This window comes from Ruegeria sp. CDSC081, from assembly GCF_059610485.1.
In genome coordinates this window covers 336588-394258 of the sequence record NZ_JBXWNS010000001.1, presented here as the reverse complement: position 1 = coordinate 394258, position 57671 = coordinate 336588, and the positions used below count along the sequence as shown (strand labels likewise).

Genomic DNA, 57671 nt, shown 5'->3' with positions numbered 1-57671 from the left:
TCCTGAGGCGTACCGCCCCCGACTTGCTGAACCTCCATTTCCACACCGGCTGACATGCCGAGGCCCTGAATCGGTGGCGGGTTGAAGGCCACGATCGAAGCTGCGGATTCGCCATTTGCAATCGCCAGAACCTTGCCCAGAATGGCATCGGCAGACAGGTCGGGATCTTGCCGTTCGTCCCAGTTGTCGAGGTTCACAAAAACGGTCGCTCCATTTGTGGTTGTGCCGTTCAGCAGCGAAAACCCGTTGATCAGAACCGTACTGGCGACCCCCGAGATATCGCGGATCTGGTCGTCGACCCGACCTGCGATAGTCTCGGTGCGTTCCAGCGTTGCCGCATCTGGCAACTGGATGTCCACAAAGAGATAGCCGTTGTCTTCAAGCGGAATAAAACCGCTTGATGTGTTCGACATGATCGTCCCTGTACCCATTGCCAGAACAACGATGACGCCCAGTCCGGCGACTGGCAGAATTAACAGTTTGCGCACAATGACAACATAACCGTCACGCAGCGTTCCGATGAAACGCTCAAACAGGGCCAGAATACCTTTGGGCGGACCCGAGCGTGCGCGCAGAACCAATCCGCAAAGCGCCGGAGACAAGGTCAAAGCGTTGATTGACGAAATCACGACCGCAGTCGAGATGGTGACTGCAAACTGAGAATACAGTCGCCCCGAGATGCCAGGCATAAAGGTTACGGGCACAAAAACGGCCAGCAGAACCAGTGTGGTTGCGATGACGGGTCCGGTGATTTGGCCCATTGCTTTCCGTGTCGCCTCAGGCGGGGACAACCCTTCGTCGGCGATAATGCGTTCAACGTTTTCAACCACCACGATGGCATCATCGACCACGATCCCGATGGCCAGTACAAGCGCGAACAAAGAAATTGTGTTCAGGGACATCCCAAACGCCAGCAGGAACGCGAACGTGCCAATCAGCGAAACAGGAATAGCAACCGCCGGAATGATCGTGGCACGCCAACTGCCCAAAAAGACAAATACGACCGAAATCACCAAAACGAACGTCAGCATCAGGGTGGAAACCACGTCGTTCAGAGATTGTTCCACGAAGTCTGTCGTGTTGAAGGGTACCTGATATTCAACATCTGTTGGGAACGAACGCGACAGCCGGTCCAATTCGGCCTGAACACGATCTGAAACAGCCAACGCATTGGCACCGGGGGCTTGATAGATACCGATAACCGTTGCGGGTTCTGCCTGGAAATAACCCGAAGCCGAATAGAACTGCGCTCCAAGTTCGGTTCTGGCAATGTCCCTTATGCGTACGATTGCCCCTGCATCACCAGTACGGATGACAATATTGCCGAATTCAGCGGCCGAGGTCAGCCGGCCCTTGGTCTTGATCGTATATTGAAATGTCTGTCCCTCAGGGACAGGCGGCGAGCCTATCGAACCGGCAGACACTTCGATATTCTGTTCTCGGATAGCGTCTATGACATCACCCGGTGAAATCGACAGGGCGGTCATCTTGTCGGGATCCATCCAGATCCGCATTGCATATTCAAGGTTGGTCAGAACATCGGCTTTACCAACACCCTGTACCCGCGCCAACGCATCTTTCAGGTTGATCGAAGCGTAGTTCGACAAGAATACACTGTCATAGGTGCTTTTGGGTGAGGTCAGCGTGACCAGCATCAGCATATTGGTCGATGCCTTCTGCGTAACGACACCCGACGAAGTCACCTCTGACGGAAGCGAAGACATGGCCTGCGCAACGCGGTTCTGCACGTTGACGGATGCAATGTCGGGATCGGTGCCGACTTCGAAGGTAATATTCAACGAATACGAGCCGTTATCCGAAGAGGTGGACGTCATGTAGATCATGTCATCCACGCCGTTGACCTGCGCCTCGATCGGCGCGGCGACGGTGTTCTCGACCGTTTCGGCATTGGCACCGGTATAGGTGGCGGAAACGCTGACGACCGGTGGCGTAATATCAGGAAACTGGGCGACCGGCAGAACCATATAGCCGATCCCGCCCATGATCGTCAGGACAAGCGAAATAACTAGGGCCAGCTTGGGCCGGCTGATGAACAGGGATGAGAACATCTGTTACTCTCCCGGCTGCTCGGATGCGGTGACAGCATCCACTGCCACACCCGGGCGCACGCGCTGAAGGCCCTCGACGATCACGCTTTCTCCTTCGCGCAGGCCGTCCAGAACAATCACAGCAGTTCCGACATTGTCGCCGGTGGTGATATAGCGCTGTTCGACCATTTGCTTATCGTTAACGACCAGAACGAAATCACCGCGCTGATCACGTGACAAGGCCGCCTGCGGGATCAGAACCTGCAAGGTCGGCTCCAGCGCTTCGATATGAACGCTCAGAAACTGACCATCGAGGATCAGCCGGTCGGCATTTGTGAATTCGGCCCGCATTGCAATCGTTCCAGTTAGCGGGTCGATACGGTTGTCAACGAAAACAATCGAACCTGTTTCGCCCAAGTCCGATCCATTGGGCAGTGTTACATGCACATTCGGGCTTTTGGGGCTTTCGGCCAGCGACGATGCATTCTCGCCATATTGTTCAAGAACCGAGGTAAACTGTTTCTCGTTCAACGAGAAATTCACATACACTGGTGCCTCGCTGACGATATTCACCAATGGTGGGTTGTTCGGGCCGACAACGTCCCCGACGCTGATAGCGACCCGCCCGATACGGCCGGTGAACGGTGCGTGGACCTTAGTATAGCTCAGATCAAGTTCGGCCTGTTGGATCGCGGCTTTCGCGGCTTTGACTTCGGCAATGGCCACAAGTTCGTTGGCACGGGCGATATCCCGTTCGCTTTCCGGAGTGGCATCGCGTTTGTAAAGTTCTTCTTTACGGGCCAGGTCAACTTTGGCGAGCTCAAGATTTGCTTCGGCACGGTCCAGATCGGCATTCCGTGCATCTAGTGTCGCCTGATACAGGTCCGGCTCGATCGTGAACATAAGGTCGCCTTCATTCACCATCGCGCCGTCTTCAACATTCTGACTGTCCAGAAAACCGCTGACCCGGGCGACGATATCGGCCTTGTTCAGCGCCTCAGCTCGACCGATGAAAGTCGCCTCGTCCGTGATTTCTTGTGTGTAGGCCGCTGCGATGGACACTTTGGGCGGTGGGGCGTCACTTTTATCCTGCGCGGCAGCTGGCACCACCAACCCACATAGGGCCAAAGCTGCGGCATACCAAACGGATTTGGCTATGGGGTCATTCGGTCGAAAGCTGAAAAGTGTTGATGCAAGGATCATGGCAGAAGCCCCATTGAAACAAAAACTGGACACAACTCGGGTCGCCGCCAGCGGTCCGAGTCGCCTAAACTCTTTGTGAGGATGGCTGGTTTTGGTAGGTTTCTCAAGCGTGTTAGCCCGTAAGGCAATCGCTTACCCAAGGATATTTTTCTGTAGGGTGGCAGGTTTACGTAAATCGGCCAGGGCTAGTTTCCTGATCTGGCAAGGGCGTTTCCGGCAATCTGGATCAAATGCAAAATGAAAAAGGGGGCCGTTAAGCCCCCTGTATTTTTTTCCCGGTCGGGTGTCTTAGGTGCGGACACCTGCAAAACGGTCCTGCCAGTCTTCGCGCTGTTCGTCGGTGATCTTGGCGAACAGAACATCGGGAACGGCAAAGTCGTGGCCTGCGGGCAGGGCGGACAGGGCCGCCGCAACATCGTCAGGCCAGGCGGTATCCAGCGTGTTCATCGCGCTCAGCATACGGGCGCTGGTTTCGGGAATGAACGGCGCACTGAGCACGGCATAGAGCCGGATCAAGTTCAGACCCAGACGCACCTGTACCGCGGCCTGTTCGGGATCTTCCTTGAAGGTCGACCAGGGTGCCGCGGATTGAAGATACTCGTTCCCGGCAACCCAGATGGCGCGCAATTCCTGGGCGGATTTGCGAACTTCCATCGCCTCCATGAACCCTTCATAGGCGCGGACGCGGCGGGTCAGCTCCTCGATCAGGGCCTGCTCGCGGTCGCCATAGGTGCCGCCTTGGGGCACCGCCTCGCCGAATTTTGAGCGGCAGAACTTGGTGATCCGGCTGACGAAGTTGCCCAACACATCGGCCAAGTCCTTGTTCACCGATTGCTGGAAGTTCTCCCAGGTGAATTCGCTATCGCTGCTTTCAGGCGCATGGCTCAGCAGCCACCAGCGCCAGTAATCGGCGGGCAAGATGTCCAGTGCCTGATCCATGAATACGCCGCGACCTTGGCTGGTCGAGAACTGGCCGCCGTCATAGTTCAGGTAGTTGAAGGATTTCAGATGGTCGACCATCTTCCACGGCTCTCCCGAACCTAGAATGGTCGCCGGGAAGGACAGGGTATGGAAAGGCACGTTGTCCTTACCCATGAATTGAACATAGCGCACGTCATCGGCACCTTTGTCAGTGCGCCACCAGCGCTCCCACTCGGCATCCGGCTTGCCGGTCGCATCAGCCCACTCCTTGGCGCAGGCGATGTATTCGATCGGCGCGTCGAACCAGACGTAAAAGACCTTGCCCTCCATGCCGGGCCAGTCCTGATCGCCCTTCTTGACCGGCACGCCCCAGTCCAGATCGCGGGTAATGCCACGGTCTTGCAGGCCGTCGCCGTCATGTAACCATTTCTTGGCGATCGAGGTGGTCAGGATCGGCCAATCGGTCTTGGAGTCGATCCAGGCGTTTAGTTGATCCTTCATTGATGACTGGCGCAAATACAGGTGCTTGGTTTCGCGCACCTCAAGGTCGGTCGAACCGGAAATGGCCGAGCGCGGCTCGATCAGGTCGGTCGGATCCAGTTGCTTGGTGCAGTTTTCGCACTGGTCGCCACGTGCACGGTCGTACCCGCAGTTGGGGCAGGTGCCTTCAATATAGCGGTCAGGAAGAAAGCGCCCATCGGCGTGGGAATAGACTTGTTTCTCGCTCACTTCGCGGATCAACCCGGCGTCATCCAATTTGCCTGCGAAATGCTGGGTCAGCGCCTTGTTCTGGGGGCTGGATGAGCGGCCAAAGTGATCAAAGCTCAGGCCAAAGCGCTGTGCGATATCGGCCTGCACGCCATGCATCTCGGCACAGTATTCGGCGACCGGCTTGCCTGCCTTGGCGGCGGCCAGCTCGGCGGGGGTGCCGTGTTCGTCGGTGGCGCAGAGAAACATGACCTCATTCCCCCGGCCGCGCTGATACCGCGCATACAGGTCGGCGGGCAGTTGCGAGCCGATCAGATTGCCGAGGTGCTTGATCCCGTTGATGTAGGGGATCGCCGAGGTGATGAGAATCCGAGCCATGTTCCGTTTCCGCGTATGTAACTGCAGGCCCGTCTATCTTATGTCACAGCCCAGCAAAAGCCCGGCTTTTGCACGGATGCAACTTTCCGGCCCCATGCACGGAAAAATCCCCAAAGAACGGGTTTCCCGACTGCCGCTGTGTCACCGTGTCAATTACCCATAGGTTGAAATATAGAATCACAACCTCTTGAAACTTTGTCATGACTCCCCATATTTACTGCATACCATCGTATACAATAACGGAGACGGCCCACTGATGTTCAGTTTTCTACTCGAGGGTGCATTTGTGCCCTTTACCATCGCGATTGCTCTGTTGTTTGGCCTTTTGGGGCTGGAACTGGTGGCGCTGATGCTGGGTGGAAGCCTGATGGCGGGTGAGGGCGACGTTGACCTTGATCTGGTTGACGCTCCGGAATTGGATATCGGTGATTTCGAGCTTGATCTGGACGCGGATGTCGATCTGGGTGAGTTCGAGCTGGCCGAGGTTGCGGCGGAAACGCCGGTTGTGACCTCGGACGGTCCTGCAAGCTGGCTGGGCTTTGGCAAAGTGCCGTTCATGATCTGGCTGGTGGTTCTGCTGGCTGGTTTCGGCCTGTCTGGCATCGGCTTGCAGCTGGGCCTGCGTGATGTGATGGGCTTTGATCTGCCCTCATGGATGGCTGCGATCCCGGCTGGGGCCTTAGGCATCTGGTTTGCGCGTGGCTTTAGCGCGGTCTTTGCCCGCCTGCTGCCGAAAACCGAGACCGAGGCTATGTCCGAACGGATGCTGGCCCGCCGTCGCGGTTTCATCTCGCAAGGGACAGCATCGCGTGGCCGCCCGGCCGAAGTGCGGGTCATGGATCGCTTTGGCAATGCGCATTACCTGCGCGCTGAGCCCCTGCAGGACAAGGATACGCTGGAACAAGGCACTGAAGTGCTTGTCCTGCGCGACCGACGGCAAGACCGGTTCGTTCTGGTCGGCTTGTCAAACTAACTAAATATCAAACCCCAATCTCGGAGGAATTTGCATGGAACTTACATTCCTAGCCGTCACAGTTGTGACCATTTTAGCGGTCGTTATGTTCATCGGCCTTGTACTGGCCCGACTCTACCGCCGCGCAACCCGCGAGGTGAGCCTGGTGAAAACCGGTGCTGGTGGTAAGAAAGTCATCATGGATGGTGGCGTCATCGTCGTGCCGCTTTTGCACGAGGTCAGCCCCGTCAACATGAAGACCCTGCGTCTTGAGGTGCAGCGCAGCGCCGAGGCCGCTTTGATCACCAAAGACCGGATGCGTGTTGACGTGGGGGTCGAGTTCTATGTCTCGGTCATGGCCACGGAAGAGGGCATCGCACGCGCGGCCCAAACCCTGGGCGCCCGTACATTCGATGTCGAACAGCTGCGTGAGATGATCGAAGGCAAGCTGATCGACGGTCTGCGTGCCGTGGCTGCGCAGATGACCATGGACGGTCTGCATGAAAACCGCGCTGACTTTGTGCAAGAGGTGCAGAATGCGGTGTCCGAAGACCTTCTGAAAAACGGCCTGTCGCTGGAATCGGTCTCGCTGACCGCGCTGGATCAGACACCGTTCGAAGCGCTGGATGAAAACAACGCCTTTAACGCCGTGGGTATGCGCAAGCTGGCCGAGGTGATTGCGACCTCGAAAAAAGAGCGCGCGCAGATTGATGCGGATGCCGAGGTGGAAGTGCGCCGTGCAGCGATGGAAGCTCAGCGTCAGAAGCTGTTGATCGACAAGGACGAAGAGCAGGCCCGCATCGAACAGACGCAACAGATCGAAACCCTGCGCGTGGCGCAAGAGGCCGAGATCGCCGCGCGGACCGAGGATTCTGTACGTGAAACCGAGCGTGCCCGGATTGCGCGCGAGGAAGCAATTCGAGCGGCTGACATTGAACGCGAGCGTAAAATCCGTGAGGCCGAGATCTCGAAAGAGCGTGAGTTGGAGGTTGCCGAGCAAGAGCGTCAGATCATCATCGCGCAGAAATCCGAAGAGGAAAGCCGCGCCCGTGCCTCTGCCGATCTGGCCCGCGCTGAGGCGACCAAAGCGACCGAAGCGGTGGTTACCGCCCGTCAGGTGGCCGAGGCCGAGCGACAGAAGCAGATCGTTCTGATCGAAGCGACGCGTGAGGCGGAACGTCAGGCCACAGCCATCCGTCTGGCCGCCCAGGCCGAGAAAGAGGCCGCCGCTGACCGTGCTGAGGCGCGCCGCGAAGAGGCGCAAGCCGAAGCGGATGCGCTGAACATTCGGGCCGAGGCCAAGAAGAACGACATGCTGGCCGAAGCGGAAGGTAAGCGCGCGATTGTCGAGGCTGACAATGCCCTGTCCGTCGATCAAATCCGTCTGAAGGTTGATCTGGCCCGGATTGAGGCGATGCCGACGATCATTGCGGAAATGGTCAAGCCCGCCGAAAAGATCGACTCGATCAAGATCCATCAGGTCGGCGGGATTGGAGCAACCGGTGGTGGTGGAGCCGCGAGTGGTGACAAGCCTGTTGTGAATCAGGCGCTGGATTCGATCATGGGCATGGCCGTTCAGATGCCCGCGTTGAAAAAGCTGGGCGAAGAGCTGGGCCTGTCGATGGAAAACGGGGTCGGGGGCATCGTCAACGGCGCGCTAGAGCCCACTGTTAAACCAGCAGATGAGGCCGAAGTGGTTGATCAGAAACCTCGAACCGAACACTAAAAGAATGGGCCGGGAATTTCCCGGCCCTTTTTACTGCTTCTCGCGCGAACGTTTCAACAGGCGCCCGATAGTAAAAGAAGTTCGTGGCGAATAGACATAGTTGGTGCGCTCTTCGGGGGTCGGACGTGAGCGCATCCGCGCCAGTCCAAAGATGATCAGGAAGACGTGGCCAAGTGCCACAAATGCGAAAAGCGCGCCGGGTCCGAAGGACTGAATAAGTGTGGATGACAGATAGGGAGACGCAATCGCTCCGAGCGCATACCAGAACATCAGGGCGGCCGACAGCTCGACCCTTTGTTCGGTTGTCGCAAAGTCGTTGGCATGCGCGGACGAGACCGAGAATATTGGGAAGGTCGTAAAGCCGAACAAACTTGCAGACAACATAACACCAACGGTACCGGTGTTACTGGCGGCCATGGTTACGCCACAGCTTAGGACTGCGGCAACAGAAAGCCAGATCAAAACCCAGCGCCTGTCATATTTGTCTGCTAGCCATCCCATAGGATATTGAGCCAGCGCGCCGCCCAGGACAAAGGAAGCCAGGAAGAACGCGATCTGATCGACGCCAAGCCCCACTTCTTGCCCGTAAACAGGACCAACCATCCGAAAGGACGCGGAACTCAACGCGGCAACAATCACGCCGGCCACCGCCAGCGGAGAGCTATTCCATGCCAGTTGGGGGCGCAGGCGCGGGGCGTCTGGTGTTTCTGGTTGGCTAGCGCGTGTCAGTGTCAGTGGTAAAAGGGCAGCGCAGCACAGGATCGCCAGCAAATTATACGAGACATATGATGCTGGCGGCAGAACTGCGATGATCAGCTGGGCGCAGAGGGACGCGCCCATATCGACGATGCGATAGGTGCCCATGGCGCGCCCGCGCGTCTCATTCGTGACCTTTGCGTTCAGCCAGGCCTCGATCACTGTGTAGCACCCGGCGACACAGGCGCCTGACGCGATCCGAAGCATCGCCCAGATATAGGGGTCGTCGGTCAGTGTGTGCCCCAGCAACCCCATTGCGCCCAAAGCTGTGCAAACGGCAAATGCCCGCGAATGGCCGACGCTTCCCATCAGGCGCGGGGCCCACCAGCATCCGACAAAGAAGCCAATGAAATGGGCCGAGCCCAACAGGCCAATCTGCCCGGTGGTGAAATTCAGGGTCAGGCCGGAAATCGCATCCAGCGGGCCAACGCCACCGGTGGACAGTTGAAGCAGAATGACGGAAAGAAATAGGGCGGCAAAGGAAATGATCGTGCGCATGATGGGCTCAGATTGCGATATTTCCAGCGCGGTGCGCGCGGCTTATCGACTTTGTGGCGTCGTTTTTGATCTATCCAGTCTTTTTGATCTTGGCCCGGATATCAAGGCCAACAGTTTCCTTTACGAGGTCGGAATAACCCGAGGCGCCAAATTCGTGACGGTTCAGTGAACCGCTGAGTTGGATGGAGAGGTTATTCAAGTTGTCTCGGGCGCTGCCGGGCGGGCGAAATATATTGGCGCGCAATGTGATTGGTCGCGTTACGCCACGCAAGGTCAGATCTCCTGTGATCTCGGCCCCGTTCGAGATACGCCCACCGTTGCCAAGCTGAATATCGGTCGAGGTGAAATTAATTGTGGGAAATCCTGTGGCGTCCAGAACCCCAGCGCTGAGCATCGGTTTGCGGGCGAAGGGCAGGTTGGTGCGCGCCTTGGCGACGTTTAGCGAGACATCCACCCGGCTGTTGGCCAGGTCGGTCATGTCAATTCGGATATCTGCAGATTGTATCGGCATGGTTCCGGACTGTGTGATGCCGGACAGCTCGAACGTAAAATCTACGGAAGTGCCATTGCGGACCAGTTCATAGGGACGCAACCCGGCCAGAGCCGGGTGCGCAAATGGAAGGGCGGTCAACCCGGACAGTACAGCGCGCCTTGTCAGTTGGGTCATATCATGACCTCCTGCCTGCGGGGCCGCGATCGCCTTAGCAACATCAGCAGGATAGCGATGTTCAGCCCGTTCCAGAGGATGCCATTGATAAAGGCCAGTTGATAATTTCCGGTTAAGTCGTAAATCCAGCCGGACATCCATCCGCCCAGTGCCATGCCCATGATGGTCATCATCATGACAAAGCCAACGCGTGCTCCGGCCTCTTGCGGGGGCATATATTCACGTACGACCAGCGCATAGCTGGGGACAATGCCGCCCTGCGCCAGACCGAACATGAGGCTGACAATGTAAAGTGAGGCCATCCCGTCATAGGGAAGGAACAGAAATAGGGCGATACATTGCAGGAAAGAGCCGACCAGCAATGTCATCAACCCGCCCAGCTTGTCGGCGACCAACCCCGAGATCACTCGGCTGACCACGCCGCCCAGCAACATCAGCGAGAGCATCTCCGCCCCGACCGCCGGGCCATATCCGAGCCCGACGCAGTAGGACACGATATGGACCTGCGGCATCGACATGGCCACGCAACAGCCGATTCCGGCCAGACCAAGAACGTATTGCAAGCTGCGCGGCGATATTCCCACGCTGCGCGCGTTGATCTGGGCATTGGCGGCGGCGGTCTGATGGGCCTCAATCGGGACTTGCCGGCGCAGCAGCAGAGACAGGGGGATGACAACGAGCAGCGTTATGACCGCCAGCGTCAGATAGACCTGCTGCCATCCTTCACGTGCAAGGATGCCTGACAGAAGCGTTGGCCAGATCGCCCCGGACAGGTAGTTTCCGCTGGCAACCAACGCCACCGCAATCCCGCGGCGTTTCATGAACCAGTGTGAGATGTCCGCGATCAGAGGGCCAAAACCAACAGCCGTGCCCAACCCCAACAGCAGATGGGCCAGTGACAAGAGCAGCATATTCGGCGCCCATGTTGCCAACAGATAGCTGACCGCGCTCAGAAGGGCGGCACCGATCAGTGCCTTGGTCACGCCCAACCGATCAACCAGTTGCCCCAGCCACATGTTCCCCAGTGCAAACCCGATCATCGACAAGACATAGGGAAATGAGGCTTCGGCCCGACCGGCGCTGAATTGCGCCTCGATCGCGGGCATCACGACGATTACCGCCCACATGCCCACATTCGCCACCGTAGCGATTGCGAGGGTGATCAGAAGGCGAAGCCAAGAATAGCGGCTGTCATGGATTGGATGGCTCATACCGGAACGCTAGGGTTGGATGTGGCACTTGGCTAGTCACAAGTGCCGTGAGCCGCGTAACTTATTCCCCCCAATACACATCTTGGGCCTTGATCCGCGTCAGGTTCAGCCCGGCATGCGTCTTGGTCTGGGTGGCCTGCCAGCTGACCGGGGGCAGGGCGCGGGCGCGACGGCGGGTCAGGGTCCAGCAGGGAACCCCGGCGTGATGATCCGCAGCCATGTGCCAGCGGGTTTCAACCCCCTGTGCGCCGCCATCGCCAGGGGTCAGTAACAGGCCCAGCGGGGCTGGCCCCATCGTGCCGCCTTGTTCCGCGGCCAGATGCATCCGTCGGACCGGCGTCAGGCCGGGTGCCTCGGGCAGATCGCAGATCACCAGTGGGGTTGCCCCGCTGCGCAGCGCTTCTTCCATGCACCACAGCAGGTCCTCGGCATGGTTGGGGCGGGCAAACAGGAACCGAGCAGGATCGGCAAAGGCCATCATCCCGCCTGGGTGCAACTGGCTTGCCTCCCACGCGGGGGAAATCCACAACACCGGCCCCTGTGCCTGACCGGCCAGCCACATGGCAAAGCTGCGCCGGGCGGGGCCGCAGGCCTCGTGCACGCGGGCCAGTTGCAGGGTGATCTGCGGATGGAGCTGCAGCCCCGCCATTTGTCGTGCAGGCTTGCGGCCAAGAAGATGTGTGGACATGCTATTACTCTAGCATGTTCTCATTATGTTCTCAATATCGAGAGGGCATCAGCGCGACAGGATCAGACGCCCATCCGCGAATTGAATATTCGAGAACCGGTGCAGGTAATCCATGCCCAGCAAGGACTGATCTAGCGCCCCTTCATTCACCCAGGCCGAGACATTGCGATCCGTGATGGGCCCCAGTTCAAGGCTGTCCAGCCGTATCGGGGCGGTGCGCACCTCGCCATTGGCCGTCAGGGCCCGCCCGAAATAGTTCAGCTGATCGGGGTCAACACCGATGCGTCTGGCATCCGCCTCGTTCAACACAATCTGGCTGGCGCCGGTATCGACCAAAAAGGTGATGGGTTCTCCGTTGACCAGAACCGGTAGATAGTAATGCCCGTCATAGGCGCGCGGCACTTCAATGCTTTCGCCGGTAACGGTCATCTGCGGGGCAGGGCCCACAGTGCTGCGGATATCGCCCCACAGTCCATAGGCGGCAATGATACCGATAAAAATAAACACCCAGGCCAGAGCCTGTTGCAACGTTTTGTTCAGGCTTTGCCGGTTCTGAGAGATAAACCAGGCCACGACCGCTGCGCCCAGCAATCCAAGATAGGCCAGATTTGCGATGCTGTCGCCGTCCATACCGCTACCTTACTGCGTCACTCGAATCCAATATGGGGATTTATGACGCAAATCCAAAGGCTTTTAGCCCATCCAAGATAAACTGAACTGACAAGGCCGCCAGCAGCATGCCCAACAGGCGGGTCAGCACATTCAGCCCGGTCTTGCCCAGAATTCGTGCCACCGCGCCTGAAGACAGGTAGGTGACGAACACCATCGCCACTACGATCAGCATCATGCCGATCACCACGGCCAGACCCTCTATGCCCGGATGCTGCCCGGCCAGCAGGATCATTGTGGCAATCGCGCCGGGTCCTGCAATCAGAGGAATACCCAGCGGAAACACCGAAGGATCAGGATGCTCTTCTTCTTCGGCGCTGTTTTCGCGCCGCTTGGTACGCCGTTCGAACAGCATGTCCAGCGCTGTGAGGAACAACAGAACGCCGCCCGCAACGCGGAACGCCTCCATCGAGATGCCAATAAAGCCCAGAACCGCCTCGCCGAATGCGGCGAACATGGCCAGAATCCCAGCCGCCGTCAGACAGGCGCGCACCGCTATTGTATAGCGCGCATGCCGGTCCATGCCTTGTGTCAGGGCCACAAAGATCGGCGTTTGTGCTGGCGGATCAATGACCACAAGCAATGTTGTAAACGAGGTTATGAGAAAGGCTGTATCCATCATGCTGCGGTCTCCGCCTGTTCCAGCCGCTCTGCTGCAACCACCCAAAGTGCCTCGGCTTTTTGCATGGCCTTGACCACCTCGGCAAATTTCCGGTTCCAGATTGCCAGGTCGTTGATCTTGTCGTCTTCATACAAACTGGGGTCCGCCAGTTTGGCCGAGAGTTTTTCGTGCATATCCGTCAATTTCTCGATCCGTTCCTCACATTTGCGCAGATCGGCGCGCAGGGTCAGAACCACCTCGCGCGATGGGCGTTTGGGCTTGGCCGTCAGCGGCTTTTCCTTAACAGGTTTGTCGCGGCCCAGCAGTAGGGACCGATAAGATTCCAGATCCCCGTCAAACTGTTTGACGGATCCGTCCGAGACCAGCCAGAGGTGGTCCGCCACCAGCGACAGTAGGTGCATGTCATGACTGACCAGCACTACGGCCCCGGAATAGGCGGTCAATGCCTCAACCAGCGCCTCGCGGCTTTCGATGTCCAGATGGTTGGTCGGTTCGTCCAGAATCAGCATATGCGGGGCGTCGATGGTGGCAAGCAGCAGCGACAGGCGCGCCTTTTGACCGCCGGACAGCCGCCCGACCTTGGTTTCTGCCTGATCGGCATTCAATCCGAACCCGGCCAAACGCGAGCGCCACTTGCCCGGTGCTTCATTCGGGCGCAATCGGCGCAGATGATCCAAGGGCGTCTCGTCCACATGCAGCTCATCCACCTGATGCTGTGCAAAATAGCCGATGCGCAGCTTGGTGCTGCGGCTCATCTTGCCAGCCATCAACGGCAGACGATCAGACAGCAGCTTGGACAGGGTCGATTTGCCCTGACCGTTCTTGCCCAGCAGCGCGATACGGTCATCCTGATCAATGCGCAGGTTCAGTCTGCGCAGCACCTCGGTCTCGCCGTATCCCGTCACACCGCCTTCGATCTGAATGATCGGGGGCGACAGTTCTTCGGGTTCTGGGAAGGAAAAAGCGCGCAGAGCAGCCTCTTGCGGGGTCGAGACCAACTGAATGCGTTCGATCATCTTCAGGCGCGACTGGGCCTGAACTGCTTTGGACGCCTTATAGCGAAAGCGATCCACGAAGCTTTGCAGATGCGCGATGCGCGCCTTGGCCTTGGTGTTTTCCGATTCCGCCTGTGCCAGACGTTCAGCGCGGCGTTCGGCGAATTTGTCGTAAGGCACCGCGTAATAGGTCAGCTTGCGGTCTTCCAGATGCAGGATCGACCCCACAGCGCGGTTCAGCAAGCCGCGGTCATGGCTGATGATGATCACCGTGTGCGGGTATTTCGCCAGATAGCTTTCCAGCCACAGCGCGCCTTCCAGATCCAGATAGTTGGTCGGTTCGTCCAGCAGTAACAGATCAGGCTGCGAGAACAGCACCGCTGCTAGCGCGACGCGCATGCGCCAGCCGCCGGAAAAGTCCGAACAGGGTTTCAGCTGATCCTCGTCATCGAACCCCAACCCTTTGAGGATCGAGGCCGCGCGCGCTTCGGCCGACCAGGCGTCTATATCGGCCAGCCGGGTCTGAATATCGGCGATGCGTCCGGGGTCCGTGGCACTATCGGCTTCAGTCATCAGTGCGCTGCGCTCGGTATCGGCGGCCAGAACGGTATTGATCAGTGAGGCATCGGACGAGGGCACCTCTTGCGCCACGCCACCAATACGCGCCCGTTTCGGGACAGCGATACTGCCCGATTCCAGCGCCAGTTCCCCCCTGATCAAGCGAAACAGGGTGGTCTTGCCGGTGCCATTGCGCCCCACTAGCCCAACCTTGTGGCCATCGGGGATGGTTGCGCTTGCGCCCTCGAACAAAGGGCGGCCTTCAACGGCATAGGTGATGTCTTGAATCCGTAACATATGCTGCTCTTAGCAGAGCCGTTATGCCGCCGCCAGCAGCTTGCATGTTCAACCGGCATTCGATGTGTTAGCGCTGATTTGCCTGAAGTTTTCACACGGTTCCATTATGCATACAGCCCGAACACCTCCGTCGTTGGTCACGCTGGTCTTTGCCACGGCGTTGTCGGTACTGACGCTGAATATGTTCCTGCCATCGCTGGCGCATATGAGCGTGGACTTTCAGGTGGATTACGGCCTTATGAATCTGGCGGTTGCGGGATATCTGGCGGTTTCTGCTGTGCTGCAACTGATCATGGGTCCTCTGTCGGATCGATATGGGCGCAGACCGGTCCTGTTGATCTGCATGTCGATCTTCGTGGTCGCATCCATCGGCTGTGTGCTGGCTGGGTCAATCTGGATGTTTCTGGGTTTTCGCCTGATGCAGGCCGTGGTTGTCGCCGGTTCGGTGCTGTCCAGCGCTTCGATCCGCGACCGCTATTCCCCGAACGAGGCCGCAAGCAAACTGGGCTATGTCGCAATGGCCATGGCGCTCGCGCCAATGCTGGGGCCGATGCTGGGCGGCGCGCTGGACATGCTGTTCGGCTGGCGCTCGGGGTTTGTTCTGTATTCCGTACTTGGCACCGGTCTGCTGGCTTTGCTGTGGTTTGATATGGGAGAGACCAATATAAACCGCGCCCCAACATTCGCGGCGCAGCTGAAGGAATATCCGCATCTGTTCCGCGCCCGAAGGTTTTGGGGTTATGCCCTATGCGCGGCATTTTCGATCGGCGGCTTTTTCAGTTTTATCACCGGTGCACCGTTGGTTGCAGCTGCTTGGTTTGATCTGAGCCCCGCGATGCTGGGTCTTGGGATCGGCATTATCACCGGCGGGTTCATGGTCGGGAATTTTGTCACTGGCCGATTGGCGGCGCGGACGCAGTTAACAACGATGATCCTGATAGGGCGGAATGTGGCCACGGCAGGGCCGCTTTGCGGGCTGCTTCTGTTTTGGGTCGGGCTTGGTACGGTTTGGGTCTTTTTCGGCTCGGCCATCTGTGTCGGTTTCGGCAATGGACTGACCAACGCCAATGCATCGTCGGGCGTGATGTCGGTTCGTCCCAAACTGGCAGGCAGCGCGGCGGGCCTGTCAGGTGCAATGATCGTTGCGCTGGGGGCGGTTCTGACGACGATCACCGGCGCCTTTGTCAGCCCTGAAAACGGACCTTTTCTTGTGCTTGGCATGATGTGCGGGTGCAGCTTTATCGGCCTTCTGGCCGTGCTCTATGTTCGTAGGATCGACAGTCTGGACCCGTTGCCCGGCACATTGTGACCGGCAAAGCGCCGGAGCAGGGCATCATAACACTTTTCATAAGCTACAGACCATGATACGCGGCCCGCGATGGATTTCGGCGCGGGCCCCGCGCCCTATTTTAAGGAGAGGCCGACATGGCACTGGAACGCACATTCTCGATCATCAAACCCGATGCAACCCGCCGCAACCTGACTGGCAAGATCAACGCCAAGTTTGAAGAGGCCGGTCTGCGCATCGTAGCGCAAAAGCGCATTCACATGACCAAAGCACAAGCTGGCAAGTTCTATGACGTCCACGCCGAGCGCCCGTTCTATGACGAACTGTGCGAATTCATGTCGTCCGAGCCGGTTATTGTACAGGTTCTGGAAGGCGAAGGCGCCATTGCCAAGAACCGCGAAGTCATGGGCGCAACAAACCCCGCAGATGCGGCCCCCGGCACCATCCGCGCCGAGTTCGCTGAATCGGTTGGCGAGAACTCGGTCCACGGTTCAGACGCACCGGAAACCGCAGCGGTTGAGATCGCCTATTTCTTCTCGGGCATCGAACTGGTCGGCTAATCTGCCGTAAGTTCAAGTGTTTAAAGCCGCCTCCGCTGTCGGGGGCGGCTTTTTCTATGCGGGTTTCAAATCATCCGAGGACACCCGAACGCCGATTACATCCAGGTCCGCAATCATCTGCGTCTCAGGTGCTGCGCTGTTGCTGGCTTTGATCGCGTCGAACCTTTGCCGCAGGGCCTTTTTCTCATCGCCTTTGCAATCGTTCCACGGGCGGCCTTGCAGTCCCATCACCAGAACATAATAGCCGATGAAATGAGGGCGCGATCCTGCCTGCAAGAGTTTTGCATAGGCCGCGTCGGGGCCTATCTCGCGCAGTTGCTGGGCCGAGTGGATACCGGCGCGCGCGCAAGCCTGTTCATAGGCCGGGCCGAGATTACGGATAGTTGAGATCGGGTCAGACATAATCGACGTTTTAACCGGTGTCAGAATTACTGTCACCCGATCCTTTTTTACCTTTGCGGTTCATGATCACCGGATCAGGGTTTGCGCGACAGACGAATAGTGGCTTCAAGGCCCGGATCACAGTTGCGGGCGTCGAACATGCCTTTGTGCATATGCGATATCGCTGCGACCAAAGCCAGGCCCAGACCTGCATTGCGCTCGGTCCGGGCGGGATCGAGTGTCACAAAGGGCATCTGCAGACGGGCCAGATCGTCCTGTGGTACACCGGGGCCGTGATCCCGCACGCTGAGGTTGGTATACAGGCCGTCATCCGCAATATTGATCGTGATGGTCGAACCATCAGGCGCGTATCGCAGAGCATTTTCCAACAGGTTGGACAGTGCCTGAGATAAAAGGGGGCGGTGGCCGGGAAGGGGGGCAGTTGACCCCGTAACTTCAAGTGTTACGCCCTGATCCGTGGCAACCGGATCATAGAGCTCGACCACGTCCGCCACGAGTTGCTTAAGGTCGACATCTTCGAACTGCTCTCGCCCGACACCTGCTTCGGCACGCGAAATCTCAGTCAGTTGGCCCAGAACCCGCAGGACATGATCAACCTCGGTCGTCGCGCGCGCGATGTCGATTTCGCGATCCTGTTCGGATTTGCGGCTATCTGACAGGGATTCGACCCGCTGCTTCAAACGCGACAAAGGAGAGCGTAGATCATGCGCGATCGAATTCGAGGTTGTCCGTAGATTGCTGACCAACTCCTCGATCCGGTCCAGCATCGTATTGAGCGTACCTGAAACCTGATCGAATTCATCACCGGTCCCGCGCAAGGGCATCCTGCGCGACAGGTCGCCTGAAACGATATTTTCTGCGGTCGAGGCGATGTCAGACAGGCGCGAAAAGACGAGCCTGGTAAACAGCCAGCCTGTCAGGACGCTCAGCGCCAGCGCGATTGCCAGCGCGAAGCCGACCGAGCGTAAAAGAACACGGTCAAACTGCTGTCGTGCCAACGCATCCCGCCCGACTAGCAGGCGTTCTCCGCCCGGCAGACGAATGGATGCAGCCGAGATTGGCACCAGCTGTTCGCTGTCCGAGCGTCGCAGCTCAAGTTGGACCCAACCACTTCCGGCAGTGATGTCATCGGGCCATTGCCTCAGGTTGCCAGCCAATTTCGTCCCGTTGCGGTCGGTCAATAAGTAAAGGGCATCCCGTTCAGAGGCGGTGGGAATACGGCGTTCGATGGCTGTCAGCAAACCGATGAGCCCGCGCCTTTCGTATTCATCGGCCAGACCGGTCAATTCCGCGGAAACCACCGAGCGGGTTTCGCTTTCGATACTGCGATTTGCGGTGACATAGACAAGGGCCAGCACGGTGGCTGTCAGCAATGTGCTCAGAACCATGCTGGCCAGAACCAAACGTGTTCTGGAATTATTGAAAGAAAGCCGTAGGTTATCCATCAGATATCATGTAACCTGCGCCCCGGACTGTTTCAATCAACGGGATCTCTCCGCCTTCATCCAATTGGCGGCGCAGTTTCGAGATATGGACGTCAACCACATTGGTGTTCGGGTCGAAATGATAATCCCAGACACCTTCCAGCAACATAGTGCGTGACACTACGCGGTTCTTGCGTCTCAGGAAGAATTCCAAAATCTGAAATTCACGCGGTGTCAGGGTAATCTCTCGCCCGTTGCGGGTGACTTTGCGGGTCAGCAAATCCATATCCAGATCGCGGCAGGTAAGGGTCGGGTTTTCCTCAGATTCCTGCGGGCGTCTTAACAGAGCTTCGATCCGCGCATGCAGTTCCTGAAAAGAGAACGGTTTGACCAGATAATCATCTGCACCGGCCCTCAGGCCTTTGACTCTCTCATCGACCGCGCTCATTGCGGTCAACATCAGAACCGGAGTTTTCAGACCCGCGGCGCGCATGGATTTGATCAGTGACAGGCCGTCTAGACCGGGCAGCATTCGGTCCAGAACGATGGCGTCAAAGCCACCATCTGTGGCGTGATACAGCCCTTCGCGCCCATCCGCGGCCTGTTCGACGACATATCCTTCCTCGCTGAACCCTTTTGCTATGAATTCCCGGGTGTCTTCATCATCTTCAACGATCAACAGGCGTCGGCTCATGATCTGAAATCCTTTCTACCGGAACTTAAACACAATTTTTCAAACAAAGTACAAGATTTGACCGGTTTAGATGCCGGGTGCGTCGTTGCGCACCCGGCTGCTCCGGCAGATTGCGGACAATTCAATCATGCCAGAGAGGCGCCCGCCAGATCTCCCCATCACGTGGCGCGCGCAGGTGTTCGATCAGGCGATTTCCACCGCAACAAAGATCTGGTTGCCGCCACGGTTGATCAGGACAAGCGCGGGATCGGTTTTTTCGCTGTCCAGCGCGTCTTTCAGCGCGTCAGGAGTGGCCGTATCCTGGTTGCCCAGCTTCACGATCACGTCGCCACGCTGAAGACCGGCTTTGGCTGCAGGGCTGTCCGGTTTCAGGTCCGTGACGATCACACCGTCAATATTCTCGGCCACGCCCAGTTCCGCACGGTTGGTTTCTGTTAGCGGTGCAACGGTGACGCCCAGGGCGGTGCCCGAAATGCCTTCATCCACTGACTTGTCCATTTCGGCCGATGCGGACTGATGTTGTCCAATCGTCAACTTTATGTCTTGCTCACTGCCGTTGCGTAAAACTGTAAGCGTGCTTTCTGTTCCAACCTTGGTAGTCCCGACAAGGATCGGCAGGTCGCTGCTGGACGCGACGGGTTCGCCGTTAAAGGTCAGGATGACGTCGCCCTGTTCCAGGATGCCTTCGGCAGGGCTGTTGGCAACAACGTCCGAAACCAACGCGCCGTTTGAGGCATCAATTCCCATCGCCGCAGCGATCTGAGGGCTGACATTCTGGATTGACACACCCAGCCAACCTCGGCTGACTTGGCCATCATCGCGCAGATCCGCGGCAATATGGTCCACAATGTTCGACGTGACGGCAAAACCTAACCCGACCGACCCACCGCTCGGGGAATAGATGGCCGAGTTCACGCCGATAACCTCACCATCCATGTTGAACAGCGGGCCACCGGAATTGCCTTTGTTGATGGCCGCATCCGTCTGGATGAACTCGGCATAAGGTCCCTGCGAAATATTGCGGTCCTTGGCCGATACAATCCCGGTCGTCACGGTCGAGCTGAGGCCAAACGGGTTCCCGATGGCGACGACATCCTCGCCCACACGGATTACATCGCTATTGCCAAGCTCTACGGCCTGAAGTGGCTCGCCCGCGTCGATCTTGAGAACCGCGATATCGGTCAATGGGTCGGTACCGATCACCTCAGCCTCAAAAGTTCGGTCATCATTCAGGCGCACGGTCACGGTCGCGGCATCGTCGACCACGTGATGGTTCGTAATGATGTACCCGGCTTCATCCAGAACAAAACCTGACCCCAAACCCTGAGACGGACCACGACGGGGGGCATCGAACCCTTCAGGCACGCCAAAGCGTTTGAAGAATTCACCGAATGGTTGGCCTTCGAAATCAAACTGCTGTCCGGTTTCCGGGCCCTTGGCGGCGTTTTGTTCCGCGATGATGGTCACGACAGAAGGTGACACGCTCTCAACTAAATCAGCCAGCGCTTCGTCAGCTTTCGAGGGCAGGGCGGTCGTCGCCAACAAAGCCGCACTCAGCGCTGAGACGCCTATCCAGTTTGATGTGCGTGGCATAAGAAGAGAGGATTTACGGATGCTCATTTTGGTCTCCTGATTGAAGCACGCGACACTGGCCGCGCCTTGGATCAAGAGATGCTGCATCAGTCTGTGACTTTCCTGATTGGTTGGTTAATAAATCTTAATTTTGCCACAAACGAGAGGCTCTATCCCGGCGTCGGGTGGCAAAGATTCGCGGAAATCTTCCGAATCATAAGGTTAGAATCGGTGGATTGTTGCCTGTTCGGCAGTCAAATGATGATTTTAGTTGAATTAAATCTGTTTGATAAACAAAGCGAGCTCTCAGAAATTGATGGATTTATGACACAGCCATTGGTTGTGAGTGGATCTGGTGTCATAGGCTGAATTTGCCGGAAACATATCATATTATGAACATGTTATATATATGGTCTGTGATAATTGGAGTGTACTCGCTTTTAGATTTTCTCGGACGAACAACCTATAGTAGAAACGCATTGAGAGAGATGTTGCGTAAAAACCAAACTGAAACATCAGAAAATGCAAGTTTGGGCCAATTTTACGTTGTTTGAGAGCATCTGATAGGTGACGATGGTCTTGCCCAAGCGAAGGGAAGTCGGCGGCACTAGGGGGTGCCAACGGCTTGTCACAGTCTCTGGAAGCGCTGAGCGGCATGTTAACGAGGGGGTCTTGTTTAGGTTCGGTTGCGGAATATTCGGAATGCCTAGTGTGTTCTGGACGCGCTTTCAGGATCAGTGAAAAGTGGTAGTCCTTAATTGGGTAACCGGCCCGGTCTTCATTGACCGGGCCGTACTCGTTTTAACTGTTGCGATATTTTGCCCAGATATCCCATGCTTCGGGCGTGTCCAGATCCAGCACGGCATGTTGGCCGGGGAGCACACACAGATGGACCTTGTCCCGATGGTCCCGAACCACAGATTGTGCGCCTTCGTCTCCGGTCAGGCGGCTGATCTGATCAAACAGGAGACGGCTGAAGATCACAGGGTGGCCAGGCTGTCCTGACGCCGTCGACCCGCGCCAGATCAGCTTATCCGGATACGCCTTAGTCGCCTTGATCAGCGTCTGAAGGTCATCCAGAGTGATTTCAGGCAGGTCAGCTAGCAGAACCATGGCGGCTTCGGCCTCTGGCCCAACAGCAGACAGGGCCCCTCGTAAGCTGGCATTCATACCTTCCTCCGCATCTGCGATTTCGACCAGATGCAGGTCCAGCCCCTGCAACACGTCGTACCTGGGATGAGGCTTGGACGGCAGGGCAACAATAACCGACGATGCGGCCCGTGCTGTCTGGGCGGAACGGAGCAGCAGCGGGCAGCCATCAATCTCTTGCAGCAGCTTATCTGCGCCTCGCATACGCCGGGATTGTCCGGCGGCCAGAAGGATGATGGGTATTTGCGTCATGCGCCGACAATGCAGACGTATGAACGCAGTGTCATCCCCTCATACGCGCGCCCTCGGCGTCGAATAACGGTTCTGAGATCACGCGTGCCTTGCACAACTGGCCAAGTATTTCGATTTCTACTTCCAGCCCGTCCACAGCGCGGTCTGTTGGCAGAAACCCCATGGCAATGGACTTGCCTGCATAGTGTGAATAGCCACCCGAAGTGCAGAACCCGGCGACTTTTCCGTCCAGCCAAATCGGCTCATACGCGTTGACATCAGCGTCCTCGGCATCAACCTCGAACGCGACCAGTCGGCGGGCAGGGCCAGAGGCGCGTTCAGCCTCGGCAGCTGCGCGGCCAATGAAATTGGCGTTCTTAGAGAAGGAAATAAACCGATCCAGACCGGTTTCCGCGGCTGTGTAATCAGGCGAGAATTCTCGCATCCAGGAGCCAAAGAACTTGTCCAGACGCAGGCTCATCATCGCGCGCATGCCAAATGGAACGATGCCGCGTTCTTGCCCGGCCTGCCATAAGGTCCACCACAACTGCCTTTGTGCCATGGGATCGCAGTAAATCTCGTACCCCAAATCGCCGGTATAGCTGACGCGCTGGACGATACAGTCGGTCATCCCAACGGTCATACGGCGCAGATCGAGGAACCGAAATCCGCTCAGGTCATCACGGGTGCAGGCCGCCAGAACCTGCGTGGCTTTTGGGCCTGCGATCTGGAACCCGTTCTGCCGATCGCTGATGTTTTCGACAGTCACGCCATTCTGCGCATTTTGCAGGAACCAGCGCATGTGAAACGCCTGAGAGCCGTAGGAGGCGGTCAGGCGGAACTCGGTCTCATCAAGACAGGAAACGGTAAAATCACCGATCAGCTTGCCCTTTGGTGATAGCATCGGGGTTAGCGACACGCGGCCCGGTTTCGGGATTCGGCCCGCCATGATCCGATCCAGCCAATCACGGGCAGCAGGTCCAACAATGCGGTATTTGCCAAAATTGTGCACTTCGTTGATGCCAACACCTGATCGCACGGCCCGAACTTCGCGCCCGGTGGCATCGAATGCGTTGGATCGGCGGAACGAGGGCGTTTCATAGCCTGGTTCATCCCCCTGGGCGAAGTAATTGGGCACCTCAAGCCCGTATTGCTGACCCCACACAGCACCAAGATCGGTAAAGATATCATACATCGGCGTTGTGCGGGCTGGGCGGGCTGCCGGCAATTCCTCGTTCGGATAAGAGACGCTGAACCGCTTCTGATAGTTCTCGATGACCTTTGGACGGGTATAGCCCGGGCTGATCCAATCCCCGAACCGCGCCACGTCCATCGCAAAGACGTCGCGCTCTGGCTCACCCTCAATCATCCATTGCGCCAGTGTCAGACCAACGCCGCCGCCCTGGCTGAACCCGGCCATCACGCCGCAGGCCGACCAATAGTTGCGCAACCCCGGAACCGGCCCGACCAGAGGATTGCCGTCCGGTGCAAAGGTAAACGGCCCGTGGATCACCGATTTCACACCAGCCTCGGCCAGAACAGGAAAGCGGCGATAAGCGAATTCAATACTATCGGTGATCTTGTCGAAATCATCGGGAAGAAGCTCGTGACCGAAATCCCACGGGGTGCCGTCGACAGCCCAGGGCCTGCAGGTTTGTTCATAAAAGCCGATGCACAGACCGCGTCCCTCTTGCCGCAGATAGCTTTCGCCGGCGGGATCCATGACATGGGGATGTTCGCCACCTGCGTCGATAATTGCCTCAATTTGGGGGATCGAGTCGGTGACCAGGTACTGATGTTCCATCGGATGCAGCGGGAAATAGACACCGGCCATGGCGCCAACCTCGCGCGCCCAGAGCCCACCAGCGTTGACCACATGTTCAGCATGAATCGTGCCCTTGTTGGTGACCACATCCCAGGTGCCATCGGCGCGCTGATTTGTTTCGTGCACCATGCAATGGGTTTCGATTGTTGCGCCGCCCATCCGCGCCGCTTTGGCATAGGCATGGGTGGTTCCGGACGGATCAAGATGCCCGTCCAGCGGATCATAGAGCGCGCCGATGATGCCGTCGGTATTGGTGATCGGTGCGATTTTCCTTATCTCTTCAGGGCCTACGATTTCGGTCTCTAACCCCATAAAGCGGTGCTTGGCACGTTCGGCCAGGAGCATGTCAAACCGGTCGCGGTCGTCGGCCAACGTTATGCCGCCAACGTGGTGCAGGCCACAGGACATGCCGGTGATCTCTTCCAGCTCTTTATACAGCCGGATCGTATAGCCTTGCAGTGCGGCCATATTGGTGTCGCCGTTCAACGTGTGGAAACCACCCGCCGCGTGCCAGGTCGAGCCACTGGTCAATTCGGACCGCTCCAGCAGCATCACATCCGACCAGCCCAGCTTGGTCAGGTGATAAAGAACCGAACACCCGACAACGCCGCCACCGATTACAGCTACCTGAGTTGTTGTCTTCACGTCACGGACTCCCCTTGCGATATAGTCAAAGCCTGCAATCGCAGAACCAGGGATACTGTTCCGTTCACGACAAAGGCTGTCGCAGCGAGAGGATCAGAGGGGACGGATCTTCAGCTCTGTGATCCTGTTGCCTTCGCGCGCGACGACTTCGAATCTGAAACCGTGGAACGAGAATACCTGACCCGTGATCGGGATCATCTGCGCTTCGTGGATGACCAGACCGGCCACGGTATTGGCCTCTTCGTCGGGCAAAGACCATTCCATCGCGCGGTTTACATCGCGGATCGTCATGGCGCCTTCAACAAGGTACTGGCCGTCTTCGGTTCGCGTTACCGGGACGTCCTCATCAATGTCAAACTCATCAGCAATCTCGCCGACGATTTCTTCGAGGATATCTTCAAGCGTGATTAGACCCCTGAGTGAACCATATTCGTCGACCACCAGCGCAAAATGGCTATGCATCCGCAGGAATTCCCGCATCTGATCGTCCAGAGTGGTCGTTTCAGGCACAAAATAAGGGGCGTTCGCTACCTTTGAGACATCGAACTCTTTCAGTCGGTTGTTTTCACGTTCGCTGCTTCCTGCATGGGCATACATAGCGCGGAACAGGTCTTTGGCGTGAACAACCCCAACGATGTTTTCTGGTTCGTCCCTAAAGACAGGCAGGCGTGTATGGGGGCTTTCAAGGCATTGTTTCAGGATCGCCTCGGGAGCGTCATCCGCATCAACCATCTCGATATTCGAACGATGGAGCATGATCTCTTCAACCGCACGTTCACCCAGATCCAAGGCGCCCAGAATACGGTCACGGTCTTCCTTCTCGACCACGCCTTCGGAATGGCCCAGATGCAGGGCCCCAACGATTTCGTCGCGCACGGCCAGAATGTTGCTGTCCGGGTCGATCTGTACACCGAACAGGCGTAAAACTCCCCGTACCAATAGGCGTACGGCCGAAACGACCGGTGAGAATAGGGTGACAACCACGCTGATGATCGGAGCAACGGCGGATGCCGCTTTTTCCGAATTGGTTATGGCATAGGTCTTGGGCAAAACTTCAGCAAAGATCAGAACCAGCAAGGTCATGACCAGGGTTGCCAATGCTACGCCGCTTTCGCCAAAGAGGCGCGTGAACATCGCTGTGGCCAACGAGGCCGCAAGAATGTTGACCAGGTTGTTGCCCAGCAAAACCGATCCGATCAGCCGTTCGTTGTCGTCGGTGATGTCCAGCGCCTTCTGCGCCCCGCGCGACCCTTTGTCCGCCTGCGCCCGCAGCTTGCCGCGTGACGAGGCCGTCAGAGCCGTTTCAGAACCCGAGAAAAACCCCGATAAGAAGAGCAATAGCAATATGGCACCGGACGTAAGCCAGAATGTGCCGTCGATCAGAGAAGTTGAGGGTTCCATCGGTCCTTAGCTGCTTGTGTTTCTGCGTCTGTTATGGGGGCGCGGCTTGACTGGATCAAGGAGTTAGCCCTTTTCAACTGGATCTTTAGCTAATGGGTGATGCTGCAACACCAGCTCAGCCAGCCGTTCTTCCAGGACATGAGTATAGATTTCTGTGGTCGCCACATCCGCGTGACCAAGCAATGTTTGAATCGATCGCAAATCGGCACCGTTGGCAAGAAGATGTGTCGCAAAAGCGTGACGCAAGGTGTGCGGTGTAACCTTTTCGGGCGAGACCCCACCGTGAACCGCCAGTTCCTTGATCAGATGATAGAACATATGCCGAGTCAGATGCCCGGCCTTGCCACGTGAGGGAAAAAGAAATCGGGAACTCTGCCCACCCTTTGTAACACGCTTTTCCTCAGTCTCATCCCGAGCCGCCAACCATGCCGAAAGCGCCTGTCGAGCCGGAGGGGACAGTGGAACCATCCGCTCTTTGCCGCCTTTTCCCAATACCAAGAGCATCCTTGGATCGCCGCGCGCCGATGACACCGGCAACGATACCAGTTCAGTGACACGCATCCCGGTGGCATACAGGATTTCCATCAGGCAGGTATTGCGCAGCTTTTCAATGTTGTTTCGCCCGCTTTCGCGCGCAGCAAGCAGTAACCGGTCCACCTCGGATACATCCAGAGTTTTCGGCAGCCGCTTTGGCCGTCCTGGGCCTTTGATCTTGATCGCGGGGTTTGTCGAACGCCAGCCTTCCTCGAATGCGAACCGATAAATCTGTTTTATGGCAGACAAACGGCGGGCGCGGGTGGATTGAGCCAATCCCTGTGCGTCGCAACTGATCAGGTAATCCTCAACCTGCTTGGCGTCGGCCTCGGTAAACCCAGTTTTCCGGCGCCGCAGCCAGGCCGCAAAATCCTTGAGATCGCGGCCATAGGCAACAAGCGTATTTTGGGCAGCGCCTAACTCGGCGGCCTGTGCTTCCAGAAAGGTCGAAATCCAGATTTCGTCAGAGCCCGGAGACGTCATGATCACTTGCCCTGCAGGATCAGCAGGTTCAGCGCGGCGCGGCGCGCGGTATCTTCTAGACCGACCCGGCGCAGGGTTGCCATGGCTGCTGTCAGGTCGACCAGATTTCCCCGCGATCCATGGGCAAACAGGACCATCGTCTCCAGAAGCGCCTCACCGAGGCGGCCTTCGTCCAGCATGTTGCCAATATCGGTTGGCACCGGCGCCGCCCATGCAAACCCCTCTGCGATGGCATCCGCCAGCGGCGAAGGGGAGGGCGCGCGCCCCGGATCACCCTGAGCCAGCGCAGCCAGAAACTGACTTTCTTCAGAATTGTCCGGAGCCGACAACGCCGCTGTTTCATATAGATCTGACAGCAACAGAATGCGCCAACGCAGATCCTCGGCCGCGGGTTTCTGTAGTTTGACCTGAGAGAGACGCCCGGCGAAAAGTTCAGCGAATGGCACTTCCAGGCCGATATTGCGCATCTGGTTCCAAACCACCGGCAGAGCTTTGGCGATCTTTGCCGAATTGCCAGAATCCAGTGCTTTTTCGAACCGCTGTATCGACGATACCCGGTCCCATACGGCTCCAGACGCCGCCGGAGACCGTTCTGTATAGAGCCCCAGAAGTTGATTTGGCGTAAGCGCCCCAACGCGGGTCAACCGTTCTGCGGCTTCGACCTGAGCCTTCCAGCCCGCAACATCCCGCAGATCCGCATTTGCGAATACGCGGGGCAAAGCAGCCGAGGGCAAACGTTCGCCAATAGCTTCGAACAAGCGGAACATCAGGGGCGAGGGGTCGTCCGGTTGCGGCAGATACTCGGCGTCTTCGTACAGTTCGGGGCTTAGAAACCTGTCCAGAACCTCCAGCTCTTGTGGTGCCAGAACCTGTAGGGCATGGGCTGCCTCAAGTGTGAGAGCGGCCGAGTCCCAATCCCCACGCCGGGCCTTGCAGAAAATCTGAGCGGCATAGTCCCGTGACAAATGCGGCTGAGCAATCAGCGCCGTGCAACTGCGATCTTCATCCCCGGTCAGAAGGGTGGCGTCGAACCAGCGTTGAAATCGGTCAAGACTGTTCGTCGGGCCAGCCAATTGTACCAGCGATTGCGTGGGGTCTGCCGCGCCAAGCTGCATAAGGCGGTCGAGCCGTGCCAACAGCAAGATCTCTTCCCCTTTGCTGGACGCCGGAGCCCGCGCTTCGGTCAAAAGCAACGTGAACAGCAACCGCTGCATGGCGGGGTTGTACTTGACCGGGACGCTTTCGATCAGTTCGGACAGGCGTTGGGGATCGCTGTTCTGCCACATGTCGACAGGCAATCCTGTGACAGTCGAAGCAACCAGGCCCAGGGGTTGTGACAATGCCTGAAGCGGGGTTACAAGAACATCGGGCTGACCGCCAGGCTGCGCCACGGGTGGCTCAAGCAAAACCGTCCCCGGAAGGTTTTCCGGAGGATTGGCCAGCCATTCAATAACAGAAAGGGGTTCCTGCTGCGCCTGCGCTGTTCCTGCAAGAAACAGTGCAACCACCGCCACTTTATTCGACATTCAGTATTACCGGCTCCCTGACCTCGCTTTGCGGCGCAGAGAAATCCGCACCAAAAAACTCACCCAGGTAGACATATCCCACCAGCCCGATGAAACACAGGCAAATCAGATATATCAGGAACTTGATCAGACGGCCCATGGTCAAACGCTGCCTCAATTTTCTCTTTTGACCAAGTTATAACTGGCATTTTTCCTAAGATCACGTCATTCACGATGAAATGAGCGAAATTAAGCATAACACCCATGCGGCATCTGCCGTTTCGGACTATACACTGCACAAAACAGTGGTGCTTGTAGGTATGATGGGGGCCGGAAAGACCGCCGTAGGCCGCGCATTGGCCGCTCGGTTGAGGGTTCCTTTCCTCGATAGCGATGCCGAAATCGAATCAGCGGCCAACATGACCATCCCCGAGATATTCGAGCGTGATGGCGAAGCCTTTTTTCGCAGCAAGGAAAGCCAGGTCATCGGGCGGCTTTTGGTCGAGGAAAAAGGTATCCTTTCTACTGGCGGCGGTGCCTTTATGACTGAACAAAACCGCGACATGATCACTCAACGCGGGGTGTCCGTTTGGTTGCGCGCCGATTTGGGTGTGTTGTGGAACCGCGTTCGCCACAAGGATACGCGCCCGCTTTTGCGCACCGAAAATCCGTTTGCGACCCTTCGTGCATTGTACGATCAGCGTGTTCCGATCTATGAACGCGCCGATCTGGCGGTTTCGTCCGACGGGGATGTCTCGATTGAAGATATGGTAGAGCGTGTCGTCAAAGCTCTGATGACGCGACCTGATGTTTTGGAACGGAAATAGATGCACCAAACCGTACATGTTGAGCTTGGGGATCGGTCCTATGATGTTGAGATCGGCCCCGATCTGCTGACGCAGGCCGGTCAGCGCATAGCGCCTTTGCTACCGCGACCCAAAGTAGCGGTTCTGACCGATGAAAACGTGGCGAGCCTGCATCTTGACGCGTTGCGGGATGGGTTGGCCAGCGCAGGGATCGAAATGTCCGCATTGGCGCTGCCCGCGGGCGAAGCGACCAAAAGCTGGCCGCATTTTGAGCGTGCGGTCGAATGGTTGTTAGCCGAGAAAATCGAGCGGCGTGACGTGGTGGTTGCGCTCGGAGGTGGGGTTATAGGTGATCTCGCCGGATTTGCCGCGGCCGTTTTGCGCCGGGGCGTACGGTTTGTTCAGATACCAACTTCGCTGCTTGCGCAGGTCGACAGTTCGGTCGGCGGCAAAACCGGGATCAACGCACCGCAGGGCAAGAACCTGATTGGCGCATTTCATCAACCCTCACTGGTGCTGGCGGATACTTCGGTTCTGGGCACAATGACCGACAGGGATTTCCTGTCCGGTTATGGTGAGGTCGTAAAATACGGGCTGTTGGGGGATGCGGCATTCTTTGAATGGCTCGAGGGCCATGGCCCCGATGTCTCGGGCGGGGATATGGCCGCGCGGGTTCGGGCCGTCACCCGATCCGTTCAGATGAAAGCCGACATCGTCGCTCGTGATGAGACCGAACAGGGGGATCGCGCCCTGCTGAATCTCGGGCATACGTTCTGTCATGCGCTTGAGGCTGCGACCGGGTATTCTGATCGTTTGCTGCATGGAGAAGGCGTTGCGATTGGATGCGCACTGGCATTCGAACTGTCGGCGCGACTTGGTTTATGTTCGCAAGAGGACCCAAGCCGGGTTCGGGCACATCTGCGTGCGATGGGCATGAAAACCGACATTTCCGATATCCACGGGGATTTGCCCGACGCCGAAGCGCTGGTCGAGCTGATGGCGCAGGACAAGAAGGTTATCGATGGCCAGCTGCGTTTCATTCTGGCCCGAGGCATCGGGCAGGCATTTGTCACGTCGGATGTTCCGCGGGATGCGGTTTTGAGTGTCCTCAAGGACGCGCTGGGTTGATCAACGTCCGCGAATGATCATTAACTCGCCAATATTTTCACGGGTAATATAGCCGACCATCTGATCTGACCGCGTGCAGACGGCAACTGCGGGGGCACCCCCGTGGAACTGTTTCAGAACCGCTTCCAATCCGCTGCTCAGGGTCACTGTCGGGATATCCTCGACCATGATTGAACTGGCCAATTCTGACCGGGGAATATCTTTGGCGAGGGCAGCAAACAGCCGGTCGCGCGTGACAAAGCCCTGCAGTTTCCCTGTTGCATCCAACAATGGAAATTCATGCTGAGTGGTGTGAATAACTGCTTGAGCGGCGGTCGCAAGCGTGTCGCTTGGCGATAGGGCGTGAAACTCGGTGATCATGGCGTCGCGGGCCAGAACCTGACGCGCCACTGATCGCATTGCGACGTCCTGGCTTTCTGCATTGGCGGCAACGAATACAAAAACCGCGATCAAAACCAACAACGGATTGCCTGTGCTTAGCCCCAGAAACCCCAATCCTACCGCCACTATCTGACCGGCAAATGCGGCAATGCGCGTGGCCTTGACCCGATCCATCCTCAGGCAGAGCAGTGCGCGAAAAACGCGTCCACCATCCATCGGGAATGCGGGGATGAGATTAAAGGCAGCCAGAAGAAGGTTCACATAGGCGAGGCGGTTCAAAAGCCCGGTCTCGGGTGAATCAATATTGGCGAGTGTTTCAAATGGCATTCCTGCGCCCAAAAAGACGAGGATGATCCAGATGATGACGTTTACCGCAGGACCGGCCAAAGCCACCGATACCTCTTGCATGGGGTTCTCTGGCATCCGTTCCAATCGGGCAAGACCGCCGATCGGCAATAAAGTAATGTCCGGAGTTTTTATGCCATAGCGCCGCGCCATCAGCGCGTGACCAAACTCATGCGCGACCACACATGCAAAAAGGGCAAGCACGAAAATCAGATTCCCGATCGCGGCCTGCATCCCTCCGGTAGAATAGGCAGCGAATCCAACCCATGCCAACAAGAGGAAAAAGGTGACATGGACCTTCAGTTCCGACCCCAATAGTCGGCCGAGCGAGAAGGACCATGTCATGATGTGTCTCCGGTGTGCTTAGAACGGAATCTCGTCGTCGTCTATTCCACCAGATGCGGGTGCCGGGGCGCTGGATTGTCCGCCATAGGGGTCCCCATAGCCACCACCTGCCTGGCCGCCACCGTAACCGCCGGATTGACCACCGCCACCGCCGCCGCCTTCTCCACGCGCATCCAGCAAAGTCAGCTCGCCGCGATAGGGGCGCAAAACCACCTCAGTGCTATAGCGGTCCTGACCGGACTGATCCTGCCACTTGCGGGTTTCCAGCTGACCTTCGATATAAACTTTGCTGCCCTTGCGCAGATATTGCTCGGCAATGCGGGCCAATGGTTCTGAAAAAATCGCGACCGAGTGCCATTCTGTCCGCTCGCGGCGTTCGCCGGTGTTGCGGTCTTTCCAGGTCTCGGAAGTGGCGATGCGCAGATTGCAGACCTTGCCACCGTTCTGGAACGACCGTACCTCGGGATCGCGCCCCAGATTTCCCACCAGAATGACCTTGTTGACAGAACCCGCCATGTATTTCCCCGTTCTTAACTGACTTGAGTGCGCCCGAATCTGGCGCTGTGTATTTCTGAGACCCTATACGCCCTGAACCATGGTTGGAACATGGATCATGAGAAATGAACTGGTCGGGAGTTTGCACAGAGAAAATTTACCATGCTTTCATTATTGGCTGAAATACATATACTCACTCGGGTTCGTGACAGTGCGGGACAGGCATTAATGCGTTTCAGATTTGGTTTTTTATCGGTTCTATGCTTTGCGTTGACCTGTGGACTCGCTGCGGCGGATACGCTGTCTACCAAAAGCCGTAAGGACATCTTTCTGAAGCAATCCAAATATTTGGACGGCCGTGCGGCCACCCAGTACCGCGATTCAGATCGGTTGAAACCTAAGACGCCTCAACCACAATTCAGTAAGCGATATTCCGGCAACTATCGGGGTGAGTACCTGACGATGGCGCGGCAAGCGGCTCGTAAACACGATGTTCCCGAAGAGCTGTTCCTGCGCCTTGTTCAGCAGGAAAGTGGATGGAATCCGCATGCCGTGTCACATAAAGGCGCGTTGGGTCTGGCCCAGTTGATGCCCGGGACCGCGCAATTATTGGGCGTGAACCCGCGCGACCCGAAACAGAATCTTGAAGGTGGGGCCCGGTATTTGTCCTGGCAATACCGCAAGTTCAAATCCTGGCGGCTTGCGCTGGCCGCCTATAATGCCGGACCTCAGGCTGTTGAAAAACACGGTGGCGTACCACCCTACAAGGAAACCCAGAATTACGTGAAGGTGATTTGGGGCGGTTAGGCCGCCCGATGAATTGCCGGATCAACAGGTGATGCGGCTTGGCCAAATCAGCGCGTTCAGTGACTGGCTGCTCGAGGTCGTGTCGCTTAATTAGGGCGCCGGAACCACCTTACCGACGCCCTTGTTGCGTACCCAATCCCATTACTCAGCGGCGATTTTTATGACGGGTTCCATACGTGCCAGGATGTCGTCTGCCAGATGGCATTTGACCTGATGACCGTCTGCCAGGGTTTTCACGGGTGGGACATCTCTTTCGCAAAGACCGTTGGGGACTTCGGATTTCCAGCGACAGCGGGTCTGAAACGGACAGCCAGGAGGCGGGTTCATCGCTGATGGGATGTCGCCTTCCAAGACGATGTGCTGCTTCTCGACCGATGTATCGGCGATGGGGACCGCGCTCAGCAGGGCTTCTGTATAGGGGTGATAGGGCGGCGCAAACACTTGATCAGTGGTGCCCAGCTCGACCACATGGCCCAGATACATCACCATCACCCGGTCGCTGAGATAGCGCACGATCGACAGGTCGTGGCTGATGAACAGCAGTGTGGTTTTGTGCTCGCGTTGGATCTCCATCAGCAGGTCGGTTACCGCCGCCTGCACCGATACATCCAGCGCCGAGACCGGCTCATCCGCCACCACGATCCGCGCATCCCCGGCAAAGGCGCGGGCGATACCTACACGTTGTTTCTGACCACCCGATAGCTGTCGCGGCATCCGCTCGGCAAAGGCGCGGGGCAGTTTCACCAAGTCCAACAGTTCGAGCATCCGCTTCTTGCGCTCGGCCTCGGACTTACCGACGCCAAAGATTTCCAGAGCGCGGATGATCTGACGGCCCACGGTCATCGAAGGATTCAATGTGTCGAATGGATTCTGGAACACCATCTGAACCTCGCCCACCGTCTTGGCGTCGCGCTCTTCGATGGGCACGTCCTGGATATTGCGGTTGTCCAGCAGGATCTGCCCGTCCGTGGCCGTCTCCAACCCCATAAGAACTTTGGCAAAGGTGGATTTGCCGCAGCCTGATTCGCCCACTATGGCGAGTGTCTCGGATTCATGCGCCTCAAAGCTCAGCGTTTCGTTGGCTTTGACTACCTTCGCTTCGCCGCCGCCGAACAGTGCATTTGCCGCAACCTCATAGTATTTCTTGAGATTTTCCATCTTTAGAACAACGCGGCCAATCTCACCTTTTTCCTTTTGCTCGGCCAGAGTGATGGGCGCGTTCCAGTCGATCTCCTGAAATTTCAGACAGCGGGTATGATGCCGGTCATTGCCTGGCACGGCCTCCATCAGAATGTTCTGCGCGTCACAGCGACCTTCCTCGAAATAGTCGCAGCGTGGGCCAAAGTTGCAGCCCGGAGGGCGCTCATGGGGCAGGGGGAAATTGCCCGGAATGGCCACCAGCGGGCGCGCGTTCTTGTCCGCACCCGGCAGTGGAATCGACCGGAAGAGCGCCTGCGTATAGGGGTGCTGCATTTCGTCGAACACATCCTTGATCGAGCCGCGCTCGACCGCTTCGCCGGAATACATCACGCACAGCCGGTCGCAGGTTTCCAGCACCAGCCCCAGATTGTGGCTGATGAACAGCATAGAGGTGCCGTATTTCTTGCCCAGATCCTTGACCAGCTCGACCACCGCGGCCTCGACGGTCACGTCAAGCGCGGTGGTGGGCTCGTCCAGGATCAGCAACGATGGCTTGGACATCAGCGCCATCGCGATCACGATGCGCTGTTGCTGGCCTCCCGACAGCTGGTGGGGGAAAGAATTCAGCATCCGTTCAGGGTCGGGCAGGCGTACATCGGTGACCACTTCCAGCGCACGGGCATAGGCCTCGTCCTTGCTGACGCCCTCGTGGATCATCGGTACTTCCATCAGCTGCCGACCGATCTTCATCGCGGGGTTCAGGCTGGCCATAGGTTCCTGATAGATCATGGCTATTTCATTGCCGCGAATATCGCGCAGTTCTTCGGCCGTCATCTCGGATAGGTCACGACCCTTGAACTTGATGGATCCGCCAACAACACGCCCGTTCTTGCCCAGATCCTGCATCACGCCCAACGCAACGGTGGATTTCCCGCACCCCGATTCCCCAACCAGCCCCACAGCTTCACCAGGCTGCACGCTGACCGAAAAATCCATCACTGCAGGGATCTCGCGCAACCGCGTGAAAAACGAAATCGACAGCTTGTCGATCTCCAATATCGGGCCCTCATAGGACGCAAGTTTGGTCATCTGTGTTGCTCCTCACCAGATCCCGGGGATCCCCTTCATCTGGCCAAATATACCTCGGGGGTCCGGGGGCAGGGCCCCCGGCCGCTCATACATCAGTCCTTCAGACTTTCTTCGCGCAGGCCATCAGCCAACAGGTTCAACCCAAGAACCAGTGTCAACAGCGCCAGCGCAGGTGGCAGGGCAGGGTGCAGATAGATCGACAAGAGCTTGCGCCCTTCATTGATCGTCGACCCCCAATCGGGACTTTCGGGTGGTAGCCCGAGGCCAAAGAATCCCAAGGTTCCCAAAAGGATGGTCGTATAGCCAATGCGCAGACAGAAATCGACGATCAGCGGCCCGCGCGCATTGGGCAGGATTTCCCAAAGCATGATGTACCATGGACCTTCACCACGGGTTTGCGCTGCGGCAACATAATCGCGGGTTTTGATGTCCAACGCCAGGCCACGCACGATACGGAATACCGTGGGTGAGTTTACGAAAACCACCGAAACGAACACGACCAGAATGCCGCCGGGGATATTGAACAGGTCCAGATAGGTGGGCAGTCCCCAGATGTTGTAGCTGTTGGTTTCGATGATGTAGCCGTCTGTTGAAATCAGAGATAGATAGAGCCACATCGCGATGCCCAACACTCCGATCAGCAGAGGTGTGCGGAAATTGGGCCGCGTATAGAACCGCGAATTCAGCAGGACGCAAAGAAACAGGATCGGAAAGACGAACAACACAGCTGCCATATAGTTCGGCACACCGGTTGCCACGATCTCGGGCGTGACCAGCAGATAGAACAGCAGGATTACCGGGAAGGCCAGGATCAGGTTTGCCAGGAAGGACAGGAACGTGTCCAGACGTCCGCCATAAAACCCCGCAGGCAGGCCCAAAGTAATCCCGACCATGAAGGCAAATATGGTTGCCATCGGTGCGATCTGCACCACGATCCATGCCCCTTTGACCATCCGGCTGAACACATCGCGGGCCAGATTGTCCCCACCTAGCAGATACCAGGAATATGTTCCGTCCTCAGTGCTGGGCATTGGAGTTCCGGGCAACTTGTTCTTCATACCTGAAACTTGCGCCAGCGGATCATGCGTGACGATCAGGTCCAACGCACCAAAAATGCCGGTAAAGACCCAGAACATCACAAGGCCAAAACCGATCATGCCGATGGGGCTGTCGAACAGTTTGCCGTAAAGGCCCAGCTTGCGCTTGAAGGCGATCGACATTGCAAACAGGATGATCAGCGACATCCAGACAGGTAAAAACTGCCGAGAGATCGCTCCGATAATCCCGGCGCTTGTCCCCATCAAAATGCCAAGCACCACATATGCCAGACACAGCGCAACGCAGGCGAAAAAGCTGTATCTTAGCGCGATCTGCGTCAGGCCGCGCAGGCCGGTATCTGCATTGATTGTGCCGTCGATATTCACGACGACCGGCGTTTCGGGCAACACGATGCTGCCCAAGATCCAGACGATGATTGATACCCCTAGTGCAACCAGTGCGATCATCAGCAAGGGGTTCAGAATGGCGATAGAGCCGGTCCAGGTAAGTGGTTCCATGTTCTGTCCCTCCTTACGAAATTCGGATGCGTGGGTTGAGGTAGACATAGCCGATATCCGAGATCAGCTGCGTTACCAGCACCACAAAGACCGACACGACCGAAATCGCCAGCAGCAGCTGGATGTCGTTATTGCCTGCTGCCTGAACCAGCGCCCAGCCGAACCCTTTATAATTAAACAGGGTCTCGACGATCACCACGCCGTTCAGCAGCCAGGGAAACTGCAGCATGATGACTGTGAACGGTGCGATCAGCGCGTTGCGCAGCGCGTGCTTCATGACAATATTCGGGAAGGAAACGCCCTTAAGACGCGCGGTACGGATATACTGCGCCGTCATCACCTCGGTCATCGAGGCGCGGGTCATGCGGGCGATATAGCCCATCCCGTATAGCGCGATGGTCAGTACCGGTAGAAAGAAGTTCTCAAAGGTCGGGTTCTCCATCGCCTGTGTCGCGGTGCCTTTGAACCATTTCAGGCCAACGGCGGACGAAGTGAAGATCGCGATAAAGATCACGCCCGAGACATATTCAGGGGTCGCTGTCGTCGTGATGGCGAATGTTGAAAGGGTCCGGTCGGTGGCCGATCCTTCTTTCATACCCGCAAGCACCCCAAGGATCAGCGCCGAAGGGACCATCAGCAACATAACCCAAAGCATCAGCCGACCGGTTAGGGCCAACCGAGTGCCAACAACTTTCGAAACTTCCTCTTTGAAAACGGACGAGTATCCCCAGTATCCCTGCAGGATGCCGCAGAAACTTGGCGAGCTTTCTGCAGTTTCGCCGGGCAGGATACATCTTCCTTGCACACTACCGTCGTCGTTGGTGTGCCGATAGGATGGCAGCACGCCCAACCATTCGCCGTATTTGATCGGCGTCGGCTGCAGATACCCGTTTTTCAGCAGATAGCTTTCAACCTGTTCGTCGGACATACGAAAATTACCCTGCGTTTTCGCAAGCTTTTCGAGGTTTGGATACAGGTTGGTGAGGAAAAAGACCAAGAATGTCAGGCACAAAGCTGTGATGAGCATGATGCCGACACGCTTTAGAATGAATAGTCCCATATTAGCCCCTGTTGGTGGCCAGTGCAGGTGTCAAAAGCCCCACACTTCGCTGTTTTTTGGTCGCCACGATGCGGACGAAAAAGCCGCGCCCAATCGGCGCGGCTTGTATCTGTCGGCTTAGGAAAGAATGCCGAACTTATAGATTTGTGGCAGGTCGGCGATGTGCTTTTCAACCCCAACCATATTGTCCCGGTGGTGACGCATCGCCGTCCGCCAATAGGGTTGGATGGTCACGCCTTCTTCGATCATGATCGCCTGCAGCTTGGCCATGACTTCGCGACGTTTGTCGACATCCGCGATCGAGTTTGCCTCGGCCAGAAGCGCGTCGAACTCGTCATTGGCAAAACCAGCCTCGTTCCAGGCTACGCCCGATTTGTAGGCCAGCGCCAGAACCTGTGTGCCAAGCGGGCGGTGGTTCCAGTTGGTCGACGAGAAGGCGTATTTCGTCCAGTCGTTCCAGAAGGTCGAACCCGGAAGAACCGTATGACGTGCCTTGATGCCAGCATCGTTCAACTGAGCGACCACGGCCGCGGTCGTGTTGCGGCGCCAGTCGTCGTCGATGGACTGAACCTCATGCTCGAAGTCACCCATTCCGGCCTCGTCCATCAGCGCTTTGGCCGCTGCGGGATCAAAGGGCAGGCGGGTCACAGCCGAGTCATATTCCGGGTGCATCGGGCCAACATGGCAGTTGTCGGCAGGAATGCCGTATCCCGACATGCCCAGCTCCAGGCAGACGGCGTTGTCGACGGCCATGGCCAGGGCCTGCCGCACACGTTTGTCGGCGTAGATCTTGTTGCCGTCGGCATCTTCGGCCAGCTGGTTCGGGCGGATGACGATTGTAAAGCCCGATGGGATCTCGGACCGTGTCAGACCGATGCTGTCAAAGATGTCGACGAATTCGCCGACCGACTCCCAGTTCATGTCGATCTCTTCGGCCTCATAAGCAGCCAGGAAGGCCGCAGGGTCGGTGCCGTAGTCGATGAATTCGATCCGATCGATATAGCCACCCTTGCCCGCAGCATATCCCCACCAGTCGTGCTCTTCATTGCGGACCAGTACACCCTTTACGCCCACTTCGTGGCTTTCAGGGATCATGAAGCCAGTGCCAATCGGGTTGGCCAGCATATTGTTGGGATCGTGGCTGCTGTGCACGATGGCTGCGGGGTAGTCGGCCATACCAGGAATGATCGTGATATCGGGCGTGTTGCAGGTCAGCTTGACCGTGTGATCATCGACCACAGTGATTGCACCTTCACCCGCTTTCTGGGTTGCCTCGTCAACCAGGGATGACATGCGCGATGCCATCGAGTTCCCCTCGACTGCCGCGTCACACCACATTTCGATGTTGCGGGCGACATCCGCTGCGGTGAAGTCATCACCGTTGTTCCACTTGACGCCTTTGCGAACGTTCAGCGTGTGCTCAGTCGCGTCATCGTTGGATTCCCAGCTTTCCAGCAACATCGGCTTGAACGAACCGTCATTGTTGTATTCGACCAGATATTCCAGCCAGCCAGCCGTGAAGGTCGCAATTTGCGTCCAGTCATAAGTACGTGGATCTTTCAGGCCGCGCACTTCCATCTGATAGCGGATAGTTCCACCGCGCGGTGGCTCTTGTGCTTGTGCCGGAGACGCCAGGCCGATCATTCCATAGGCGGCGGGGACGGTAACCCCCAATGCCGTCACGCGCGCCAGAAACTCGCGGCGGCTTAGTTGCCCGTCGCGGTACTCTTGCGCGTGCATTTCCGCGGCACGATGGATCGGCGCTCCGGTAATGGTTTGGTGTTTCATTAATGTCTCTCCCTGTGACATCGATTTTGATGAAGTAGCTCTGAACCGCTCAGACCAGTTGGTGCCAGGCAGCAGGTTCGTGTGTTCTTTTTTGGATATGCAGCATCCCCATGGCGTCATTCGGCACCAGATTTCCCATGAGGTCAATGTCGGAAATCGTCATCAACTGCACAAAAGCGACATGTTGGGGCCGAAGTTTCCGTCATCGCGGATGCTTAATCTGTGCTCTAGGTAATTCAAATAAGTGACCGCCAATCAGATTCGATCACTTCGAATCTTCGGTTGGTGTCCTGAAAATGGGTTTGTAACGACCTTAAGTATCACTTTGATAAATCAGCGCGAATCCAGTTTTTCATGCGTGCGCGAAACCACGTGCGCTGACGTTTGGCAAATTGACGGGTCGAGATTGTGGCGCGCTCGCGCGCGTCATCCAGTGTGATACGGCCTTCAAGATAGGCTACCAACTCGGGAACGCCGATGGCCTTGAAAGACGGCAGCGAGGCGTCATACCGGTTTCGCATCGCCTCAACTTCTTCCAAAGCACCGCTTTTCAGCATCAGGTCAAACCGGCGTCTGATCCGATCCAATAGCCATTCTTTGTCGACATCAAACACAATGGGCACGGCGTCTTGCGGGTTCAGAACCGGAGGAGGGGTGTCAGCTTGCCAGTCCCGCAAGCTGCGCCCGGTGGCTTGCTGAACTTCCCACGCACGTTGAACGCGGGCCCGATTCCGGGTGTCAATCCCGGCCAGGGTTTTGGCATCGACCCCATCAATCAGTGTAGCTAGGTCCAGTTGATCCGCGGCAGCCCGAACTTTGGTCGGAGTCGCCGGGATATCGGCCATACCTTCGGTCAGGGCAGAAAAATACAAACCTGTACCGCCCACAATGATGGGGCGCTTTCCGCCGGACAGCAATGGCTTGACCTCGCGCAACCAGTGGCCAGTCGAATAGTTCTGATCATAAGGCACATGACCATAAAGCAGATGTGGCGCGCGGGCTTCTTCCTCGGCGGAGGGACGCGCCGAGATCACGCGCCAGCAATCATAAACCTGGCTTGCGTCTGCATTGACGATCACGCCGCCGAACGTTTCGGCGATCTTCAGCGCCAATGCTGATTTCCCCGATGCGGTGGGCCCGGCGATCAAGACGGGTTTGTCGTCAGGAATAGGGGGAAGGCGGTCCCAAAACTGCGTCATCTTGGCATTGGCCATTCAGGTTGCCTCATTCCTCATCATCCGCATTGAACCCGCGGAGCTTTTGCTTCATTTTGCGCCGGAATTAAACCCGTGCCAGCCCGGAGCGCAACATGACCCTTTCCCCCACAACCGACACTGTCGATACAACCAAGGCGAAATACAGCCGAGTGATGCTGAAGATTTCGGGCGAGGCGCTGATGGGAGATCAGGGTTTTGGCCTGCATCCGCCCACCGTTCAGCGCATCGCGCAAGAGGTGAAGTCAGTTCACGATCTAGGGGTCGAGATTTGTATGGTCATCGGTGGTGGCAACATCTTTCGCGGTCTCAGCGGTTCAGCTCAGGGGATGGAACGGACGACGGCGGATTACATGGGTATGCTGGCTACGGTAATGAATGCGCTTGGCATGCAATCGGCGCTTGAGGAGGTTGGCGTGTTTACTCGTGTGATCTCGGCCATTCGTATGGATGAGGTTTGCGAGCCTTACATCCGCCGCCGCGCTGTGCGGCATCTGGAAAAGAAACGGGTCTGCATCTTTGCCGCTGGAACAGGGAATCCGTATTTCACCACAGATACCGCAGCGACACTGCGCGCCAATGAGATGGCTTGCGAGGCGATCTTTATGGGTAAGAACGGCGTGGACGGTGTCTATGACAAAGACCCCAAAGAACATTCGGACGCGGTGCGTTATGACTCGGTCAGCTACGATGACGTGTTGGCAAAGCGGCTGAAAGTCATGGATGCATCGGCCATTGCGCTAGCGCGCGACAATAACCTGCCTCTGATCGTATTCGGATTGGATGAGCCGGGCGGTTTCCGCGGTATCCTGGCCGGTGAGGGAACCTACACAAAAGTTCAAGGCTGACACCCGAACGGTACTCATTTTCAAGGCTGGGCATGATTGCCCGGCTTTTTCTTTGGTTCAGGGCACAGTGTTCTTGACGATGGCAAAAGCTGTGGGCAATTTGTCGGCGTACTTGCGCGGCAAAGGCGCAGGTTCTGCGGGCACCTGAACGTGTCGGCTGGGCTGGAAGACCTGCCATGATTTCTGAGGGTTCCGAAATCATGCTCGGGCACCTCTTGGATAGGCAAGCATGATCAAGGAGGCACGTGCCATGAGCACTCTGGATATCAATTTCGTTCGGTCGCAGTTCCCAGCTTTTTCCGAACCCAGCCTACAGGGACAGGCATTTTTCGAAAATGCTGGTGGATCATATACTTGCAAGCCGGTGCTTGATCGTTTGACGCGCTATTACACCCAGCGCAAGGTTCAGCCCTATGCCCCCTATGATGCCAGCCGTCTGGCCGGAGAGGAAATGGACGAGGCCCGCGCCCGAATGGCTGCGATCATGGGTGTGGATGCAGATGAACTGAGCTTTGGCCCGTCGACCACGCAGAACACCTATGTTCTGGCGCAGGCATTCCGACAGTGGATGCAGCCGGGTGATGCGATTGTCGTGACAAATCAAGATCATGAAGCCAATTCGGGGCCTTGGCGCCGTCTTGCTGATGAAGGCATAGAGGTTCGCGAATGGCAGATAGACCCCGAATCCGGGTCTCTGAACCCGCAGGATCTTGAGGACATTCTGGACGAAAAGGTGCGTCTGGTCTGTTTTCCGCATTGTTCGAACGTGGTCGGGGAAATCAATCCGGTTACCGAGATAACTGCGATTGCACATGCGGCAGGCGCGTTTGTCTGCGTCGACGGTGTCTCTTACGCGCCGCATGGATTTCCGAATATCGGTGATCTGGGACCGGATATCTATCTGTTTTCGGCGTATAAAACCTATGGCCCTCATCAGGGATGCATGGTGATCCGCCGGGCATTGGGTGAGCTGTTGCCCAATCAGGGGCACTATTTCAACGGCGATGTTCTTTATCAACGCTTTACCCCTGCAGGGCCGGATCACGCACAGATCGCCGCCAGTGCGGGGATGGCGGATTACGTCGATCTTTTATGCGAACATCATGACGGACCCGGAACTGGTGCTGCAGCGCGGGGGGCGTTTGTCCACGACCTGATGCGCGGGCACGAGATCGCCCTGCTACAACCGGTTCTGGATGCGGTTAAAGATCGCAATGCAGTCCGTCTGATCGGAACCTCTGATGCCTCGCGGCGTGCGCCAACGGTCGCGCTGGCGCTGAACCGAAATGCTGAATCTGTTGCTGCCAGTCTTGCATCGCATGGGGTTATGGCCGGTGGCGGAGATTTCTATGCCGTGCGTCCTTTGCAGGCCATGGGTGTGGATCTGGATCAAGGTGTTTTGCGAGTCAGCTTTACGCATTACACATCGAAACGGGAAATTGATCAGCTTTTGAATGCGTTGGACGCTGTTTTGTGATCCAGTTCTGGCACTGCTGCGTAGAAAGGTAAACAATACGGAGCAGTCATGGGACCCAAGAGCCCGCCGATAATTATGTGGTTCCGACAGGATTTGCGACTGTCGGACCATCCTGCACTCAGCGCTGCTTCGGCAACGGGGCGGCCAATCATTCCGGTCTATATTTTCGACGATCTCGGGCAGGCCTTGGGTGCGGCTCCTAAATGGCGCCTCGGCAAGGGCCTTGAGGTGTTTGACCGCGCGTTGGCGCAGTTGGGAAGCCGTCTGATCTTGCGGCGCGGGGATGCGTTGGAGGTTATGCAAAACCTGATCAAGGAAACCGGATCCACCGAGGTCTATTGGTCTCGGGCTTACGATCCGGACACGATTGCCCGAGATACAAGGATCAAGACGGCTCTGACCAAACTGGGCGTACAGCCCAAATCGTTTTCCGGGCACCTGCTTTTTGAGCCCTGGACCGTCCAGACCAAGACCGGAACGCCTTTTCGCGTGTTTACACCAATGTGGCGATCGGTACAGAGACGCGAGGTTCCATTTCCACATGCGCGACCCGCCGCGCTGACCCCACCGAAGGAATGGCCGCATACAGATACTCTGGAGTCGTGGGGAATGGCCGCGGGAATGAACCGCGGGGCATCAGTTTGCGCCCGCTATGTACAGCCAGGGGAAGACGCAGCGTTCAAAACGCTCCATCGGTTCTTGGAACGGCTTTCGGGGTATCCCGAAGCCCGGGATCAGCTGGCCGAGGATGGAACGTCGGGCATTTCCGAATATCTATCGCTTGGTGAGATTGGACCGCGTAGCGTCTGGCACGCCCTTCAGGGCGCAGAGATGTTCGGCATGTCCGGAACCCAAGCCTATTTGCGACAGTTGGTTTGGCGTGAATTTGCCTATCATTTGATGTTCCATACGCCTCATTTGTTAAGCAACAACTGGAAACCGGAATGGGATCAGTTCCCTTGGGGCCAGAACGTCTCTAGCCCCGAGATCATTGCTTGGAAGCAGGCAAGGACAGGCATTCCCGTGGTCGATGCTGGGTTGCGACAGATGTACGTCACAGGTCGCATGCACAATCGCGCCCGGATGATTGTCGCCAGCTATTTGACCAAACATCTGATGGCGCACTGGAAAATCGGTATGGGCTGGTTTTCCGATTGCCTGACCGATTGGGATCCGGCCTCAAATGCGATGGGTTGGCAATGGGTTGCTGGGTCCGGCCCAGATGCGTCCCCGTTTTTCCGTATCTTTAACCCCGAGGCGCAGCAAAAAAAATATGATCCCCATTGCGACTATGTACGGAAATGGGTGGCCGAAGGACAGTCAAACCCGCCCTCGAGCGCACTTGATTATTTTGAAGCCATTCCCTGCAAGTGGGGTCTTGATCCGTCTGCGCCATACCCAAACCCTGTTGTGGGTTTGGCCGAAGGACGCGCGCGTGCCTTGTCGGCCTATGAGGGCCGAAAAAGCCGGTAAAGAACTGAAAACTTGCCAGAAACACAAACTCGTTTTAGCCTTCTATAACAACCGCACAGGGGAGAGCGGATGGTTCTAACTACAATCGAAGGGCAGACAGACCTGCCAAGATATTTTGCACATGTTCTGAATATGCTGAACCAGATGGAGCGGGGGCAGCTTGATATTGCCTTGCCAGACGGTCGTGTATTTCGAACCGAAGGCAAACGCCCTGGGCCTGTCGCACGGGTCGATATTCACAATCCGGACGTATTTGCACGACTTATCCGGGAGGGTGAGCTGGGGTTTTCAGACGGATATCTGGAAGGCGATTGGAGCACACCAGATCTGCGTGCCTTCATGGATCTAGTGCATCTGGGTACCGAGACCGTGTACGACGATTTCACCGGGAAATTTCTGGTACAGGCCTATGAACGCCTGCGCTTTTGGCTGCATCGAAACAACCGTCGACAGGCTAAAAAGAATATCTCTTATCATTACGATTTAGGTAATGAATTCTATGGGTTATGGCTGGATGATACCATGACCTATTCCAGTGCATTGTTCGAAACCGGACAGGAAAGCTTGGAAAAGGCACAAACCGCTAAATACGCCAGTCTGGTTGATGAAATGGGTGCCAAACCCGGTGACCATATTTTGGAAATCGGCTGCGGATGGGGTGGTTTCGCCGAATATGCAGCAAAAGAGCGTGGCCTGCGGGTCACAGGCTTGACGATCAGCAAGGAACAGTTGAGCTTTGCCAGACAACGTATTGAAAAAGAAGGACTTACAGATTTAGTTGATCTGAAGCTGCAGGATTATCGTGACGAACGGGGCCAATATGACGGGATCGCCTCTATTGAGATGTTCGAGGCGGTTGGTCAGAAATATTGGCCGGTTTATTTCGACACTATCCGTGATCGCTTAAAACCTGGCGCACAGGCAACGTTGCAAATCATTACCGTTGGCGATCATCGCTGGGATGTGTATAAGAATGGTGTTGATTTCATTCAGAAATATATCTTTCCGGGTGGGATGCTTCCGGCTCCGACAATTCTGCAGGAGCAGGTGGCGAATGCGGGTCTGACCGTGGTGAAGTCAAAAGAATTCGGCAAAAGCTATGATCTGACACTGCGCCGCTGGTACGAGACGTTCAATGACAAATGGGACGAGATTTCGGGAATGGGGTTTGATGAGCGTTTTCGCCGCATGTGGAATTATTATTTGACCGCTTGCGGCGCGGCCTTTGACACCGGCAACTGTGATGTGACACAGATCACCATAGCGAAACCTACTTAGTAAACGGACCTTTGGAATGCCCAGCGCCTCACGTCTTGTCGCAGCCCTTTGTCTGGCGGTGGTGGCATTTCTGGTTTCCAGTATGATCATCGCAAATGGTGAAGAAGGCAAAAGCTATGGCTACTTCACTGTCGTCAACATGGCACTTGGGGTCGCGTGTGGTTGGAAAATCATGGGTAAACGGACCGGCAAAGGGTGGACCGCTGCCGTCAATAACGGACTGACAGGCATTGCCTCGCTGGTGTTTTGGGGACTTTTCGTTCAGGGCACCTATGAGATGTTCCGCTTGGCCATGCGCCACCGTTATGATGGACCGTTCGAGGCCCTTACTGCGATTTTCAAAATCAGCGTTGGCTATGGCGAACAGTTGTTAGCTCCGGAAATTCTGTGGACTTTGGCTATTGGCGCTCTTATCGCCGGTTTGGCGACGGAAGAAGCAAGCCGCCGCTGGCGCTAGCACCCAAACACCAACGCGAGATACCCTTGTGAACGATCTGTTTTTCTATGGCACGCTTCGGCATTTGCCACTGCTGCAACTGGTGCTTGGCCGTCCGCTGTCACGCCTGACTTTGTCAGAGGCCAAGCTGAAGGATCACGCGGTTTACGGCGTGCGCGACGAGGCATTTCCGATGATCAAGCCAGAACGTGGGGCCGTTGCGGATGGCCTTCTTGTTCAGGGCCTCGAACCCGAGGATTTCAGGCGACTGATTTTCTATGAAGGGGGGTTTGATTATGATCTGCAGCGGCAGCCCGTTGAATTGCCCGATGGCTCTGTTGTCGAAGTCAGCGTGTTCTTTCCCGAGCCTGACCTGTGGTTGCCCGGTGAGCTATGGTCCTTGCAGGACTGGGCAGACGCGTGGGCGGATCTGACCCTAACCGCCGCTCAAGAGGTCATGGGCTATTACGGCAAGGCCGATGCCCTCAAGATCGCGCGCAGTTTTCCGTCGATCCGAACCCGCGCTTGGGCCAAGCTGGCTGCACGCAAACGCGGAACCGGTGACGCGCGTGATCCGAAGAAGGATGTGATCGTACACGAGCATACCCATGCCTATATTGACTATTTCGGCATGCAGGAGGTTCAGCTTCAACACCGCCGGAATAACGGCACAATGGGGTCGGTGCTGAACCGCAACGGCTTGATGCAGGGCAGTGCTGTGGTGGTTCTGCCATATGATCCGGGGCGTGATGCGGTGCTTTTGGTTGAACAATTTAGGACGCCGGTTTTCCTGATCGAAGACCCCGAGCCGTGGATGTGGGAACCCGTTGCAGGCATGATTGACCCCGGTGAAACGCCGCAACAGGCTGCGCGGCGTGAGGCGATGGAAGAGGCCCAGATCAGCCTCAAGTCGCTTGAATTTGCCGGAGAGGCCTATTCGTCCAGCGGATCGTCCACCGAATACGTCTATCTTTACGTAGGGTTGGCCGATCTTGAGAAAACGATAGACGATGGCGGGTTGGCCTCGGAAGGTGAGGATATCCGCACCAAAATCATTCCCTATGCTCAGTTCATGGATCAAGTCGACGGGCATGGGTTCAAGGATTTGCCGCTATTGTCACTGGCGCATTGGCTGGCTCGGAACAGAGACAGGCTGCGTGGGGCGTGATCGCGGCTTGTGGTTGTTGCGTAGCATCTGTAAATCTTCGTTGATACGTAAAGAAATGAGGGCGCCATGCGCATTGCGAAAGACCTTGCCGACGCAGTAGGGAAAACTCCGTTGATCCGGCTGCGCCGTATCAGTGAGGAAACCGGGTGTGAAATTCTTGGCAAGGCCGAGTTCATGAATCCTGGTCAATCGGTCAAGGACCGTGCCGCTCTTTATATCATTCGCGATGCCATAGCACGGGGCGACCTGAAACCTGGGGGCACCATCGTTGAAGGCACCGCTGGAAACACCGGTATCGGTCTGGCGCTTGTCGGGGCGTCGATGGGCTTCAAGACCGTGATCGTGATCCCGGAGACCCAGTCCGAAGAAAAGAAAGACATGCTGCGTCTTGCGGGTGCACAGTTGGTTCAGGTCCCGGCAGCGCCGTATCGCAACCCGAACAACTTTGTACATTACTCTCGCCGTCTAGCTGAAGAACTGGCGCAGACGGAACCCAATGGCGCAATCTGGGCCAATCAGTTCGACAACGTCGCCAACCGTCAGAGCCATGTCGAGACCACCGGCCCCGAGATCTGGGAGCAAACCGGCGGTAAGGTCGACGGCTTTGTTAGTGCGGTTGGTTCAGGTGGCACGTTGGCCGGTGTGGCCGAGGCCCTGCAGCCCAAAGGCGTCAAGATCGCATTGGTCGATCCGATGGGGGCCGGGTTGTATTCCTATTACAAAACCGGTGAGATCGCGATGGAGGGAAGCTCGATCGCGGAAGGTATTGGGCAGGTGCGGATCACCAAGAACCTTGAGGGGTTCAAACCGGATTTCGCCTATCAGATGACGGATAACGAAGCGTTGCCCTATATCTTTGACCTTCTGCGCGACGAAGGTCTGGTCATGGGCGGATCGACCGCCATCAACATGGCTGGCGCCGTGCGCCTGGCCAAGGATCTGGGTCCGGGCCATACCATTGTTACGATTCTGTGTGATTATGGCACGCGCTATCAATCCAAGCTGTTCAATCCGGAATTCCTGCGCGAAAAAGAATTGCCTGTTCCTGATTGGATGACCGAGGCGCCGCGTAGCATTCCGGGCGTTTTCGAGGACGTATGATGTTGCGGCAGGTCCGCCTGTTTCTGGCCCTTGTTTCACTTTTGTTTGCAGTTCTGTCTGGCCCTGCAACGGCCCAGCTTTCGGATCGGCAAAGTGACTACTATCAGGGTTGGGTAAAAACGGCGGATCGGGCCGAAGATGTGATCGAGGCCAATCGGGCCTCGAACGCTTCGCTGGAAAATCTGCGATCGGAAATTCATACCTATCGAGATGTTTTCAACAGCGCGCGTGGTGCAAATACCGAACGTATCCAGACCCTGGAAAGCCAGATCAAGGCTTTGGGTCCCGGACCGGAAGGTGATGCAACCGAACCGGAAGACATTGCTACGCTGCGTTCACATCTTGAAAACCAACTGAACGCGCTGCGGGTGCCGCATATCATTTCCGACGAGGCCTTCAGTCGCGCCAACGGATTGATTGCAGAAATTGACCAGATCCTGCGAAATAGGCAGAAAAAAGAGCTGTTGGAGCGCGGCCCATCGCCACTGAACCCCAGCTATTGGCGACCAGCCTGGGTTGACCTGACTGAAGCCGGCCGAAGCCTTTTCAACGAGGCTGTGCAGAACTACCAAACAGACGTGGTGCATGAGCAGCTTCGCAAACAGGGGCTTGGAATTCTTTTGCTGGTCTTCGTGGCCATTGTTTTGCTGGGCTATGGAAAACGTTGGTCCGAGGCTGCCGGGAACTATCTGCGTACCATAGGGGGGCAGGGAACTGGTGTATGGACATTCCTGACATCGCTGTTTCGGATAATTCTGCCATGGCTGGGTGTTTTGTTGCTGGTAAAAGCCGTCGTATTGACGGGGATATTGGGATTGCGGGGAACCCTTCTGATAGAAAACGTACCGTTTTGGGCGGCCATTGTTCTGTACTACGACTGGATTGGTCGTCAGGTCTATGTAATGCAGCAGGCGCAGGGTTTCAGAAAGCTCTCGCCAAAGCGGATCACCGAGCTTCGAATCTACCTGGATCTGCTTGCCGTTTTTCTCATTTTGCACGATCTTGGGAACCTTTTCGAACAGATCGAGAATACTTCGGATGCGACGCGCGCGGTTGTGGGCTTCCCAGTTATTCTTGCAACTGCTCTGGTTCTGTTGCGTGCGCGGCAGATACGGCTTGCCGAGGTGCAGGCAGAACCTGATGGCAATGCCCGTGGAACCGGTGTTATCCAGCTGGTCGAATTCTTGCGCCGAGCATTGTTCCTGTTGGGAGTTGTCAGCCCAGTTCTGGCCGCCATCGGTTATAACAACGCGGCTGAGGCCATTGTTTTTCCAGCAGTAAAATCGTTGATCCTGATTGCCGCACTGATCATCCTTCAACGATTCCTGACTTCGGTTTACGGATTGATAACCCGCAAGGGAGAGGCAGCCCGGGACACATTGTTTTCGGTTCTGATTGGCTTTGCCATGGCCATTTTGGCCCTGCCGGTTCTGGCGCTGATCTGGGGCGCACGCGAGACCGATTTGTTAGAGGCATGGTCGCGGCTCCTTTTGGGGTTCGACATTGGGGGCGTGACCGTCTCGCCCAGTAATTTCTTTACTTTTCTGGTGGTCTTCCTGATCGGATACGGGCTGACACGCGCCCTGCAGGGTGGGTTGCGGACCTCATTGCTGCCAAAGACGAGCATTGATCCCGGTGGTCAAAACGCGATTGTTTCTGGGACGGGGTATGTCGGTATCTTCCTGGCAGCCTTGGTCGCCATCATGGTTGCGGGTTTCGATCTGTCGTCTCTGGCCATCGTGGCCGGGGCGCTATCTGTCGGGATCGGATTTGGTCTGCAAACTATTGTCTCGAACTTTGTGTCCGGCATTATTCTTTTGGTCGAACGTCCGATCTCAAAAGGCGATTGGATCGACGTAAACGGGATGATGGGTTATGTGCGCGACATCTCGGTACGCTCGACCCGAATTGAGACCTTCGATCGAACAGATGTCATTGTCCCGAACTCGGACCTGATCAGCGGTGTTGTCACCAACTATACCCGTGGAAACACGATCGGACGCGTCATTGTCCCGGTCGGGGTAGCCTATGGTACCGATACCCGCGTGGTCGAGACAATCCTGGGCGAAATCGCCAACGCACATCCGATGGTATTGGCGAATCCGGCACCCAGCGTAGTGTTTCAGGGGTTCGGTGCGGATTCTCTGGACTTTGAAATCCGCGCCATTTTGCGGGATGTGAATTGGGTTCTTTCGGTGAAGTCCGACATGAACCATGAGATCAATCGCCGCTTTGTCGAAGAGGGGATCGAGATACCGTTTGCTCAGCGTGATGTCTGGCTGCGAAACCCCGAGGCCCTTCAATCGTCAGGTAACGCGCAAATGCCCCCATCTGAGCCTGTTTCAGAGACAAAAGCGCCCCCGGCCTCTTCGCCCGCCGAATTGACCGAGGCTGATCTTTCCGACGGTGATGGTGACGAACCCTGAGGCAAGTTCGGGCCTGAATCGAGCCAGAGAATTTTACACTAATCGGGCCTTGCAAATCCCCAGGCGATAGTCCAAATAACGCCCGCACGGAGAGGTGGCCGAGTGGTCGAAGGCGCACGCCTGGAAAGTGTGTAGGCGGGAGACCGTCTCCAGGGTTCGAATCCCTGTCTCTCCGCCACAACACCAGCTCTTGTCTTGGACGCTTAGGTGTTTCACATCTCAGACATTGTTTTGGAGCCCGGAGCAAAAAAGGCTCGGTAAGCGTTTCACAAAACCCATGTTGAGCGAAATTATCCAATTTAGATGGCCCCGAATTACTGTTTCTTTCAGGCAAGGGAATTTCAGGATGCGAGGCAGTCAAAATGTTGGTTAGGGCCTATTCCTGTGTCGGTTGGGTAACTACAGGTGAAAACTCGGCGCTCGGCTTGTTCGCTGATGCGTCTGTTGGGATATCAATACATCTACAACGCCAAGTGAACGCTGTTCCTTGGCTGGTCCGTTTTGCGATAGGTGCGCCGCAAAATTGCGCCCGGAGGTTAGATGTTACTGTCTGTCGTCATTCCATGCATGAACGAAGAGGAGTCGATCCCCTTACTGGTGGAGCGCCTGATCGCTGCGACTGAACAGTGGAACGCCGAATCCGAGATTATTCTGGTGGATGATGGGTCTAATGACGAAACATGGCGCGCAATCTGTGCCCAAAGCGAGTTTCACCCGCGTATTCGCGGTTTGAAGCTATCGGGTAACCGCGGTCACCAGATCGCTCTGACAGCGGGGCTGAATGCAGCCCTAGGGCAGCGGATTTTCATGTTGGATGCTGATCTGCAAGACCCGCCGGAGCTTTTGTCGGACATGATGGCGATGATGGATCAGGGTTATGATGTGGTTTATGGGCGTCGGAGTGAGCGAAAAGGCGAAAGTTGGATTAAGAAAGTAACAGCTCATGGTTTCTACCGCATATTGAACCGGCTTTCGGACGTACCCATTCCAAATGACACGGGTGATTTCCGGCTTGTTAGCCGTCGGGCGCTGGATGCGGTTCTGAGTATGCCGGAACGCGCGCGGTTCGTTCGGGGCATGTTCGCTTGGGTTGGTTTCCGTCAAATCGGGATCGAATACATCCGCGACCCACGGATCGCGGGCGAGACCAAATACCCGATGTCCAAGATGATCCGCTTTGCGCTTGATGCACTGGCGAGTTTTTCGATCAAACCGCTGCAGATCGCCACACGAATGGCCTTTCTGACACTGATTATCGCCGCGCTGATGGCGGTCTACGTCTTTTGGTCCTTGATCCTTTACAACGCAGTTGCGGGTTGGGCGTCGACGGTTCTGGTGATCAGTTTCTTCTCGGGTATCCAGCTGTTGACGCTTGGAATCATGGGGGAATATCTCGGACGTCTGTATATCGAGGCCAAAAACCGACCACTCTATTTTGTAGATCAAGAGACCTCAGAGATTTTGGACACCATAGTAGAAGAGAAGACCGCGCAGAAATGAGCGAACGGCGCCGCATAATCCGGTTTGCCATCGTGGGCTTATGCGTGGCTGGTTACTACATGCTGGCTTATCTGGGCCTGTTGCGCGTGTTTCATTCGCCCTGGATCGCCAATGCATTGGCTTTTGGGTCCGCAATCCTGATCCAATATATTGGGCAAACAGTCTGGACCTTCGGGCAGGCGCTGGTGGTTCCTGCACAGTTTGGGCGGTTTCTTTGCATGGTCGGAATTGGGCTGCTGGTTTCAGCTGCGATTACCGGACTGGCCGGCCCTCGTTTTGGCCTGAGCGAAGTTGTCTCGGCCGCTGTCGTTGTAGTTGTTCTACCTGTGATCAACTTCGCGTTCCTACGGCTGTGGGTCTATAAACCGCAGAATTCAACCTAGAGATTGGCAATGTCGCATATCTATTCAAACGAGTTCTTTGACTATATTGACCAGGGCGCCCGGCGGTCCGCAAACAGGCTAATTGCTTGCCTTCTAGGAAAAATCTCTGCGGACAGTGTCGTGGACTTTGGCTGCGGGCGGGGTGTGTGGCTGTCGGAGTGGCAGGCCGCGGGTTGCAAGGATATTGCCGGTGTCGATGGCGACTATGTGGATCGTGACAAGCTTGCGATACCGGCTGAGGCGTTTATCGGTGCAGATCTGTCCGAACCGGTCGAGCTTGGACGCCAGTTTGATTTGGCTCAGTCGCTTGAGGTCGGTGAACACTTGCCGCATGACGCGTCGGCCAGCCTGGTTCAGAGCCTGACCACACATAGCGATCTGGTCCTTTTCTCAGCCGCCGTTCCGGGGCAGGGCGGCGAGTTTCACATAAATGAACAGCGCCTGTCCTTTTGGCAGGGTTTGTTCGCTGAACGGGGATACACGGCCTATGATTGTTTGCGGCCTGAGATGTTCGGGGATCAATCGATCGAACCCTGGTATCGGTATAATTCTGTCCTCTATGCGAACCAATCAGGGGCAGCCCGGCTGTCTCAGGACGTGCTGGATACCAAAGTCGCGCCCGGCGCGTTGAAAGAGGTCGGCAGTTTAGGCTGGACCCTACGCAAGCTGGTTGTGCGTGCCTTGCCCCGGTCGGCTGTCACCGCTATCGCTCAGGTCCGGGCCTCTGCTATTGCAAGGTCATATGGCGACAAATCATGACGGAAAAAACACCTCGGCAGGAGTTTCTTTTTCTGTCCCTGCTTTGCACCGCTGCGTTGTTCCTGATCAACTGGCCACAGCTTTTCGACCCTTTCGTACGTCATGATGATTTCCCGGCGCTGCTGGGCTGGACCGAGATTGCCTACCACAAGGCCTTGGATGAAGGTCGTTGGTTGAACTACTGGTGGCAGTTCCGGCCATTTCTATGGCCCTCACAAATAAGCATGTATCTCTATAACATAGCCTGGGGCTTGTTCTCGGCTGCGGCGGCAGTCGCGATCATGGAGCGTTCGGACCCGATCTGGTACAAAGGTTATCTTGCGCTATTCATTGCGTTTTCGGTTCCAGCATTCCTGATTTCATACTGGTTCAACACGTTGCTGCCGGGGATCTGGGTTATCACCTTGTACAGCCTGGCAGTTCTGTTTCTTCCGCATCGTGTGTCGCTGGCCCTGTTGGTTCTAGCAGTGCCCTTATCCTTCATGGCCTACACGACCTATCCGTTCCTGTTGCTGACACTGATCCTGCTGTCAAACAAGGCACCAAAAACCTATACAAACGTCGCTGTTACGTTGATCATTTTCTTTGTCAGCCTGGTTCTGGCGCTCCTGTGTGTTTACACCCTGAACTACTTCTACCATGGCATATTCGGTATTCCGGTTGCTGAATGGCGTGGGCCGAACGAAGTAAATTCGGTCGATGACCTGCTGCTGAACCTTACCAAGGTCAAAGTATTCCTCCGATCCATCATCTATACAATGGGCGGAGGGACAATCAGCTATGGCTTGATGCTCTTGGCCCTATTTGCAGGCGCCTGGGGGTTCCTGTTTACCCGAAGACGGCTGTTTGCCGTCGCGATCCTGATGGCTGCAATTGCTGGCCTGGCACCGCTTATCCTCAAGGCGATGATGTCGGGGGTGCAGGTCCCTGTCCGGGCATTGAACTGGCTTTGGATCTTGTTTGGGGTCGTGCTCACCACGTGTGGGGTTCAGTTTCTGCAGTCTTCAAAAAGATGGTTAAGTGTTTCGCGTATCTTGTTGATGTGCGTGTTGATGATCAATTTGATGCTCATTGGCAAAACATCGTTTATGTTCATCCCGCCTTGGCAAAAAGCAACGCGCGCATTGGCGCAAAGCCTGCCTGAACAGGCCGAAACCGTGTATATTTATGGACATTTTCTTGGCGTGAATGGTGCGGCAGACGCCAGAGTTCAATTCGAACGGGGGCTGCGGTTGCGGTTAAACTATCTGACCGGGGCCGAGATCATCATGTGCTGGAAGCAGCCCGATAGATGCGATGGGATTACACCTCCGTTCGATCCAGGCGACTGGGTCTCGACGCCTGTTGTCGTATCAACTGGTGACCAGGCCTTTATCCTTTTGCCGCGTCCCAATCTTGGGCCCTGATCAAAAGGTGAGTTGTAACAGGTTTGAGAAAATTCTATGAATGCGCCCACTTGGGCTGTCCGGCATTCAAGGACACATACCCCAACCCCTGTTGGAACACCCGGACATGATTGACCTGAGCGACCACAAACCCCTGCGAAAAAGTCGCAACTATCTGATTTATCAGCACCCCGAGGTCGAAGGGGCGCTGCTGAAAGTGCGGGTGGACGAACCTGTGCGTAGCCATTTTTTGCCGCGTTATGCCGAATGGCGCTATGGCAATCTGCGCCAATGGAACCGCGAAGCAAACGAATATCTGGCGGCGCTCAACCGTGGATGCCCTGAGATCGAAAGGTTGGCGCAATTCATGGGATATGCGCCAACATCAGCGGGCCCGGCGATAGTGGTGGAAAAACTGACCGGCCCGGACGGAGATCTTGCGCCAACCCTGCATTCGGAACGCGTCGCGCTGGCCAAGGATCACGCCGGACGTGAACGTCTTCATGCTGAATTGATGGACCTGTTTGACGATCTCGAAAGCGGCCGGATCATTGTGGGTGACATGGGGTTCGAAAACATCGTTCGTGCGCAGGAAAGAGGCGGCAAGCTGACCGTGATTGACGGCGTTGGCGAGAGGGTTCTTTTTCCGCTGTCACTGGTCAGCGAAACAGCGTTTCGCAAGTCAATCGACCGTCGGCGACAGAGGATGTCGAGTGGCTTTGGTTTAATGAAGACCTGACCACTAAACTGCTACGCGCAAGGGAAACGCGCGTTCGACCTCTTTTGCTATCTCCGCAATCAGCGCTTTTGTCACGGCGTTGCGGTTGTTCATCTGAACCCGCGCGACATAGGCAAGCTCTGGAGGGGTCGGAAAGACATCGTTGATGACTTCCATGTCTGGCGTAATGTGCATCCCGTTCAATAGCGCTATGCCCAGCCCTGATCGAACAGCCGACTGGATTCCTGCTGCACTTGGACATTCCAGGATATTGTCAAAACGGTGGTCCTGCTGCTGACTGTCTTCCATTCCCCACCTTCGGTAGAAACACTGTGTGTCAAAGGACAGAAACGGAACCGGTTCTGACAGATTCAGGCGATAGTCGGGTGATTTGACCCAATGAAGGGAATCCTGAAACAGGATCAGATCTTCGGGCTGCACGTCGTTGCGAAATATCTGAATCACCGCCAAGTCTAATTCACCGGCCTTCAACCAATCCTGAACATTCAGGCTTTGACCAGTGCGGGTTCGTACGCGAACATCGGGGTACAGCCGCGTGAAACGTCCAAGAATTTGGGCGATCCCGCTGGTTGTCGCATCCTCGGTCATGCCAAGCCGCAAGTGGCCGGTGAGCGGCCTGTTACCAAGTGAGGCCACCGCTTCGTCATGCAGAGTGGTAATTCGACGGGCGTATTCACAAAGACGCAGCCCGTCTTCGGTGAACAGGGGGGCACCTTTGCGGCGAGTCAGCAGTTTGCAATTCAGTGCGCGCTCTAAACGGCCGATCTTATGGCTGACTGCCGATTGCGAAAGCGCAAGGTGTCGGGCCGCACTGGTCACACCACCATAGGTCGCGATTGCTAGCAGCGCGCGCAAAGCGTCTATTTCCAAACGTTCGTTCATGAATGCCCATGACAGATTTTGATCATTGAATGATAATCATTCATTTGCGGCAAAGGCAAATGTCAGATTAGGTATCGCGAACACAATGTTCGCGGAGCTTCGAAATGAACAATCTGTACCCGGAGGATATCACAGACTTCGAACATCAGTCGGCATGCAAATCTGGTCCGCTGACGCTGTCTTCTTCTTTCGGCAAAGGTAAGTGTAATTGATGACGGAAGAAAGAACAGCTAACCGCCGCCTGACAACACTGTTTGAGATCACCGGATCGGTTCTGGCAATGGCTTATGCCTTGCTGATTGCTTCGAATATTGGCGCTGAGATTCTTGGATTCTCCCTACTGTTGGTGTCCTCGGCGCTGTTTGCCGCATGGGCATTGATTGATCGGCGCTGGACGTTTTTGCTGTTGCAGGCGTTCTATGCGACCTCTGCCATTATTGGACTGATCCGTTGGGCATAAACTTGGTGTAGGGTTGCCGCCAGGAACTTGTTAGGACGGATCTATGACGGATCAGGACAGAATCGATATCGGCTTTCTGCTGTTTGATGGCTTTCCGATGGCTTGTTTGACATCGGTGATCGAACCCCTGCGGGCGGCCAATGAAATCGCAGGTCATCAAGCGTTTAGATGGTCGCTGGTTTCTGAACGTGGTCAAAAGGTTCAGTCAAGCGCAGGGGTTGGGTTCGAAGCAGATCGCGCGTTGGCGGATTGCAGGAATATCGACATTCTATTCCTGCTCAGCAGCCCGTCTTCGGTCTTTGACAACGCTGTTAGCGGCAATGCCTTGCTGCGTGGTCTTGGGAGGCACGGAACAGTTCTGGGCGGGATCAGCGGTGGCGTATTCCCTCTTGTGCGATCCGGTGCAATGGCAGGTCAGCCGGTCTCGGTCCATTGGTGCTATGAGGCGGCATTTGAGGCCGAGTTTCCCGATATGGACGCCCGGAGCGAAGTGATCGTGCGCACCGTGACGCGCTATACCGCCGCCGGTGCAGCGGCAGGGTTCGACCTGGCACTGCATTTGGTTCACGATCGCTTGGGCGGTGACATTGCG

50 protein-coding genes and 1 tRNA gene (2 of these 51 cut by a window edge) are annotated in these 57671 nt (G+C 56.5%); 23 read left to right on the top strand and 28 right to left on the bottom strand.

Annotated features, from left to right (window positions below):
• The 3 genes from AC2FH9_RS01980 to metG all read right to left on the bottom strand — a co-directional run.
• Positions 1 to 2069 carry the 5' portion of an efflux RND transporter permease subunit gene (locus AC2FH9_RS01980; protein ID WP_496690692.1) on the bottom strand. Its footprint begins 1069 nt before the window's first position, so only the first 2069 of its 3138 coding nucleotides appear in the window; it begins with the start codon at positions 2067 to 2069; its stop codon lies off the left edge, out of view.
• A 3-nt stretch (positions 2070 to 2072) separates the two neighbouring features.
• Positions 2073 to 3251, bottom strand: a complete 1179-nt coding sequence (locus AC2FH9_RS01975; protein WP_281972227.1) for an efflux RND transporter periplasmic adaptor subunit — start codon at positions 3249 to 3251, stop codon at positions 2073 to 2075.
• 288 nt (positions 3252 to 3539) lie between these two features.
• Entirely contained in the window at positions 3540 to 5258 is a 1719-nt protein-coding gene (gene metG, locus AC2FH9_RS01970; RefSeq protein ID WP_496870574.1) for a methionine--tRNA ligase, read from the bottom strand.
• Between the two features lie 256 nt (positions 5259 to 5514).
• Between metG and AC2FH9_RS01965 the strand changes: the two genes are divergently transcribed.
• Both AC2FH9_RS01965 and AC2FH9_RS01960 read left to right on the top strand, forming a co-directional pair.
• Positions 5515 to 6231 (top strand): OB-fold-containig protein, encoded by a 717-nt coding sequence (locus AC2FH9_RS01965; protein ID WP_271946644.1) that lies wholly within the window; start codon positions 5515 to 5517, stop codon positions 6229 to 6231.
• A 34-nt stretch (positions 6232 to 6265) separates the two neighbouring features.
• Positions 6266 to 7936 (top strand): flotillin family protein, encoded by a 1671-nt coding sequence (locus AC2FH9_RS01960; RefSeq protein ID WP_496870572.1) that lies wholly within the window; start codon positions 6266 to 6268, stop codon positions 7934 to 7936.
• Between the two features lie 30 nt (positions 7937 to 7966).
• On the opposite strand, the gene AC2FH9_RS01955 is transcribed toward AC2FH9_RS01960, so the two are convergent.
• The 7 genes from AC2FH9_RS01955 to AC2FH9_RS01925 all read right to left on the bottom strand — a co-directional run bounded on the left by AC2FH9_RS01955 (position 7967) and on the right by AC2FH9_RS01925 (position 14897).
• On the bottom strand, positions 7967 to 9190 hold the full coding sequence (locus AC2FH9_RS01955) for an MFS transporter (protein ID WP_496870570.1): 1224 nt from the start codon (positions 9188 to 9190) through the stop codon (positions 7967 to 7969).
• Between the two features lie 70 nt (positions 9191 to 9260).
• A complete protein-coding gene (locus tag AC2FH9_RS01950; RefSeq protein WP_496749071.1) occupies positions 9261 to 9857 on the bottom strand; it encodes a YceI family protein in 597 nt (198 codons plus the stop codon).
• A complete protein-coding gene (locus AC2FH9_RS01945; protein ID WP_496749070.1) occupies positions 9854 to 11068 on the bottom strand; it encodes an MFS transporter in 1215 nt (404 codons plus the stop codon). The genes AC2FH9_RS01950 and AC2FH9_RS01945 overlap by 4 nt, the downstream gene beginning before the upstream one ends.
• Positions 11069 to 11129: 61 nt before the next feature.
• Entirely contained in the window at positions 11130 to 11756 is a 627-nt protein-coding gene (locus AC2FH9_RS01940) for an ImuA family protein (protein ID WP_496704785.1), read from the bottom strand.
• Positions 11757 to 11804: 48 nt separating this feature from the next.
• Positions 11805 to 12386 carry a retropepsin-like aspartic protease family protein gene (locus tag AC2FH9_RS01935; protein ID WP_142634277.1) on the bottom strand — a complete coding sequence of 194 codons (582 nt, stop codon included), beginning with the start codon at positions 12384 to 12386 and terminating at the stop codon, positions 11805 to 11807.
• Between the two features lie 40 nt (positions 12387 to 12426).
• Positions 12427 to 13047: a MarC family protein gene (locus AC2FH9_RS01930; protein ID WP_142634274.1), complete on the bottom strand. Its 621-nt coding sequence runs from the start codon at positions 13045 to 13047 to the stop codon at positions 12427 to 12429.
• On the bottom strand, positions 13044 to 14897 hold the full coding sequence (locus tag AC2FH9_RS01925; protein ID WP_496749069.1) for an ABC-F family ATP-binding cassette domain-containing protein: 1854 nt from the start codon (positions 14895 to 14897) through the stop codon (positions 13044 to 13046). Before AC2FH9_RS01925 ends, AC2FH9_RS01930 begins: the two co-directional genes overlap by 4 nt.
• 106 nt (positions 14898 to 15003) lie before the next feature.
• On the opposite strand from AC2FH9_RS01925, the gene AC2FH9_RS01920 reads away from it, so the two are divergent.
• Both AC2FH9_RS01920 and ndk read left to right on the top strand, forming a co-directional pair.
• Positions 15004 to 16206: a multidrug effflux MFS transporter gene (locus tag AC2FH9_RS01920; protein ID WP_496749068.1), complete on the top strand. Its 1203-nt coding sequence runs from the start codon at positions 15004 to 15006 to the stop codon at positions 16204 to 16206.
• A 116-nt stretch (positions 16207 to 16322) separates the two neighbouring features.
• Entirely contained in the window at positions 16323 to 16745 is a 423-nt protein-coding gene (gene ndk / locus AC2FH9_RS01915; RefSeq protein WP_142634270.1) for a nucleoside-diphosphate kinase, read from the top strand.
• 54 nt (positions 16746 to 16799) lie between these two features.
• On the opposite strand, the gene AC2FH9_RS01910 is transcribed toward ndk, so the two are convergent.
• The 10 genes from AC2FH9_RS01910 to AC2FH9_RS01865 all read right to left on the bottom strand — a co-directional run bounded on the left by AC2FH9_RS01910 (position 16800) and on the right by AC2FH9_RS01865 (position 28770).
• Complete coding sequence (locus tag AC2FH9_RS01910; protein WP_496801216.1) at positions 16800 to 17147, bottom strand: TfoX/Sxy family protein; 348 nt, start codon at positions 17145 to 17147, stop codon at positions 16800 to 16802.
• Between the two features lie 74 nt (positions 17148 to 17221).
• Positions 17222 to 18592 carry a sensor histidine kinase gene (locus AC2FH9_RS01905; protein WP_271946675.1) on the bottom strand — a complete coding sequence of 457 codons (1371 nt, stop codon included), beginning with the start codon at positions 18590 to 18592 and terminating at the stop codon, positions 17222 to 17224.
• The gene (locus AC2FH9_RS01900; RefSeq protein ID WP_142634264.1) at positions 18585 to 19265 is read right to left on the bottom strand and encodes a response regulator transcription factor; all 681 of its coding nucleotides are present in this window, start codon (positions 19263 to 19265) and stop codon (positions 18585 to 18587) included. Before AC2FH9_RS01900 ends, AC2FH9_RS01905 begins: the two co-directional genes overlap by 8 nt.
• 183 nt (positions 19266 to 19448) lie before the next feature.
• Entirely contained in the window at positions 19449 to 20885 is a 1437-nt protein-coding gene (locus tag AC2FH9_RS01895) for a Do family serine endopeptidase (RefSeq protein WP_496785278.1), read from the bottom strand.
• Positions 20886 to 21638: 753 nt separating this feature from the next.
• Complete coding sequence (locus AC2FH9_RS01890; protein WP_496749065.1) at positions 21639 to 22238, bottom strand: nucleotidyltransferase family protein; 600 nt, start codon at positions 22236 to 22238, stop codon at positions 21639 to 21641.
• A gap of 31 nt (positions 22239 to 22269) precedes the next feature.
• Entirely contained in the window at positions 22270 to 24687 is a 2418-nt protein-coding gene (locus AC2FH9_RS01885; protein WP_496870566.1) for a GcvT family protein, read from the bottom strand.
• A 93-nt stretch (positions 24688 to 24780) separates the two neighbouring features.
• Positions 24781 to 26088 (bottom strand): HlyC/CorC family transporter, encoded by a 1308-nt coding sequence (locus AC2FH9_RS01880; protein WP_142634257.1) that lies wholly within the window; start codon positions 26086 to 26088, stop codon positions 24781 to 24783.
• A gap of 63 nt (positions 26089 to 26151) precedes the next feature.
• Positions 26152 to 27105 (bottom strand): site-specific tyrosine recombinase XerD, encoded by a 954-nt coding sequence (locus AC2FH9_RS01875; RefSeq protein ID WP_496870564.1) that lies wholly within the window; start codon positions 27103 to 27105, stop codon positions 26152 to 26154.
• A 2-nt stretch (positions 27106 to 27107) separates the two neighbouring features.
• A complete protein-coding gene (locus AC2FH9_RS01870) occupies positions 27108 to 28631 on the bottom strand; it encodes a hypothetical protein (protein WP_496870562.1) in 1524 nt (507 codons plus the stop codon).
• Entirely contained in the window at positions 28621 to 28770 is a 150-nt protein-coding gene (locus AC2FH9_RS01865; RefSeq protein WP_185956616.1) for a hypothetical protein, read from the bottom strand. Before AC2FH9_RS01865 ends, AC2FH9_RS01870 begins: the two co-directional genes overlap by 11 nt.
• Before the next feature lie 79 nt (positions 28771 to 28849).
• On the opposite strand from AC2FH9_RS01865, the gene AC2FH9_RS01860 reads away from it, so the two are divergent.
• Entirely contained in the window at positions 28850 to 29437 is a 588-nt protein-coding gene (locus AC2FH9_RS01860; RefSeq protein ID WP_142634251.1) for a shikimate kinase, read from the top strand.
• On the top strand, positions 29438 to 30544 hold the full coding sequence (aroB, locus tag AC2FH9_RS01855; protein WP_496695191.1) for a 3-dehydroquinate synthase: 1107 nt from the start codon (positions 29438 to 29440) through the stop codon (positions 30542 to 30544). It begins immediately after the preceding gene.
• Here aroB and AC2FH9_RS01850 read toward each other — a convergent pair whose 3' ends face one another.
• A complete protein-coding gene (locus AC2FH9_RS01850; protein WP_142634247.1) occupies positions 30545 to 31615 on the bottom strand; it encodes a site-2 protease family protein in 1071 nt (356 codons plus the stop codon).
• Between the two features lie 18 nt (positions 31616 to 31633).
• Positions 31634 to 32131 (bottom strand): single-stranded DNA-binding protein, encoded by a 498-nt coding sequence (ssb, locus tag AC2FH9_RS01845; protein ID WP_142634245.1) that lies wholly within the window; start codon positions 32129 to 32131, stop codon positions 31634 to 31636.
• Between the two features lie 207 nt (positions 32132 to 32338).
• On the opposite strand from ssb, the gene AC2FH9_RS01840 reads away from it, so the two are divergent.
• A complete protein-coding gene (locus tag AC2FH9_RS01840; RefSeq protein WP_271946701.1) occupies positions 32339 to 32917 on the top strand; it encodes a lytic transglycosylase domain-containing protein in 579 nt (192 codons plus the stop codon).
• Between the two features lie 141 nt (positions 32918 to 33058).
• On the opposite strand, the gene AC2FH9_RS01835 is transcribed toward AC2FH9_RS01840, so the two are convergent.
• The 5 genes from AC2FH9_RS01835 to miaA form a co-directional block, all read right to left on the bottom strand.
• Positions 33059 to 35146 carry a dipeptide ABC transporter ATP-binding protein gene (locus AC2FH9_RS01835; RefSeq protein ID WP_496749061.1) on the bottom strand — a complete coding sequence of 696 codons (2088 nt, stop codon included), beginning with the start codon at positions 35144 to 35146 and terminating at the stop codon, positions 33059 to 33061.
• 92 nt (positions 35147 to 35238) lie between these two features.
• Positions 35239 to 36702 carry an ABC transporter permease gene (locus tag AC2FH9_RS01830; protein WP_142634239.1) on the bottom strand — a complete coding sequence of 488 codons (1464 nt, stop codon included), beginning with the start codon at positions 36700 to 36702 and terminating at the stop codon, positions 35239 to 35241.
• Between the two features lie 13 nt (positions 36703 to 36715).
• The gene (locus tag AC2FH9_RS01825) at positions 36716 to 37762 is read right to left on the bottom strand and encodes an ABC transporter permease (RefSeq protein ID WP_281972213.1); all 1047 of its coding nucleotides are present in this window, start codon (positions 37760 to 37762) and stop codon (positions 36716 to 36718) included.
• A gap of 117 nt (positions 37763 to 37879) precedes the next feature.
• On the bottom strand, positions 37880 to 39550 hold the full coding sequence (locus AC2FH9_RS01820) for an ABC transporter substrate-binding protein (RefSeq protein WP_496690672.1): 1671 nt from the start codon (positions 39548 to 39550) through the stop codon (positions 37880 to 37882).
• A gap of 320 nt (positions 39551 to 39870) precedes the next feature.
• Positions 39871 to 40764: a tRNA (adenosine(37)-N6)-dimethylallyltransferase MiaA gene (miaA, locus tag AC2FH9_RS01815; protein ID WP_496870560.1), complete on the bottom strand. Its 894-nt coding sequence runs from the start codon at positions 40762 to 40764 to the stop codon at positions 39871 to 39873.
• A gap of 95 nt (positions 40765 to 40859) precedes the next feature.
• Between miaA and pyrH the strand changes: the two genes are divergently transcribed.
• From pyrH to AC2FH9_RS01745, 14 genes are all read left to right on the top strand, one after another.
• Positions 40860 to 41612: a UMP kinase gene (gene pyrH, locus AC2FH9_RS01810; RefSeq protein WP_142634233.1), complete on the top strand. Its 753-nt coding sequence runs from the start codon at positions 40860 to 40862 to the stop codon at positions 41610 to 41612.
• 250 nt (positions 41613 to 41862) lie between these two features.
• On the top strand, positions 41863 to 43089 hold the full coding sequence (locus AC2FH9_RS01805) for an aminotransferase class V-fold PLP-dependent enzyme (RefSeq protein ID WP_496788676.1): 1227 nt from the start codon (positions 41863 to 41865) through the stop codon (positions 43087 to 43089).
• 48 nt (positions 43090 to 43137) lie between these two features.
• Positions 43138 to 44562 carry a cryptochrome/photolyase family protein gene (locus tag AC2FH9_RS01800; RefSeq protein ID WP_496870558.1) on the top strand — a complete coding sequence of 475 codons (1425 nt, stop codon included), beginning with the start codon at positions 43138 to 43140 and terminating at the stop codon, positions 44560 to 44562.
• Between the two features lie 69 nt (positions 44563 to 44631).
• Positions 44632 to 45840 (top strand): class I SAM-dependent methyltransferase, encoded by a 1209-nt coding sequence (locus tag AC2FH9_RS01795; RefSeq protein WP_496695206.1) that lies wholly within the window; start codon positions 44632 to 44634, stop codon positions 45838 to 45840.
• Positions 45841 to 45856: 16 nt separating this feature from the next.
• A complete protein-coding gene (locus AC2FH9_RS01790) occupies positions 45857 to 46297 on the top strand; it encodes a TrgA family protein (RefSeq protein ID WP_496695208.1) in 441 nt (146 codons plus the stop codon).
• 28 nt (positions 46298 to 46325) lie between these two features.
• The gene (locus AC2FH9_RS01785; RefSeq protein ID WP_496870557.1) at positions 46326 to 47444 is read left to right on the top strand and encodes an NUDIX domain-containing protein; all 1119 of its coding nucleotides are present in this window, start codon (positions 46326 to 46328) and stop codon (positions 47442 to 47444) included.
• 66 nt (positions 47445 to 47510) lie between these two features.
• Positions 47511 to 48545: a cysteine synthase A gene (locus tag AC2FH9_RS01780; protein ID WP_142634220.1), complete on the top strand. Its 1035-nt coding sequence runs from the start codon at positions 47511 to 47513 to the stop codon at positions 48543 to 48545.
• Positions 48545 to 50971: a DUF3772 domain-containing protein gene (locus AC2FH9_RS01775; protein WP_496749056.1), complete on the top strand. Its 2427-nt coding sequence runs from the start codon at positions 48545 to 48547 to the stop codon at positions 50969 to 50971. Before AC2FH9_RS01780 ends, AC2FH9_RS01775 begins: the two co-directional genes overlap by 1 nt.
• Before the next feature lie 88 nt (positions 50972 to 51059).
• A tRNA-Ser gene (locus AC2FH9_RS01770) sits at positions 51060 to 51149 on the top strand.
• A 362-nt stretch (positions 51150 to 51511) separates the two neighbouring features.
• Entirely contained in the window at positions 51512 to 52471 is a 960-nt protein-coding gene (locus AC2FH9_RS01765; RefSeq protein WP_496709342.1) for a glycosyltransferase family 2 protein, read from the top strand.
• A complete protein-coding gene (locus AC2FH9_RS01760; protein ID WP_496709343.1) occupies positions 52468 to 52854 on the top strand; it encodes a GtrA family protein in 387 nt (128 codons plus the stop codon). Before AC2FH9_RS01765 ends, AC2FH9_RS01760 begins: the two co-directional genes overlap by 4 nt.
• A 9-nt stretch (positions 52855 to 52863) precedes the next feature.
• Positions 52864 to 53613 carry a methyltransferase domain-containing protein gene (locus AC2FH9_RS01755; protein WP_496788671.1) on the top strand — a complete coding sequence of 250 codons (750 nt, stop codon included), beginning with the start codon at positions 52864 to 52866 and terminating at the stop codon, positions 53611 to 53613.
• Positions 53610 to 55019 carry a hypothetical protein gene (locus AC2FH9_RS01750; RefSeq protein WP_496870556.1) on the top strand — a complete coding sequence of 470 codons (1410 nt, stop codon included), beginning with the start codon at positions 53610 to 53612 and terminating at the stop codon, positions 55017 to 55019. The genes AC2FH9_RS01755 and AC2FH9_RS01750 overlap by 4 nt, the downstream gene beginning before the upstream one ends.
• 40 nt (positions 55020 to 55059) lie before the next feature.
• Positions 55060 to 55737: a YrbL family protein gene (locus AC2FH9_RS01745; protein WP_496870555.1), complete on the top strand. Its 678-nt coding sequence runs from the start codon at positions 55060 to 55062 to the stop codon at positions 55735 to 55737.
• A gap of 3 nt (positions 55738 to 55740) precedes the next feature.
• Here AC2FH9_RS01745 and AC2FH9_RS01740 read toward each other — a convergent pair whose 3' ends face one another.
• The gene (locus AC2FH9_RS01740) at positions 55741 to 56619 is read right to left on the bottom strand and encodes a LysR family transcriptional regulator (protein ID WP_496870554.1); all 879 of its coding nucleotides are present in this window, start codon (positions 56617 to 56619) and stop codon (positions 55741 to 55743) included.
• Positions 56620 to 56830: 211 nt separating this feature from the next.
• Between AC2FH9_RS01740 and AC2FH9_RS01735 the strand changes: the two genes are divergently transcribed.
• Positions 56831 to 57079: a hypothetical protein gene (locus AC2FH9_RS01735; protein WP_496870553.1), complete on the top strand. Its 249-nt coding sequence runs from the start codon at positions 56831 to 56833 to the stop codon at positions 57077 to 57079.
• Positions 57080 to 57122: 43 nt separating this feature from the next.
• Positions 57123 to 57671: the 5' portion of a GlxA family transcriptional regulator gene (locus AC2FH9_RS01730; RefSeq protein WP_142634201.1), read on the top strand. The gene runs 456 nt beyond the window's last position; 549 of the gene's 1005 nt are visible here — the first part of the coding sequence; the start codon lies at positions 57123 to 57125; the stop codon falls past the right edge of the window.

What these genes read in the sequence shown, in the direction of transcription:
- AC2FH9_RS01965 (WP_271946644.1), top strand. Translation starts at nt 5,515, where the DNA reads ATGTTCAGTTTTCTACTCGAGGGTGCATTTGTGCCCTTTACCATCGCG.
- AC2FH9_RS01960 (WP_496870572.1), top strand. Translation starts at nt 6,266, where the DNA reads ATGGAACTTACATTCCTAGCCGTCACAGTTGTGACCATTTTAGCGGTC.
- AC2FH9_RS01955 (WP_496870570.1), bottom strand. Translation starts at nt 9,190, where the DNA reads ATGCGCACGATCATTTCCTTTGCCGCCCTATTTCTTTCCGTCATTCTG.
- AC2FH9_RS01895 (WP_496785278.1), bottom strand. Translation starts at nt 20,885, where the DNA reads ATGAGCATCCGTAAATCCTCTCTTCTTATGCCACGCACATCAAACTGG.
- AC2FH9_RS01840 (WP_271946701.1), top strand. Translation starts at nt 32,339, where the DNA reads ATGCGTTTCAGATTTGGTTTTTTATCGGTTCTATGCTTTGCGTTGACC.
- ndk (WP_142634270.1), top strand. Translation starts at nt 16,323, where the DNA reads ATGGCACTGGAACGCACATTCTCGATCATCAAACCCGATGCAACCCGC.
- AC2FH9_RS01850 (WP_142634247.1), bottom strand. Translation starts at nt 31,615, where the DNA reads ATGACATGGTCCTTCTCGCTCGGCCGACTATTGGGGTCGGAACTGAAG.
- AC2FH9_RS01870 (WP_496870562.1), bottom strand. Translation starts at nt 28,631, where the DNA reads ATGTCGAATAAAGTGGCGGTGGTTGCACTGTTTCTTGCAGGAACAGCG.
- AC2FH9_RS01765 (WP_496709342.1), top strand. Translation starts at nt 51,512, where the DNA reads ATGTTACTGTCTGTCGTCATTCCATGCATGAACGAAGAGGAGTCGATC.
- AC2FH9_RS01805 (WP_496788676.1), top strand. Translation starts at nt 41,863, where the DNA reads ATGAGCACTCTGGATATCAATTTCGTTCGGTCGCAGTTCCCAGCTTTT.
- AC2FH9_RS01925 (WP_496749069.1), bottom strand. Translation starts at nt 14,897, where the DNA reads ATGTTACGGATTCAAGACATCACCTATGCCGTTGAAGGCCGCCCTTTG.
- AC2FH9_RS01820 (WP_496690672.1), bottom strand. Translation starts at nt 39,550, where the DNA reads ATGAAACACCAAACCATTACCGGAGCGCCGATCCATCGTGCCGCGGAA.
- AC2FH9_RS01825 (WP_281972213.1), bottom strand. Translation starts at nt 37,762, where the DNA reads ATGGGACTATTCATTCTAAAGCGTGTCGGCATCATGCTCATCACAGCT.
- AC2FH9_RS01760 (WP_496709343.1), top strand. Translation starts at nt 52,468, where the DNA reads ATGAGCGAACGGCGCCGCATAATCCGGTTTGCCATCGTGGGCTTATGC.
- aroB (WP_496695191.1), top strand. Translation starts at nt 29,438, where the DNA reads ATGCACCAAACCGTACATGTTGAGCTTGGGGATCGGTCCTATGATGTT.
- AC2FH9_RS01795 (WP_496695206.1), top strand. Translation starts at nt 44,632, where the DNA reads ATGGTTCTAACTACAATCGAAGGGCAGACAGACCTGCCAAGATATTTT.
- AC2FH9_RS01975 (WP_281972227.1), bottom strand. Translation starts at nt 3,251, where the DNA reads ATGATCCTTGCATCAACACTTTTCAGCTTTCGACCGAATGACCCCATA.
- AC2FH9_RS01800 (WP_496870558.1), top strand. Translation starts at nt 43,138, where the DNA reads ATGGGACCCAAGAGCCCGCCGATAATTATGTGGTTCCGACAGGATTTG.
- AC2FH9_RS01930 (WP_142634274.1), bottom strand. Translation starts at nt 13,047, where the DNA reads ATGATGGATACAGCCTTTCTCATAACCTCGTTTACAACATTGCTTGTG.
- ssb (WP_142634245.1), bottom strand. Translation starts at nt 32,131, where the DNA reads ATGGCGGGTTCTGTCAACAAGGTCATTCTGGTGGGAAATCTGGGGCGC.
- AC2FH9_RS01780 (WP_142634220.1), top strand. Translation starts at nt 47,511, where the DNA reads ATGCGCATTGCGAAAGACCTTGCCGACGCAGTAGGGAAAACTCCGTTG.
- AC2FH9_RS01920 (WP_496749068.1), top strand. Translation starts at nt 15,004, where the DNA reads ATGCATACAGCCCGAACACCTCCGTCGTTGGTCACGCTGGTCTTTGCC.
- AC2FH9_RS01875 (WP_496870564.1), bottom strand. Translation starts at nt 27,105, where the DNA reads ATGACGTCTCCGGGCTCTGACGAAATCTGGATTTCGACCTTTCTGGAA.
- AC2FH9_RS01790 (WP_496695208.1), top strand. Translation starts at nt 45,857, where the DNA reads ATGCCCAGCGCCTCACGTCTTGTCGCAGCCCTTTGTCTGGCGGTGGTG.
- metG (WP_496870574.1), bottom strand. Translation starts at nt 5,258, where the DNA reads ATGGCTCGGATTCTCATCACCTCGGCGATCCCCTACATCAACGGGATC.
- AC2FH9_RS01900 (WP_142634264.1), bottom strand. Translation starts at nt 19,265, where the DNA reads ATGAGCCGACGCCTGTTGATCGTTGAAGATGATGAAGACACCCGGGAA.
- AC2FH9_RS01745 (WP_496870555.1), top strand. Translation starts at nt 55,060, where the DNA reads ATGCGCCCACTTGGGCTGTCCGGCATTCAAGGACACATACCCCAACCC.
- AC2FH9_RS01880 (WP_142634257.1), bottom strand. Translation starts at nt 26,088, where the DNA reads ATGGAACCCTCAACTTCTCTGATCGACGGCACATTCTGGCTTACGTCC.
- pyrH (WP_142634233.1), top strand. Translation starts at nt 40,860, where the DNA reads ATGACCCTTTCCCCCACAACCGACACTGTCGATACAACCAAGGCGAAA.
- AC2FH9_RS01835 (WP_496749061.1), bottom strand. Translation starts at nt 35,146, where the DNA reads ATGACCAAACTTGCGTCCTATGAGGGCCCGATATTGGAGATCGACAAG.
- AC2FH9_RS01830 (WP_142634239.1), bottom strand. Translation starts at nt 36,702, where the DNA reads ATGGAACCACTTACCTGGACCGGCTCTATCGCCATTCTGAACCCCTTG.
- AC2FH9_RS01950 (WP_496749071.1), bottom strand. Translation starts at nt 9,857, where the DNA reads ATGACCCAACTGACAAGGCGCGCTGTACTGTCCGGGTTGACCGCCCTT.
- AC2FH9_RS01865 (WP_185956616.1), bottom strand. Translation starts at nt 28,770, where the DNA reads ATGGGCCGTCTGATCAAGTTCCTGATATATCTGATTTGCCTGTGTTTC.
- AC2FH9_RS01740 (WP_496870554.1), bottom strand. Translation starts at nt 56,619, where the DNA reads ATGAACGAACGTTTGGAAATAGACGCTTTGCGCGCGCTGCTAGCAATC.
- miaA (WP_496870560.1), bottom strand. Translation starts at nt 40,764, where the DNA reads ATGGCCAATGCCAAGATGACGCAGTTTTGGGACCGCCTTCCCCCTATT.
- AC2FH9_RS01935 (WP_142634277.1), bottom strand. Translation starts at nt 12,386, where the DNA reads ATGGACGGCGACAGCATCGCAAATCTGGCCTATCTTGGATTGCTGGGC.
- AC2FH9_RS01750 (WP_496870556.1), top strand. Translation starts at nt 53,610, where the DNA reads ATGACGGAAAAAACACCTCGGCAGGAGTTTCTTTTTCTGTCCCTGCTT.
- AC2FH9_RS01755 (WP_496788671.1), top strand. Translation starts at nt 52,864, where the DNA reads ATGTCGCATATCTATTCAAACGAGTTCTTTGACTATATTGACCAGGGC.
- AC2FH9_RS01735 (WP_496870553.1), top strand. Translation starts at nt 56,831, where the DNA reads ATGACGGAAGAAAGAACAGCTAACCGCCGCCTGACAACACTGTTTGAG.
- AC2FH9_RS01775 (WP_496749056.1), top strand. Translation starts at nt 48,545, where the DNA reads ATGTTGCGGCAGGTCCGCCTGTTTCTGGCCCTTGTTTCACTTTTGTTT.
- AC2FH9_RS01945 (WP_496749070.1), bottom strand. Translation starts at nt 11,068, where the DNA reads ATGAGCCATCCAATCCATGACAGCCGCTATTCTTGGCTTCGCCTTCTG.
- AC2FH9_RS01860 (WP_142634251.1), top strand. Translation starts at nt 28,850, where the DNA reads ATGAGCGAAATTAAGCATAACACCCATGCGGCATCTGCCGTTTCGGAC.
- AC2FH9_RS01940 (WP_496704785.1), bottom strand. Translation starts at nt 11,756, where the DNA reads ATGTCCACACATCTTCTTGGCCGCAAGCCTGCACGACAAATGGCGGGG.
- AC2FH9_RS01910 (WP_496801216.1), bottom strand. Translation starts at nt 17,147, where the DNA reads ATGTCTGACCCGATCTCAACTATCCGTAATCTCGGCCCGGCCTATGAA.
- AC2FH9_RS01890 (WP_496749065.1), bottom strand. Translation starts at nt 22,238, where the DNA reads ATGACGCAAATACCCATCATCCTTCTGGCCGCCGGACAATCCCGGCGT.
- AC2FH9_RS01905 (WP_271946675.1), bottom strand. Translation starts at nt 18,592, where the DNA reads ATGGATAACCTACGGCTTTCTTTCAATAATTCCAGAACACGTTTGGTT.